Source organism: Pseudomonas fluorescens, from assembly GCF_902497785.1.
Classification (GTDB): domain Bacteria; phylum Pseudomonadota; class Gammaproteobacteria; order Pseudomonadales; family Pseudomonadaceae; genus Aquipseudomonas; species Aquipseudomonas fluorescens_BO.
In genome coordinates this window covers 1-55,452 of record NZ_CABVHK010000021.1, presented here as the reverse complement: position 1 = coordinate 55,452, position 55,452 = coordinate 1, and the positions used below count along the sequence as shown (strand labels likewise).

General features: G+C 60.5%; 53 protein-coding genes and 4 pseudogenes (1 of these 57 only partly in view). 27 read left to right on the top strand and 30 right to left on the bottom strand.

Translation table 11 applies throughout. The annotated features are described in order from the left end of the window. A protein-coding gene (locus F8N62_RS26590) for a patatin-like phospholipase family protein (RefSeq protein ID WP_150713458.1) crosses the window boundary here: on the bottom strand, nt 1-987 show its 5' portion. The gene continues 93 nt to the left of window position 1, outside the view; 987 of the gene's 1,080 nt are visible here — the first part of the coding sequence; it begins with the start codon at nt 985-987; the stop codon falls past the left edge of the window. A gap of 231 nt (nt 988-1,218) precedes the next feature. On the opposite strand from F8N62_RS26590, the gene F8N62_RS26580 reads away from it, so the two are divergent. Genes F8N62_RS26580 through F8N62_RS26565 form a run of 4 tightly spaced genes read left to right on the top strand, consistent with a single transcriptional unit; the run spans nt 1,219 to nt 3,838 of the window. After that, a complete protein-coding gene (locus tag F8N62_RS26580; RefSeq protein ID WP_150713457.1) occupies nt 1,219-1,530 on the top strand; it encodes a PepSY domain-containing protein in 312 nt (103 codons plus the stop codon). Continuing rightward, nucleotides 1,530-1,856 carry a PepSY domain-containing protein gene (locus F8N62_RS26575; protein WP_150713456.1) on the top strand — a complete coding sequence of 109 codons (327 nt, stop codon included), beginning with the start codon at nt 1,530-1,532 and terminating at the stop codon, nt 1,854-1,856. The genes F8N62_RS26580 and F8N62_RS26575 overlap by 1 nt, the downstream gene beginning before the upstream one ends. 3 nt (nt 1,857-1,859) lie before the next feature. Further along, nucleotides 1,860-2,528: a response regulator transcription factor gene (locus tag F8N62_RS26570; RefSeq protein ID WP_150713455.1), complete on the top strand. Its 669-nt coding sequence runs from the start codon at nt 1,860-1,862 to the stop codon at nt 2,526-2,528. Then, the gene (locus tag F8N62_RS26565) at nt 2,525-3,838 is read left to right on the top strand and encodes a sensor histidine kinase (protein WP_150713454.1); all 1,314 of its coding nucleotides are present in this window, start codon (nt 2,525-2,527) and stop codon (nt 3,836-3,838) included. Before F8N62_RS26570 ends, F8N62_RS26565 begins: the two co-directional genes overlap by 4 nt. Before the next feature lie 146 nt (nt 3,839-3,984). On the opposite strand, the pseudogene F8N62_RS32375 reads toward F8N62_RS26565, so the two are convergent. Further along, nucleotides 3,985-4,554 (bottom strand): annotated as a pseudogene (locus F8N62_RS32375) (methyl-accepting chemotaxis protein); the annotation flags it as partial. Nucleotides 4,555-4,842: 288 nt separating this feature from the next. Further along, nucleotides 4,843-5,913, bottom strand: a pseudogene (locus F8N62_RS32370) (HAMP domain-containing protein); the annotation flags it as partial. A gap of 533 nt (nt 5,914-6,446) precedes the next feature. Here F8N62_RS32370 and F8N62_RS26555 point away from each other — a divergent pair. The 3 genes and pseudogenes from F8N62_RS26555 (at nt 6,447) to F8N62_RS32360 (ending at nt 9,610) form a co-directional block, all read left to right on the top strand. Continuing rightward, a complete protein-coding gene (locus F8N62_RS26555) occupies nt 6,447-7,763 on the top strand; it encodes a Na+/H+ antiporter family protein (protein WP_191632451.1) in 1,317 nt (438 codons plus the stop codon). A 164-nt stretch (nt 7,764-7,927) separates the two neighbouring features. After that, a pseudogene (locus F8N62_RS32365) lies at nt 7,928-8,704 on the top strand (cache domain-containing protein); the annotation flags it as partial. A gap of 84 nt (nt 8,705-8,788) precedes the next feature. Further along, a complete protein-coding gene (locus F8N62_RS32360) occupies nt 8,789-9,610 on the top strand; it encodes a methyl-accepting chemotaxis protein (protein WP_412071988.1) in 822 nt (273 codons plus the stop codon). Between the two features lie 139 nt (nt 9,611-9,749). On the opposite strand, the gene F8N62_RS26545 is transcribed toward F8N62_RS32360, so the two are convergent. Next, nucleotides 9,750-10,685, bottom strand: coding sequence for a LysR family transcriptional regulator (locus F8N62_RS26545; protein ID WP_150713450.1), 936 nt, complete (start codon nt 10,683-10,685; stop codon nt 9,750-9,752). A 245-nt stretch (nt 10,686-10,930) separates the two neighbouring features. Between F8N62_RS26545 and F8N62_RS26535 the strand changes: the two genes are divergently transcribed. The 3 genes from F8N62_RS26535 (at nt 10,931) to F8N62_RS26525 (ending at nt 12,185) form a co-directional block, all read left to right on the top strand. After that, nucleotides 10,931-11,416, top strand: coding sequence for a DMT family transporter (locus F8N62_RS26535; protein ID WP_150713449.1), 486 nt, complete (start codon nt 10,931-10,933; stop codon nt 11,414-11,416). After that, complete coding sequence (locus F8N62_RS26530) at nt 11,416-11,871, top strand: DMT family transporter (protein ID WP_191632450.1); 456 nt, start codon at nt 11,416-11,418, stop codon at nt 11,869-11,871. The genes F8N62_RS26535 and F8N62_RS26530 overlap by 1 nt, the downstream gene beginning before the upstream one ends. 149 nt (nt 11,872-12,020) lie before the next feature. Then, entirely contained in the window at nt 12,021-12,185 is a 165-nt protein-coding gene (locus F8N62_RS26525; protein ID WP_150713447.1) for a metallothionein, read from the top strand. A 133-nt stretch (nt 12,186-12,318) separates the two neighbouring features. On the opposite strand, the gene F8N62_RS26520 is transcribed toward F8N62_RS26525, so the two are convergent. Continuing rightward, nucleotides 12,319-12,546 carry a DUF6555 family protein gene (locus F8N62_RS26520; RefSeq protein WP_008152143.1) on the bottom strand — a complete coding sequence of 76 codons (228 nt, stop codon included), beginning with the start codon at nt 12,544-12,546 and terminating at the stop codon, nt 12,319-12,321. Between the two features lie 382 nt (nt 12,547-12,928). On the opposite strand from F8N62_RS26520, the gene selD reads away from it, so the two are divergent. Both selD and mnmH read left to right on the top strand, forming a co-directional pair. Further along, a complete protein-coding gene (gene selD / locus F8N62_RS26515; protein ID WP_150713446.1) occupies nt 12,929-13,963 on the top strand; it encodes a selenide, water dikinase SelD in 1,035 nt (344 codons plus the stop codon). Further along, nucleotides 13,963-15,060 carry a tRNA 2-selenouridine(34) synthase MnmH gene (gene mnmH, locus F8N62_RS26510; protein ID WP_150713445.1) on the top strand — a complete coding sequence of 366 codons (1,098 nt, stop codon included), beginning with the start codon at nt 13,963-13,965 and terminating at the stop codon, nt 15,058-15,060. Before selD ends, mnmH begins: the two co-directional genes overlap by 1 nt. Before the next feature lie 157 nt (nt 15,061-15,217). Here mnmH and F8N62_RS26505 read toward each other — a convergent pair whose 3' ends face one another. Both F8N62_RS26505 and F8N62_RS26500 read right to left on the bottom strand, forming a co-directional pair. Beyond that, nucleotides 15,218-16,273: a permease gene (locus F8N62_RS26505; RefSeq protein WP_150713444.1), complete on the bottom strand. Its 1,056-nt coding sequence runs from the start codon at nt 16,271-16,273 to the stop codon at nt 15,218-15,220. An 83-nt stretch (nt 16,274-16,356) separates the two neighbouring features. Next, nucleotides 16,357-17,028 carry a histidine phosphatase family protein gene (locus F8N62_RS26500; RefSeq protein WP_150713443.1) on the bottom strand — a complete coding sequence of 224 codons (672 nt, stop codon included), beginning with the start codon at nt 17,026-17,028 and terminating at the stop codon, nt 16,357-16,359. A 372-nt stretch (nt 17,029-17,400) separates the two neighbouring features. Here F8N62_RS26500 and F8N62_RS26495 point away from each other — a divergent pair, with 372 nt between their 5' ends. Then, a complete protein-coding gene (locus F8N62_RS26495) occupies nt 17,401-18,099 on the top strand; it encodes a glutathione binding-like protein (protein WP_150713442.1) in 699 nt (232 codons plus the stop codon). 226 nt (nt 18,100-18,325) lie between these two features. Here the strand turns inward: F8N62_RS26495 and F8N62_RS26485 are convergent, their stop codons facing one another. Both F8N62_RS26485 and F8N62_RS26475 read right to left on the bottom strand, forming a co-directional pair. Beyond that, a complete protein-coding gene (locus tag F8N62_RS26485) occupies nt 18,326-19,855 on the bottom strand; it encodes an FAD-dependent oxidoreductase (RefSeq protein ID WP_150713441.1) in 1,530 nt (509 codons plus the stop codon). 271 nt (nt 19,856-20,126) lie between these two features. Then, nucleotides 20,127-22,349: a TonB-dependent receptor gene (locus tag F8N62_RS26475; RefSeq protein ID WP_150713439.1), complete on the bottom strand. Its 2,223-nt coding sequence runs from the start codon at nt 22,347-22,349 to the stop codon at nt 20,127-20,129. 755 nt (nt 22,350-23,104) lie between these two features. Here F8N62_RS26475 and F8N62_RS26470 point away from each other — a divergent pair. Next, nucleotides 23,105-24,199, top strand: coding sequence for a DUF1615 domain-containing protein (locus F8N62_RS26470; RefSeq protein WP_150713438.1), 1,095 nt, complete (start codon nt 23,105-23,107; stop codon nt 24,197-24,199). A 167-nt stretch (nt 24,200-24,366) separates the two neighbouring features. Here the strand turns inward: F8N62_RS26470 and F8N62_RS26465 are convergent, their stop codons facing one another. The 4 genes from F8N62_RS26465 to F8N62_RS26445 all read right to left on the bottom strand — a co-directional run bounded on the left by F8N62_RS26465 (nt 24,367) and on the right by F8N62_RS26445 (nt 26,830). Next, complete coding sequence (locus tag F8N62_RS26465; protein ID WP_150713437.1) at nt 24,367-24,729, bottom strand: hypothetical protein; 363 nt, start codon at nt 24,727-24,729, stop codon at nt 24,367-24,369. Between the two features lie 149 nt (nt 24,730-24,878). Next, entirely contained in the window at nt 24,879-25,598 is a 720-nt protein-coding gene (locus F8N62_RS26460; RefSeq protein WP_150713436.1) for an anti-sigma factor domain-containing protein, read from the bottom strand. After that, nucleotides 25,595-26,116: a sigma-70 family RNA polymerase sigma factor gene (locus F8N62_RS26455; protein ID WP_150713435.1), complete on the bottom strand. Its 522-nt coding sequence runs from the start codon at nt 26,114-26,116 to the stop codon at nt 25,595-25,597. Before F8N62_RS26455 ends, F8N62_RS26460 begins: the two co-directional genes overlap by 4 nt. A gap of 192 nt (nt 26,117-26,308) precedes the next feature. Continuing rightward, nucleotides 26,309-26,830: a DUF3455 domain-containing protein gene (locus F8N62_RS26445; RefSeq protein ID WP_150713433.1), complete on the bottom strand. Its 522-nt coding sequence runs from the start codon at nt 26,828-26,830 to the stop codon at nt 26,309-26,311. A 157-nt stretch (nt 26,831-26,987) separates the two neighbouring features. Between F8N62_RS26445 and F8N62_RS26440 the strand changes: the two genes are divergently transcribed. Continuing rightward, nucleotides 26,988-27,611, top strand: a complete 624-nt coding sequence (locus F8N62_RS26440) for a glutathione S-transferase N-terminal domain-containing protein (protein WP_150713432.1) — start codon at nt 26,988-26,990, stop codon at nt 27,609-27,611. 339 nt (nt 27,612-27,950) lie between these two features. On the opposite strand, the gene F8N62_RS26435 is transcribed toward F8N62_RS26440, so the two are convergent. Then, entirely contained in the window at nt 27,951-28,391 is a 441-nt protein-coding gene (locus tag F8N62_RS26435) for a CBS domain-containing protein (RefSeq protein WP_150713431.1), read from the bottom strand. Between the two features lie 238 nt (nt 28,392-28,629). Between F8N62_RS26435 and F8N62_RS26430 the strand changes: the two genes are divergently transcribed. Next, nucleotides 28,630-30,990 (top strand): DNA polymerase II, encoded by a 2,361-nt coding sequence (locus F8N62_RS26430; protein ID WP_191632449.1) that lies wholly within the window; start codon nt 28,630-28,632, stop codon nt 30,988-30,990. Here the strand turns inward: F8N62_RS26430 and F8N62_RS26425 are convergent. The 3 genes from F8N62_RS26425 to F8N62_RS26415 all read right to left on the bottom strand — a co-directional run bounded on the left by F8N62_RS26425 (nt 30,955) and on the right by F8N62_RS26415 (nt 33,558). Beyond that, a complete protein-coding gene (locus F8N62_RS26425; RefSeq protein WP_150713429.1) occupies nt 30,955-31,425 on the bottom strand; it encodes a DUF1810 domain-containing protein in 471 nt (156 codons plus the stop codon). The two genes, F8N62_RS26430 and F8N62_RS26425, sit on opposite strands and share 36 nt — an antisense overlap. Before the next feature lie 27 nt (nt 31,426-31,452). After that, entirely contained in the window at nt 31,453-32,274 is an 822-nt protein-coding gene (locus F8N62_RS26420) for an aldo/keto reductase (RefSeq protein ID WP_150713428.1), read from the bottom strand. 135 nt (nt 32,275-32,409) lie between these two features. Next, entirely contained in the window at nt 32,410-33,558 is a 1,149-nt protein-coding gene (locus F8N62_RS26415) for an aldose epimerase family protein (protein WP_150713427.1), read from the bottom strand. A gap of 235 nt (nt 33,559-33,793) precedes the next feature. Here F8N62_RS26415 and F8N62_RS26410 point away from each other — a divergent pair, with 235 nt between their 5' ends. The 3 genes from F8N62_RS26410 (at nt 33,794) to F8N62_RS26400 (ending at nt 36,246) form a co-directional block, all read left to right on the top strand. Further along, nucleotides 33,794-34,543 carry a hypothetical protein gene (locus F8N62_RS26410; RefSeq protein WP_150713426.1) on the top strand — a complete coding sequence of 250 codons (750 nt, stop codon included), beginning with the start codon at nt 33,794-33,796 and terminating at the stop codon, nt 34,541-34,543. 234 nt (nt 34,544-34,777) lie between these two features. Beyond that, the gene (locus F8N62_RS26405; RefSeq protein WP_150713425.1) at nt 34,778-35,563 is read left to right on the top strand and encodes a sulfite exporter TauE/SafE family protein; all 786 of its coding nucleotides are present in this window, start codon (nt 34,778-34,780) and stop codon (nt 35,561-35,563) included. Between the two features lie 140 nt (nt 35,564-35,703). Further along, the gene (locus F8N62_RS26400) at nt 35,704-36,246 is read left to right on the top strand and encodes a DUF4174 domain-containing protein (RefSeq protein WP_150713424.1); all 543 of its coding nucleotides are present in this window, start codon (nt 35,704-35,706) and stop codon (nt 36,244-36,246) included. A 65-nt stretch (nt 36,247-36,311) separates the two neighbouring features. Here the strand turns inward: F8N62_RS26400 and F8N62_RS26395 are convergent, their stop codons facing one another. From F8N62_RS26395 to ampC, 3 genes are all read right to left on the bottom strand, one after another. Next, nucleotides 36,312-37,745, bottom strand: coding sequence for an N-acyl-D-amino-acid deacylase family protein (locus F8N62_RS26395; RefSeq protein WP_150713423.1), 1,434 nt, complete (start codon nt 37,743-37,745; stop codon nt 36,312-36,314). 25 nt (nt 37,746-37,770) lie between these two features. Further along, complete coding sequence (locus F8N62_RS26390; RefSeq protein ID WP_150713422.1) at nt 37,771-38,544, bottom strand: ABC transporter substrate-binding protein; 774 nt, start codon at nt 38,542-38,544, stop codon at nt 37,771-37,773. Nucleotides 38,545-38,789: 245 nt separating this feature from the next. Then, a complete protein-coding gene (gene ampC / locus F8N62_RS26385) occupies nt 38,790-39,956 on the bottom strand; it encodes a class C beta-lactamase (RefSeq protein ID WP_150713421.1) in 1,167 nt (388 codons plus the stop codon). Nucleotides 39,957-40,116: 160 nt separating this feature from the next. Between ampC and F8N62_RS26380 the strand changes: the two genes are divergently transcribed. Continuing rightward, nucleotides 40,117-40,983 (top strand): LysR family transcriptional regulator, encoded by an 867-nt coding sequence (locus tag F8N62_RS26380; RefSeq protein WP_150713420.1) that lies wholly within the window; start codon nt 40,117-40,119, stop codon nt 40,981-40,983. Between the two features lie 131 nt (nt 40,984-41,114). On the opposite strand, the gene gudD is transcribed toward F8N62_RS26380, so the two are convergent. Next, nucleotides 41,115-42,458 (bottom strand): glucarate dehydratase, encoded by a 1,344-nt coding sequence (gene gudD, locus F8N62_RS26370; RefSeq protein ID WP_150713419.1) that lies wholly within the window; start codon nt 42,456-42,458, stop codon nt 41,115-41,117. 4 nt (nt 42,459-42,462) lie between these two features. After that, on the bottom strand, nt 42,463-43,818 hold the full coding sequence (locus F8N62_RS26365; protein ID WP_150713418.1) for an MFS transporter: 1,356 nt from the start codon (nt 43,816-43,818) through the stop codon (nt 42,463-42,465). A 281-nt stretch (nt 43,819-44,099) separates the two neighbouring features. On the opposite strand from F8N62_RS26365, the gene F8N62_RS26360 reads away from it, so the two are divergent. Further along, entirely contained in the window at nt 44,100-44,816 is a 717-nt protein-coding gene (locus tag F8N62_RS26360; RefSeq protein ID WP_150713417.1) for a FadR/GntR family transcriptional regulator, read from the top strand. 89 nt (nt 44,817-44,905) lie between these two features. Next, nucleotides 44,906-45,136 (top strand): hypothetical protein, encoded by a 231-nt coding sequence (locus F8N62_RS26355; protein WP_150713416.1) that lies wholly within the window; start codon nt 44,906-44,908, stop codon nt 45,134-45,136. A 221-nt stretch (nt 45,137-45,357) separates the two neighbouring features. Here the strand turns inward: F8N62_RS26355 and F8N62_RS26350 are convergent, their stop codons facing one another. After that, a complete protein-coding gene (locus tag F8N62_RS26350; RefSeq protein WP_150713415.1) occupies nt 45,358-46,269 on the bottom strand; it encodes a DMT family transporter in 912 nt (303 codons plus the stop codon). A 96-nt stretch (nt 46,270-46,365) separates the two neighbouring features. Between F8N62_RS26350 and F8N62_RS26345 the strand changes: the two genes are divergently transcribed. Next, a complete protein-coding gene (locus tag F8N62_RS26345) occupies nt 46,366-47,238 on the top strand; it encodes a LysR family transcriptional regulator (RefSeq protein ID WP_150713414.1) in 873 nt (290 codons plus the stop codon). 87 nt (nt 47,239-47,325) lie between these two features. Here the strand turns inward: F8N62_RS26345 and yegQ are convergent, their stop codons facing one another. Then, nucleotides 47,326-48,648, bottom strand: coding sequence for a tRNA 5-hydroxyuridine modification protein YegQ (yegQ, locus tag F8N62_RS26340; RefSeq protein WP_150713413.1), 1,323 nt, complete (start codon nt 48,646-48,648; stop codon nt 47,326-47,328). A gap of 176 nt (nt 48,649-48,824) precedes the next feature. On the opposite strand from yegQ, the gene F8N62_RS26335 reads away from it, so the two are divergent. Then, on the top strand, nt 48,825-49,886 hold the full coding sequence (locus F8N62_RS26335; protein WP_150713412.1) for an AI-2E family transporter: 1,062 nt from the start codon (nt 48,825-48,827) through the stop codon (nt 49,884-49,886). On the opposite strand, the gene F8N62_RS26330 is transcribed toward F8N62_RS26335, so the two are convergent. The 3 genes from F8N62_RS26330 to F8N62_RS26320 form a co-directional block, all read right to left on the bottom strand. Then, nucleotides 49,883-50,065, bottom strand: coding sequence for a hypothetical protein (locus F8N62_RS26330; RefSeq protein WP_150713411.1), 183 nt, complete (start codon nt 50,063-50,065; stop codon nt 49,883-49,885). The two genes, F8N62_RS26335 and F8N62_RS26330, sit on opposite strands and share 4 nt — an antisense overlap. A 112-nt stretch (nt 50,066-50,177) precedes the next feature. After that, on the bottom strand, nt 50,178-50,372 hold the full coding sequence (locus tag F8N62_RS26325; protein ID WP_150713410.1) for a hypothetical protein: 195 nt from the start codon (nt 50,370-50,372) through the stop codon (nt 50,178-50,180). A 241-nt stretch (nt 50,373-50,613) separates the two neighbouring features. Continuing rightward, entirely contained in the window at nt 50,614-50,979 is a 366-nt protein-coding gene (locus F8N62_RS26320; RefSeq protein ID WP_150713409.1) for a hypothetical protein, read from the bottom strand. Between the two features lie 245 nt (nt 50,980-51,224). Here F8N62_RS26320 and F8N62_RS26315 point away from each other — a divergent pair, with 245 nt between their 5' ends. Together F8N62_RS26315 and F8N62_RS26310 are read left to right on the top strand one after the other, a co-directional pair. After that, complete coding sequence (locus F8N62_RS26315; RefSeq protein WP_150713408.1) at nt 51,225-52,043, top strand: shikimate 5-dehydrogenase; 819 nt, start codon at nt 51,225-51,227, stop codon at nt 52,041-52,043. A gap of 147 nt (nt 52,044-52,190) precedes the next feature. Further along, nucleotides 52,191-52,709 (top strand): cupin domain-containing protein, encoded by a 519-nt coding sequence (locus tag F8N62_RS26310; RefSeq protein ID WP_150713407.1) that lies wholly within the window; start codon nt 52,191-52,193, stop codon nt 52,707-52,709. Between the two features lie 133 nt (nt 52,710-52,842). On the opposite strand, the gene F8N62_RS26305 is transcribed toward F8N62_RS26310, so the two are convergent. Next, nucleotides 52,843-53,490 (bottom strand): YceH family protein, encoded by a 648-nt coding sequence (locus F8N62_RS26305; protein WP_150713406.1) that lies wholly within the window; start codon nt 53,488-53,490, stop codon nt 52,843-52,845. A 139-nt stretch (nt 53,491-53,629) separates the two neighbouring features. On the opposite strand from F8N62_RS26305, the gene F8N62_RS26300 reads away from it, so the two are divergent. Next, the gene (locus F8N62_RS26300; protein ID WP_150712558.1) at nt 53,630-54,139 is read left to right on the top strand and encodes a DUF1993 family protein; all 510 of its coding nucleotides are present in this window, start codon (nt 53,630-53,632) and stop codon (nt 54,137-54,139) included. 158 nt (nt 54,140-54,297) lie between these two features. Here the strand turns inward: F8N62_RS26300 and F8N62_RS26295 are convergent, their stop codons facing one another. Next, nucleotides 54,298-55,227 carry an electron transfer flavoprotein subunit alpha/FixB family protein gene (locus F8N62_RS26295; RefSeq protein WP_150713045.1) on the bottom strand — a complete coding sequence of 310 codons (930 nt, stop codon included), beginning with the start codon at nt 55,225-55,227 and terminating at the stop codon, nt 54,298-54,300. Nucleotides 55,228-55,229: 2 nt separating this feature from the next. Next, a pseudogene (locus F8N62_RS26290) lies at nt 55,230-55,452 on the bottom strand (electron transfer flavoprotein subunit beta/FixA family protein); the annotation flags it as partial.

Here is a 55,452-nt window from a genome sequence, read left to right as displayed (position 1 = left end):
CCAGTATTTCTGCCGGCCCGGCGCATCGCCCATGAAGCGCTTGAAGTCATTGCGATCCGGCAGTTTGCCGTAGGGCAGGCGCGCCAGGTATTCCTTCGACGGTGCCAGCAGCAAGACATCCTGCAAACGCGTCGGGCAGGCGCGGCGCCACGGCAGGGTTTTGTCGAACCAGCCAGGGATGATCCGGTCGGTGAAGTGCGGGTAAAGCACGATATCGCTGCCGCTGTAGGGCAGATCAAGGTGATAGTCCAGCAGACCACCGTCGCGAAACGTCCCGGCGCCCGCGCCCGGAAGGTCGCGCACGCCTTGCATGACCATCGGGATCGAGCCTGAGGCCAGCAGCGCCTGGCGCAGGTTGGCGGTGTTCAGCGCGACGAAGCGTGACGGGAAATCATTCAGCGCATTGACCGGTGGTGCCAGGCGCGGGTCGTGAATGATCAGCCGCTCGAAGTGCCGCGACAGCCGCGCACGACCGCGCAGGTTATCGGCGATCACCGACGACAGCCCGAGCCCGAGCCGGCCACGGTGATCGTCCGCGAGCAGGCCGTGGCTTTTGACCACCATGATGTTCAGTCGGTAACTGGCGTTACTCAGAATCGCGGCGTCGCGGCCGTCGAGCAGGTCATCGAGCATGCGTTGCGAGCTCTGGCTGATCTGCGCCATGGTCACGCCCTTGGTGAAATGCTGCTCGGTGTAGAGATGGCCGAGGCGCCGCAGACCTTCGGCCGCGTCCGGCAGGCAGGCGCTGGCGAAGCGCCAGGAACCGACCGAGGCGCCGATCAGCGAGCGCTCTCGCGGGGCGGCGGGCAGCCATTCGCCGAACAGCGCCAGGTCCAGACCCTGAATTCCCAACGCTTTCGGTCCGCCAGCGGCGCCCGGCAGCGTGCCGACCTCGGCGGCGTGCAAACCGCTTTCACGGATGCGCGCAAAGGCACGCGGGCCGGCCTTGAGGGTCAGGGAGGGGAATTTGATGTGGATGGCGGTCATACCGGTCTCGATGTCTGACAAGCGCGAGATTATAAACGCCTCGCAACAAATCAATGTAGGAGCTGCCGAAGGCTGCGATCTTTTGATCTTGTTTTTTTAAATCACAGTCAAAAGATCGCAGCCTTCGGCAGCTCCCACGGTTGATACCAATGATGGCTATTCAGTTTCAATTAAGTTCGAGTCGCTAAGGTGCTGTCCATCGAAAATCTATAAGAGCCCGGGACACACCCAATGAAAATCATGGCTGCCCTGTTTATTTCACTCATTCTGTTCGGCCTGACCGCCAACCTCGGCCACACGCGGGGCTTGCGCTCCGACGAAGCCCGCAACCTGATCGACGCTGGTACCATTGTGCCCCTCGAGAAGGTCGAGGCCATCGCCCTGGATCGCCATCCGGGTGCGAAGATCAACGACATCCAGTTGAAAAAGAAGTACGGCGTCTACCTCTTCTGGGTTGAGATGATCGATCCGCAAGGCGTGGTGTGGGAGCTGGAACTGGACGCGCACGACGGGCTGCTGCGCAAGGATCATCAGGACACTTAATGAAATTGTTTTTGCCACCTTCCTCCACGCGCGCCGTGGGCTGCCTGACCCTGGCGCTGGTTGCGTTCTGCTCGGTCACGCTGGCCCGCGACCTCGATCAGGACGAAGCCCTGCGCCTGCGGCAACAAGGTGCGATTCTGCCGCTGGAGCAATTGCTCAAGCAGGCGCTGGATCACTATCCCGGTGCCAAACTGCTGGAAGCCGAGCTTGAAGAAAAACACGGCGTGTACATGTATGAAGTCGAGTTGCTGACCACCGACGGTGTGGTCCGCGAGCTCGACCTTGACGCCGTCACTGGCCAGTTACTGAAAGACAAGGAAGATTGATCGATGCGTTTGCTTCTGGTGGAAGACCACGTGCCGCTGGCCGACGAATTGCTGGCCGGCCTCAATCGTCAGGGGTATGCGGTGGACTGGCTGGCGGATGGCCGTGACGCGGTGTATCAGGGCCGCAGCGAACCCTACGACCTGATCATCCTCGATCTCGGCTTGCCCGGTGTGCCGGGGCTCGAGGTGCTGGCGCAATGGCGTGCGGGCGGATTGGCCACGCCGGTGCTGATCCTCACGGCGCGCAGTTCCTGGGCCGAGCGCATCGAAGGGCTCAAGGCCGGTGCCGACGATTACCTGACCAAACCCTTTCATCCTGAAGAACTGCATTTGCGCATTCAGGCGCTGTTGCGGCGCTCCCATGGCAAGGTCAATCAACCGACGCTGCAATCGGCGGGATTGCATCTGGACGAGGGCCGCCAGTGCGTGACCCGCGATGGCGCGGACATCCAGCTCACCGCTGCGGAGTTTCGCCTGCTGCGCTATTTCATGTTGCACCCCGAGCAGATCCTCTCCAAAAGCCACCTCGCCGAACACCTCTACGACGGTGAAACCGAGCGCGATTCCAATGTGCTGGAAGTTCACGTCAATCACCTGCGCCGCAAACTCGGGCGCAGCGTGATCGAAACCCGTCGCGGCCAGGGTTACCTGTTTGGCGGGCAAGCGCAGTGAGGTCGATCCAGCGCCGCTTGAGCCTGGGCCTGATCAGCGTGATGGTGATCGTCGGCCTGGTGTTGGCGCAGACCAGCCTGTGGCTGTTTGAAATCGGTATGCAGCGCTACCTCGAAGCCGGGTTGCGCAATGACAGCGAAAACCTGCTGGTGGCGCTGGTGCGCGGGCCGCAGGGTTTGCAACTGGATGAGCGGCACCTGTCACCGGCCTATCAACGGCCGTTTTCCGGGCATTATTTTCGCATCGATTTTGCCGACAGCCACTGGCGTTCCCGTTCGCTCTGGGATCAAGAGTTGCCGCGCCTGGATAAACCCGGGCTGCACAGCAACCTGCAACTGGGCCCGGAAGGTCAGCAGTTACTGGTGTTGCGTTCGGACTACCGGCGCCTGGGCCAGTCGATCTCCATCAGCGTCGCCCAGGATTACACGCCGGTGCGCGAGAGTTTCAAGCGCATGCAACAAGTGGGTCTGGGGCTGGGGCTGGCGGGGTTGCTGCTGATTCTGTTGTTGCAGCGGATCACCGTGCGCCGCGCCTTGCGCCCACTGGAAAGGGCCCGCGAGCAAATTGCCCAGTTGCAGCAGGGCCAGCGCTCGCAACTGGATGATCAGGTGCCGGTGGAGCTGGAGCCGCTGGTGGCGCAGATCAACCATTTGCTGGCGCACACCGAAGACAGCCTCAAGCGTTCGCGCAATGCTTTGGGCAATCTGGGGCATGCGTTGAAAACCCCGCTGGCGGTGTTGTTGAGCCTGGCGTCCAGCGCACAACTCGACGCCCATCCGCAGCTGCGCAACCTGCTCAAGGCGCAACTGGACCAGGTCCAGCAGCGGCTCAACCGCGAACTCAATCGCGCACGGTTGTCCGGTGATGCGTTGCCAAGGGCGTTGTTCGATTGCGATGCGGAACTGCCGGGCCTGCTCGCGACGTTGAACATGATTCACGGCGAACACCTCGAACTCAGCTATCAGGCACCGGCCGGTTTGCAGCTGCCGTGGGATCGCGAGGATTTGCTGGAACTGCTCGGCAACCTGCTGGAGAACGCCTGCAAATGGGCGGACGCCGAGATTCGCCTGAGCGTCGTCGAGTCGAGTGCCGGGTTTGAGCTGAGCGTTGAGGATGATGGTCCGGGGATTCCCGAAGACCAGCGCGACCAGGTGTTCAGCCGGGGAACGCGGCTGGATGAACAGACCCATGGGCATGGGTTGGGGTTGGGTATCGTGCGCGACATCGTCGACACTTGGGGCGGGGTGTTGCGGCTGGAAGAGAGCGAGTGGGGCGGGTTGAAAGTGGTGATCGAACTGCCCAAGCGTTAACACCATTTTAAAATACACCCATCAACCCTGTGGGAGCGGGCTTGCCCGCGATGGCGTTGTAACAGTCAACATTGATGTTGGATGTTATGGCCTCATCGCGGGCAAGCCCGCTCCCACAGGTCTTTCTGGTGGATGCAGTCTTTGCATCAAACCCTGAACTGATCCATCAAACTCTGCTGTTGATTCGCCAGGCTATTGAGCGACTGACTCACCCGCGCCGATTCATTTGCCTGCCCCGACAGCGATTCGGTCACGTCGCGAATGGTCGCTACGTTGTTGTTGATCTCTTCCGCTACCGCGCTTTGCTCTTCCGCGGCGCTGGCGATCTGCAGGTTCATGTCGCTGATCACCGTTACTGCGTCGCCGATCTGGCGTAACGCCGTGACCGCCTGGCTCACCTGCTCAACGCTGCCCTGGGCCTGGCGATGACTGTTGTTCATCGACCCCACCACTTCCTGGGTGCCGCTTTGCAACTGCTCGATCACCAGGCGGGTTTCTTCCACAGACTCCTGCGTGCGCCGCGCCAGGTTGCGCACTTCGTCGGCCACCACGGCAAAACCGCGTCCGGCTTCACCGGCACGCGCCGCTTCGATCGCCGCGTTCAGCGCCAGCAGATTGGTCTGTTCGGCGATGGCGCGGATCACTTCCAGCACCGAGCCGATTTTCTCGCTGTTCGCCGCCAGGCCTTCGACCTGGACCATCGCTGCGCTCATGTCGGCGGCGAGGTTGTCGATGCTGGTGGTGGTCTGGTCGATCACCGTCAGGCCACGACGGGTGGCTTGATCGGCATCGCGTGCCGCTTGTGCCGCCTGCGCAGCGCTGCGGGCCACGTCCTGGGCGGTAGCACTCATTTCGTGGGAGGCGGTCGCCACCTGATCGACCTGACGGTATTGCTGCTCCATGCCAGCACTGGTCTGGGTGGCGATGGCGGAGGACTGGTCCGCGGTGCTGCGCGCGTCCTGCACCGAGCGTTTCACTTCAGCGATGATCGGTTGCAGCTTGTCGAGGAAGCGGTTGAACCAGCCGGCCAACTGGCCCAGCTCGTCCTGTTTGTCATAAGCCAGACGCCGGGTCAGGTCGCCCTCACCGCTGGCGATGTCTTCGAGCATGTGCGCCACGCCGAGAATCGGTCTGGTCACGCTGCGCGCCATCAGCCACACCAGCAACAGACCGATCAACGCGGCCAGCACGCCGAGGCTGAGTTCAATCAGCGTGCCGGCGGTGTTGCTGTCGTCGAGTTGTTTTTTCAGCGCTTGCGCCGGGCCGACCAGCACCTTCTCCGGCACATCAAGCAGCACGCCCCACGTCTTGCCATCGGGAATCGGCTGGAACGGCGCCAGTACTTTCAACTGTTGCTCGCTATGCAGGCTGGCGGTTTTGCTGCTGGCGGCGAGCAGGCGGATCAATTCGGCGCCGCTGGTTTTGTCTACGGCATCGAGGCGCTGGCTGAGTTTGCTGGCGTCCGGGCTATGGCCGGCGAGCAGACCGGCCGGGCTGATGATGCTGACGCTGGTCTGCCCGTCGTAGAGTTTTTTGCTCGCCCCCTGACTCAGCGTTTGCAGGCTGTTGAGGTTGATGTCCACCGACAGCGATGCGATGACTTTGCCGTTGACCATCAGCGGGAAAACAATGCTGGTCATCAGCACGTTGTGGCCGTCGATCATATAAAAGTAGGGTTCGATCACACACGGCTTGAGCGACGTGCGCGGGCAGGTGAACCAGGCGTTGGCCGGTTCGCCGCTGGGGCCGGAGCGAGTGTCGGCGATGTCGGTTTCGGGCAGCGCCATCGACGTTACGTTGCCCGGTGTCGGCTGCGACCAATAGAGCGAAAAGCGGCCCTTGTCGTTACTCCCCAGCTCCGCTTGGCCGGCGAACAGTTCGTCCTTGCCGTCCAGCGCGTTGGGTTCGAACACCAGAGACAGCCCGAGCAATTGCGGGTTGGCTTGCAGTGCCGATTTGACCTGGCGGGTCAGGTCTTCGCGCAAGTCGAAGGCGTCGAGGAAGCGCTTTTCCGCCTGATCGCGCAGGAACAGCACCTGACGCGAAAAGCCATGGCCATATTGATAAGCGTCCATGAATTGCTGGCGAATCACCAACGCCTGGTTTTCGCCCTGGGACTCGATCCGCGCCTGGGCGGCTTCGTTGAGCATCTCCATGCTCGAGGCTTTCACCAGCTCGGAGCTGTGCTCCATGCGATACAGCGAAAGACCTGTCAGCAAGGTCACGATAGCGGCCAGGCACAGCCCGGCCAGCAGGGTGATTTTCCATTGAATGGAAAGTTGTCTGAGCGACATGGAGACGTCCTTTATTCGATAAATATCTGAGACTTGGCACTGTAACGGCCGCCATTCGGCTTTCTTTATCTTTCCCTGAATATCAAACATCCCCCGTAGGAGCTGCCGCAGGCTGCGATCTTTTGATCTTGGACATTCCTGTTCAAGCCAGAAGATCAAAAGATCGCAGCCTGCGGCAGCTCCTACGGGTCTTTGACAAGCAGGCGGCGGTCCGGCACAGTGCGCGCCCTCTAATAAAACCCATTCCCTGAACCGCTGGCGGCTCCTCGCAGGCTGTCGGTCGAACTCATTTCGCTTGCCCTGAGGTAACGATGATTAATGCTGTAATTGCCGCGGTCGGCGTCATGCTGGTCCTCAGCCTGTCCCGTGTGCATGTCGTGATCGCGCTGATTGTCGGCGCGCTGGTGGGTGGTCTGACCGGTGGCCTGGGCATCGACGCCACGTTGAAAGCCTTCAACAGCGGCCTCGGCGGCGGGGCGACGGTGGCGTTGTCCTATGCGCTGCTCGGCGCGTTTGCAGTGGCGATTGCCAAGTCCGGGCTGGCCCATGCGCTGGCGGACAAGGCGCTGGCGATGGTCGATCGCCAGCACGCCAGTGGCGGTGGTTCGGTCAAGTGGTTGTTGATCGGCTTGCTCTGGGTGGTGGCCATTGCTTCGCAAAACATTCTGCCGATACACATCGCTTTTATTCCGCTGCTGGTACCGCCGCTTCTATATGTGCTGACCAAGCTGCAACTGGATCGCCGGTTGATCGCCTGCGTCATCACGTTCGGTCTGATCACGCCGTACATGTTCCTGCCGGTGGGCTTCGGCAACATCTTCCTCAATGAAATCCTGCTGGCCAACGTGGCCCGCAGTGGCGTGGACATCAGCGGCATCAACGTCACCCATGCGATGGGTATTCCCGCGCTGGGCATGGTCGTGGGGCTGGCGGTGGCGTTTATCAGTTACCGCAAGAAGCGCGTCTACGACCTGGCGAAGATCGAGCAGGTCGAGCAGGTCGCGGTGCAGTACAACCCGCTGAGCCTGATGGTCGCAGGAGTGGCCATCGCCGCGGCGTTCATTATTCAGCTGTTGCTGGACTCGATGATTATCGGTGCGCTGGCAGGGTTCCTGATCTTCTCGGTGTCGGGCATTGTGAAGTGGCGCGACACCGACGACCTGTTCACCGAAGGCATGAAGATGATGGCGATGATCGGCTTCATCATGATCGCCGCATCCGGGTTTGCCGAAGTGATGAAAGCCACCGGTGAGGTGCAGACGCTGGTGCAAACGTCGGCGGCATGGATCGGGCACAGCAAGGGCATCGGCGCGCTGTTGATGTTATTGGTCGGCTTGCTGGTGACCATGGGCATTGGCTCGTCGTTTTCCACGGTGCCGATTCTGGCGGCGATTTTTGTGCCGCTGTGCGTGCAGCTGGGTTTCAGCCCGATTGCCATCGTCTGCATCGTCGGTACCGCCGGGGCGCTGGGCGATGCGGGTTCGCCAGCTTCCGACTCGACGCTCGGCCCGACTTCCGGTTTGAACATCGATGGCCAGCATCACCACATCTGGGACACCGTGGTCCCGACCTTCCTGCATTACAACCTGCCGCTGCTGGCGTTTGGCTGGGTGGCGGCGATGGTCCTCTGATTCAAGATCAAAAGATCGCAGCCTGCGGCAGCTCCTACAGGACACACCATAGGCCCCTGTAGGAGCTGCCGCAGGCTGCGATCTTGTCTGGCGCATTCAACTTTTGACCCGGCGTGCCGTTAAAGCCTTTAACCACGCCAACAAAATCAAAAGAGTGAACCGTCATGCGCATGAGCCTGAAGGCTAAAGTCCTGTCCCTTGCCGTCCTCCCGGTGCTGCTCTTTGCGCTGGTCATCAGCCTGACCACGTTATTCGTTCTGCAGAACCAGGCTCGTCAGGAAGTCGAGGAAACGCGCCAGCGCTTGCTCAGCGATGCCAAGGCCACCCTGCAAAGTTACGTCGCTGTGGCCATGACCGCGATCAAACCCCTCTACGACGCTGCCGCCCCGGGCGACGACGCGGCGCGGGCGCAGGTGGTCAAATTGCTGTCGAGCATCAGCTACGGCAAGGAAGGCTACTTCTTCGGTTACGATTCCAACACCGTGCGCCTGTTCAAGGCCAACAGCCCCGAAGGCGTGGGCCAGAGCTTCAAGGACAACCGTGACCCGAACGGTGTCTACGTCAACCGCGACCTGGTGAAAGTCGCCAAGGACGGCACCCATTATCTGCAATACAGCTCGCCGCTACCCGGCAACACCCAGGTGCTGGTGCCGAAACTCGGTTACACCGAGTACCTGCCGAAGTGGGACATGGCGGTCGGCACCTCGGTCAACCTCGACGGTATCGAAGCCCAGGTCGCGGTGGTCGAAGCCAAGGTCCAGGAGCGCATGGAAGGCGTATTGCTGAGCATTATCGGCATCGCCGCCGTCTTGCTGCTGGTGATCGCTGCCGCCGGGATGCTGCTGGCCAATACCATTTTGCGTCCGCTGAACCAGATGAAGGCCAACCTCGACGACATCGCGGCAGGCGAGGGCGACCTGACCCGGCGCCTGACCATCACCAGCCACGACGAACTCGGCGAACTGGCCGGCTCGTTCAATCGCTTCGTCGACAAGATCCACGGTCTGGTGCGGCAGATCACCGAAATGACCTCGCAACTGACCGGGCTGGTAAATCAGGTGTCCGATCAGGCCCAGCGTTCGGATCAGGCCATGGAGCGTCAGCGTCACGAGACCGATCAGGTCGCCACGGCGATCAACGAGATGTCAGCGGCCGCGCAGGAAGTGGCGAAAAGTGCGCAGAACGCGGCAGTGGCGGCGCAGCAGACTGACGAAGAAGGCCAGGCGGCCAAGCGTGTGGTGGCGGGCAGCATCGTAAAGATTCATGCGCTGGTCGACGACATTCGCAGCAGCGGCGTGTCCCTCGACAGCTTGCAAAAGGACGTGTCGTCGATTGTCAGCGTGCTCGGGGTGATTCGTTCGATTGCCGATCAGACCAACCTGTTGGCGCTCAACGCCGCCATCGAAGCGGCGCGCGCCGGTGAGGCGGGCCGTGGTTTTGCGGTGGTGGCCGACGAGGTGCGGGCACTGGCCAGTCGTACGCAAATCAGCACCCAGGAAATCCAGGGCATGATCGACCGTTTGCAGGCGGGCACCCAGTCTGCGGTCGAAGCCATGCGCCGTTCCAGCGAAGCGGGTGACGGCACGTCGGCGCAGGCCAACGAAGCGGGGGCGTCGCTCGATACCATGGCGCAGCTGATCGGCACCATTAACTCGATGAACGCGCAGATCGCCAGCGCCGCCGAAGAGCAGACCGCCGTGGCCGAAGAGATCAATCGCAGCGTGCATCAGATCGCGGTGGCCGTGGACAACGTGGCCGACGAAACCCAACTCGGCGCCCAGACGTCCCGCAGCCTGGCCGACCTCGGCCAGCGCTTGGGCGGTCTGGTTGGCCAGTTCCGCATCTGACACCACGCAAACCCCCTGTAGGAGCGAGCTTGCTCGCGAGAAACGTCCCGACAATGCGTTCATTCAGACAGCACGCGTTATCGTTGTCGTCCATCGCGAGCAAGCTCGCTCCTACAGTGGATCGCGGGGTTGCAGGACATCATGGTCTGTCCCAATACGGCACCGCACCAAAGCACTCGACATAGAAGTCAATCACCGTGCGCACCTTCACCGACAGCCGCCGACTGCCGGGCCAGAGCACGGCGATCTGTTGCGGCTCGAGGCTGTTGGACACTTGATAATCCCCCAGCACCGGCACCAGCGTGCCGTTGCGCACCGCTTCGCCAATCAGCCATGACGGAAACATCACCAGCCCCAGGCCTTGTTCAGCGGCTTGAGTGAGGGTGTCGGCGTGGTTGCCGGTGATCGGGCCCTTCACCGTGTAGGGTGTCCAGTCCTGCTGACCCTTGCGGAAAAACCAGCGCTGTTGGCCGGTCACGCCTTTGTAAGCCAGGCATTGATGCGCCGCCAGGTCTTCGGGATGTTGCGGGGTGCCCTGGCGTTTGAGGTAGGCCGGGCTGGCGGCGACCTGGAAGCGATGGGGCGCCAGAACCCGCGCCTGCATGCTCGAATCGTGCAGCGCGCCGATGCGAAACAGCAGGTCCGCACCTTCTTGCAGCGGGTCGACATAGCTGTCGGTCTGCTGGATATCCAGCTGCAACTTCGGATAACGCTCGCACAATAACCCCAGCCACGGCGTCAGATGCCGCTGCCCGAACACCACGGGCGCGTTGATCCGCACCAGTCCGCTGGGTTCGCTTTGCTGTTCCTGCAAGGCTTGTTCGGCCTCTTCGAGTTGCACCAGCACCAACCGCGCATGGTGGCCGAGCATGCGTCCGGCTTCGGTGGGCGTGACCGCACGGGTGTGGCGGTAGAGCAGTTGCTGATTCAGCGCCTGTTCCATCAATTGGATCTGTCGGGAAATCGACGAGGGCGCCAAGCCTTCACGGCGGGCGACTTCGGAAAAACTGCCGTGGTCCAGTACCGCTACGAAAAGTCGCAGTGCCTTGAATCCCAGTTCGTTGAGCCCGTGCATGATCAATCCTGCTGTGCGCGTTGTGCAAAAGTGTTGTCCGGATGCTCCCATTTATCGCAAAGGATCGCCAGCCGATAATGCACGCCAATTTCACGGCAACGCGGATCAACGGTGGGAGCGAGCCTGCTCGCGATGATGGATAACGATAACGCTGGCTTTCTGAAGGGACGCGGCGCTCTCAAGTCCATCGCGAGCAAGCTCGCTCCTACAGGGTTCGCGCCTTCATCGATTACAAGGTGTTACCTATGCAATCTGCTTCTATCGACATCGCTGTCAAACCAGCGATCAAACCGGGACTGCGGCTGATGCTGCTGCCCTTGGTCATTCTCGCCGGCATGGGCCTTTCCGTTGAGGCCGGTTTGCTCGGCCCGCTCGGGGTTCAAGTCGGGCACTTGTGGGCCACGTTGAGCATCTTCGGCGTCGGCTCGGCGATTCTGTTTTTGCTGCTGTTGTTCAGCGGTCGGCAAAAAGGGCCGGCATTCGGTGAGCTGCCGCGCTGGCAGCTGATCGGCGGTTTCCTCGGGCCGATGTACGTGGTGGTGCTGACGCTGGCCACGCCGCACATCGGTATCGCGATGACGATGATCGCAATCCTGTCCGGGCAGGTCGGCAAAAGTGTGCTGATCGACCATTTCGGCTGGTTCGGTGCGACGCGCAAGAAGGTCAATTTTGAACGCTGGCTGGCCTTGCTGCTGATTGTCGCGGCACTTGTTCTGATTGCTCGGGGTTGATGATGAATCTGATTATTTTGTTGGCGGTGGTTGTGGCCGCCGGTGCGGTGTTGAGTGTGCAAGCGGCGATCAATGGGCGCCTTGGAGAAACGGTCGGTGTGCTGCGCAGTAGTTTGTTGACCTTCGTAGTGGGGGCCGTGAGCACCGGGTTGCTGATTCTGTTTTTCGAACCGGCGCACGCGGTGAGCCTGCTCGACGTGCCGAAATGGCAGCTCAGCGGCGCACTGTTCGGCGTGGTGTACATGATGGTCATGGTCGGTGCGGTGCCGCGAGTCGGAGCGGCCGTGGCGACGGTGGCGGTGATCGTCGGCCAGTTGGGCATGGGGATGTTGATCGACAACTTCGGCTGGCTGGGTAACCCGGCGATCGAATTGTCCGGCAGCCGGATATTGGCGATGGTGTGCCTGGGGCTGGCGCTGGTGTTCATGTATCGCAGCAGCACGCGTCAGGCCTGACATATGCCTCGTAGGAGTTGCCGAAGGCTCGGGCCGCGTTCGGACGATCTTTAAAGCAAGATCAAAAGATCGCAGCCTGCGGCAGCTCCTACACTGGGGGGTACGGATCGCATCCGCGACCGGACGACCACACCCATGGAGTCAGACTCATGATCGACAGCAATAGCACCTGCGACTGCCCGAAATGCTCCTGCAAACTGGGCGAACATCCGATAGCGCGCCACGGCAAGCACTATTGCTGCGAAGCCTGCGCCAAGCACCATGAACACGGTGAAGAATGCGCGAGCAAAGGCTGCAAGTGCAGCCATAAATGACCTGTACCCCGTGCATTGTAGGAGCGAGCTTGCTCGCGATGGACGTCAACGATTAAGCGATTTGTCTGAGTACACGCGGCGTCTATGAGTCCATCGCGAGCGAGCTCGCTCCTACATTGGTTCCTGCCGCCGGTTAATTCGCCGGTCGCCATTTGACGTTTTCCACACCAAATTTCTCCGCCATCGGTTTGCTGGTTTTTTGCACCTTCTCACGGCCGAAGCGCGGGATCCGGCCCACGCCGGCGTCGCAGCTTGCCCAATGCCAGGCCTCCGCATTATCCATCTTGTCGAGGCGGATGATGAAAGACTTGGGGGCGCCATGAAGGGTGTATTCAATGACGAAAAGTTTTGCGTTGTTCATAAAGCCCGTCTTCCTCCCTGTGGTAATAGAAGGATCGTCGGCGCTGCGGAAAATTCAGTTGGATTGTCAGACGGTTGCCGCTGGTGGCGACCAGACTTGTCGCTGGTCACCCTGGATGTTCAGAAAACCCCAATGATTGCTGCCCATGGCCCTCGCCGCGCATTTACTCGCGCGCGGTGAGGGCTTACGCCTTCGCACTGTTCAAGTAGGAGCTGCCGCAGGCTGCGATCTTTTGAACGTGCCCTGAAACAGGAGCAAAAAATCGCAGCCTGCGGCAGCTCCTACGCGGCGCGACTCGCGGTTTTTTTCGCTGCCTTACCTCCGTGCAAAAAATAGGCTTGCTGTAGACTCCTCGGCAACGACTTCACGAGGTGTTTCCCCCATGAGCGAGCCGATCCGGCTGACCCAGTACAGCCACGGCGCAGGTTGTGGCTGCAAGATTTCTCCCCAGGTGCTGGAAGTGATTCTGGCCGGCAGCGGGGCGCAGAACCTCGACCCGAAACTCTGGGTCGGCAATGCCTCGCGCGATGACGCCGCGGTGTACGCGATCGATGAAGAGCGCGGCGTGGTCTCGACCACCGACTTCTTCATGCCCATCGTCGATGACCCCTTCGATTTCGGCCGCATCGCCGCCACCAATGCCATCAGCGATATCTACGCCATGGGCGGCGATCCGTTGATGGCGATTGCGATTCTCGGCTGGCCGGTCAACGTGCTGGCCCCGGAGATCGCCCGGGAAGTGATTCGCGGCGGGCGCTCAGTGTGCGACGAGGCTGGAATCCCCTTGGCCGGTGGGCACTCCATCGACGCGCCCGAGCCGATCTTCGGCCTGGCCGTCACCGGTCTGGTGAACAAACGCGACATGAAGCGCAACGACACCGCCACCGTCGGTTGCCGGCTCTACCTCACCAAACCCCTGGGCATCGGCATCCTCACCACCGCCGAGAAAAAGGGCAAGTTGCGCCACGCCGACATCGGCCTGGCGCGCGACTGGATGTGTACGTTGAACAAACCCGGCAGCCGCTTCGGCAAGCTCGACGGCGTGACCGCGATGACCGACGTCACCGGTTTTGGCCTGCTGGGGCATCTGGTGGAAATGGCCGACGGCAGCAACGTCACTGCGCGTATCGAATACGACCGTGTCCCGCGTCTGCCGGGCGTCGAGTATTACCTCGAGCAAGGCTGTGTGCCGGGTGGGACGCTGCGCAATTTCGACAGTTACGCCAGCAAACTCGGGCGCCTTCAGGAACTGCACAAGCGCGTGCTCTGCGATCCGCAAACCAGCGGTGGCCTGCTGGTGGCGGTCACCCCCGAAGGCAACGCGCAATTCCTTCAGGTCGCCGCCGAACTGGGCCTGACCCTTGAACCTATCGGTGAGCTGGTTGAGCGACAGACCAACGCGGTCGAGGTGTTCTGATGCCCATTCAGTTCACCGATTACCGCGACCTCTTCCTCAACGACCGGCCGATGATGGACGCCCGCGCGCCGGTCGAATTCGCCAAGGGTTCGTTTCCGGGCGTGGTCAACCTGCCGCTGATGAATGACAGCGAGCGGCAACGGGTCGGTACTTGCTACAAGGAACACGGGCAGCAAGCGGCCATCGTCATGGGGCACCAACTGGTGTCCGGCGACATCAAGGCCGAGCGCATCCATGCCTGGGCCGATTTTGCCCGGGCGCATCCTGAAGGTTATTTGTATTGTTTTCGCGGCGGCTTGCGTTCGCAGATCGTCCAGCAGTGGCTCAAGGACGAGGCGGGCATCGATTATCCGCGGGTCGGCGGTGGCTACAAGGCCATGCGCACCTTTTTGCTGGAGACGATCGATCAGGCGCTGGCGCACTGTGATTTCGTCCTGCTGGGCGGCATGACTGGCACCGGCAAGACCGAAGTGCTCACCCAATTGCGCAACGGCCTGGACCTGGAAGGCCACGCCAATCATCGCGGCTCCAGTTTCGGCAAGCGCGCCACGGGACAACCGTCCAACATCGATTTTGAAAACCGCCTGGCCGTCGATGTGCTGAAAAAGCGCAGTCACGGTATCGAGCAGTTCGTGCTGGAGGACGAAAGCCGCATGGTCGGCAGCTGCGCCTTGCCGTTGCCGTTGTTCCAGGGCATGCAAAGGTTTCCGATGATCTGGCTGGAAGACAGCCTTGAAGGGCGGGTCGAACGAATCCTGCGCGATTACGTGGTGGACCTGTGTGCCGAGTTCATCGGCGTTTACGGTGATGACGGCTTCGGGCTGTTTTGCGAACGGTTGCTCGCGAGCCTGAACAACATTCAAAAACGCCTGGGCGGCGAACGCCATCGGCGTCTGTTGATTTTGATGGAGGAGGCGCTGGCGGAGCAGGGGCGCAGCGGCGCGGTTGACCTGCACCGGGGCTGGATCGAGGGGTTGCTGGGTGAGTATTACGACCCGATGTATGCGTTTCAGCGGGAGAAGAAGGGCGCGCGGATTGAGTTTGCCGGGGAGAGCGGGGCGGTTCTCGAGTACCTTCGCGAGCGTTTACATCAATGAGGCTGGCGCAAGACTCATCGGCCTCATCGGCCTCATCGGCCTCATCGCGGGCAAGCCCGCTCCCACACTGATGGTGTGGACACCACTGATCCAATGTGGGAGCGGGCTTGCCCCGGGCGGCGTTCCGACGATGGGGGCCTCACAGGCGCTACAAATCTTAAAGCAACGCCGCCCCGACCAACCCGCTGACCACCCCGACACCCATGGTCATCAGCGCCACGCTCACCAGCACCCGGCCATCGAAATCCTTGCGCAGCATCAACAGCGACGGCAGGCTGATGCTCGGCAGGGTCATCAACAGCGCCACCGCCGGCGCGGTGCCCATACCCAACGTCATCATGGTTTGTACGATAGGGATTTCCGCTGCGGTGGGAATCACGAACAGCGTGCCGATGATCGCCAGCGGCACCAGCCACAGCAGACTGTTGGCCATCGCACCGTCAATGTGCGGAAACACCCAGACCCGCACCGCGCCCAATACCATCACCGCGAGGATGTAGACCGGGATGGTGCTCCAGAACAGTTGCCACAGGGTTTTCGCCCAACGGGTCAGGAACGGTTGCGAATCTGTCGTGCTGACCTCGGCCACCGCGTCAACCGCCGCTTCCGGCAACGCCTCAGGGCCACTGATGCGCTGGGCGATCATCGACACGCCGAACACCAGCACAGTCCCCGCGATCAGCCGGATAACCGTGAACCCCCAACCCAGCACAAAGCCCATGAACACCAGGGTGGCCGGGTTGAGCACCGGGTTGCCGATCCAGAACGCCAGCGCCGCGCCGACCGAGACGTTCGAACGGCGCATGCTCGCGGCCACAGGCGCCGCGCAGCACGAGCACATCATCCCCGGCAGGGCGAACAGCCCACCGCGCACCGTCGACGCAAATCCGGCGCGGCCAAACAGGCGCAGCAGCCAGTCGCGGGGAATCAGCACTTGCAGCAGGGAGCCGAGGATGATCGCCAGCACCGCCGCTTTCCAGATCGCCAGGAAATACACCTTGGCGTAGGTCAGCGCTGCCGCGAGCGGCGCAGTCTGTGAGTCGTTGAGGATGGAGGCGCCGATGCTGTGGTTGTCAGCTGCGACGAAGGCTTTGATGTAGTAGGGCGACCACTTGACGTAGTAAAGCCCGATACAGGCCACCAGGACAAACAGGGCGGGTTTCCACCAGAACGACCAGCCCCGGGCGGGGTTGGCTGTGGTTGAGAGCGACATGGAGAGGTTCCGCACAGAAGAAAGATGACTGCATGATAGCCCAGCCCCCCGCCCGTGGTCGTCTCGGGTGTGGAACGCCGGGTTTATGTCGGACAGGTTTCCTGACCGTTATCCAGGCCTTGCTTATAGCTGTGGCTCTGCAGACTGGCCTTGCCGTTGTGCCAGGTGAGGGTCAGCACGTACAGCGAGTCGAAGTCGCTGGAGGCCCAATCGTCGGTGATGTTCTGTTTCTTGCCAACGGCTTCACCGGCGACCTTGTTGATCAGCTCGGGCAAGTAGCCGTGGGACCAGGCGGTGTAGATCACCGAGTTGTGGTACTTGTCGTGGAGCAGTTCGTCGGCCAGGTCGCTGGTGTCGTTGGCCGAGAAATTGATGTTCACCGGCAAGCCGAGTTTGATCGCGCTGGGGCTGATGGTCATCAGCGGGCGAATGTAGCTGTAGGAATTATCCAGTTCGCCTTCCTCAACATTGCGCGTCGGGTTGGCGGCAAACACGTAGTTGGCCTTGCCGAATTTTTCCGGGAGCAAGGTCGCCAGGTCGATGGCGCGGTTCAGGCCCTGGCAATTGAGCTGGCCAAGGCCGCCTTCAGGCTTTTCCGCGTGGCGCAGAAAGACCAGCGTCTGTGTGCCGTCAGCCGGTTGGGCGCGGCTTTCGCTGATTTCCAGTGCCAGGAACAGCGCACTGACGCCCAACAGGGTGGGCAGCACAAGATAGGCGCGATGCTTGAAACGTTGGAAAAATTTCAAGATTTTCATAAGGGAATACAAGTTCTTCAGCGCATTCGGTTAAGGCTGACAAACCTTTACACCCCGCGCTCCCAGCGTCGGGTGTTTTCCATGTCGTTGAGCCGGTCCGTTTCCGAAAAGGCAGTACTCAGAGTCCACTGACGCCCGTTTGGTTCGATTCCGGCGGCGTGCGCAGCAATGTACCGACAACCTTGAACGGATTGGAGCAGAGGTTATCGACAGGATGTTGCGGATTTATGGACACAGTACACGGGGCGTTGCCAATCAAGGGCTAACATCGTTCGATCTTGGTTATCAACAAAAATGATGACGTTAAAAGATCGCAGTTTTCGGCGGCTACATTATGATCCGTGTTCTCATTTTTTCCCGTGGATGCTCCCGATGACTGATCTGTCTGCGTTCCCCATTACCCAAAAATGGCCGGCCCAATACCCCGAATGGATCCAGCTCTATTCATTGCCGACCCCCAACGGCGTCAAAGTCTCGATCATGCTGGAAGAAACCGGCCTGCCCTATGAAGCCCATCGTGTGGGCTTCGAGACCAACGACCAGTTGTCTGCCGAGTTTCTGTCGCTGAACCCCAACAACAAGATCCCGGCCATCCTCGATCCCCATGGCCCCGATGACAAGCCGCTGCCGTTGTTCGAGTCCGGGGCCATTCTGATCTACCTCGCCGACAAAAGCGGGCAGTTGCTGGCCCAGGAGTCGGCAGCACGTTACGAGACTATTCAGTGGCTGATGTTTCAGATGGGTGGTATCGGCCCGATGTTCGGCCAGCTCGGTTTCTTCAATAAATTCGCCGGCAAGGACTACGAAGACAAACGTCCCCGGGACCGCTACGTCGAAGAAAGCAAACGGCTGTTGAAGGTGCTGGACGGACGCCTTGAAGGGCGCGACTGGATCATGGGCGAGCGCTACACCATCGCCGACATCGCAACGTTCCCCTGGGTGCGCAACCTGATCGGTTTCTATGAGGCGGGCGATCTGGTCGGCATCAAGGATTTCCCGAACGTGACGCGAGTGCTGGAGCGCTTCCTCGCGCGGCCGGCGGTGATGCGCGGTCTGGAAATCCCCAAGTAGTTCGAGTTCACCTGTGGGAGCGAGCCTGCTCGCGAAAGCGGTGTAACAGTCGACACCTGTATTGACTGATACACCGCCTTCGCGAGCAGGCTCGCTCCAACAGGAAATGCGCTGATTGTTGCGCCGGCGGCAAAGGTTTTATAAAAACCCAAAGATCGCAGCCTTCGGCAGCTCCTACAGGGGATTGGCTCTGTAGGAGCTGCCGAAGGCTGCGATCTTTTCGCGTTCAGTTGAAAAACGCGCGTATCCCGTGATCCCGAAAATACCGCTCGATCACCTTCGGATCTGAATTGGTTTCGGCAATCGCCACATAGGTATCCGGCCGCAAAAGATAAAACCCGTTGCGCCCCAGGCCCGCCGTTTCAAACGCCGGTCGCCAGTCAAACACATGCAACGGCAAATGGTGTTCGTGGCACCAGGCGATCATCTCGTCGCTGGTGTCGCCGTAGACATGCACCTGCCACTTCGGGCACTTCAACGATTCGAAATTATCCCCTTCACCGTCATGCGCCCAAGGCAACCGGTCGCCGCCGTGCACATGCCCGGCGACGCCGGTGCTCAACGACGTCCCGCGGTAGTTGAGGGTGATCTGCGACACCGTGCGAAACAGGAATTCGCGTGAGGTCTCGAACGAGGCCATTTTCGGCAGCAGGAACGGCGCCAGACGCGTGCGCAGCAAATCGGCGATACGCCCTTCGGCGGTGACGAAACTGAACACCCGGTCGGTGGTGGCCACCAGTTTTCGGGCGAAGGCGATGCGCTCGGGCTCATAGGTGTCGAGCAGTCTGGCTTCTGCGCTGCCGCTCAACACGGCCGCGAGTTTCCAGGCGAGGTTAATGGCATCGCCGATCCCGGTATTCATGCCCTGGCCGCCTGCGGGGCTGTGGACGTGGGCCGCGTCACCCAATAAAAAGGCGCGACCGCTGCGAAAGTGATCGGCTACCCGATGATGCACGCGGTAGGTCGAGAACCAGTTCACCTGTTCGATCTGCACCTTCAAATGCTCGATGGCGCGGCTGCTGACGTCTTCGAACTGCAGGGTTTCAGCCTGTTCGGCGCGTTCATCACGGACCGTTCCGATCAGCCTTGCGCGACCTTCGCCGGCCAAGGGAAACACCGCGAGAAAATCCGCTTCATCCAGGTCCAGATGCAGCTCGCCATTGAGGGCAGGCCCGCTGGCCTGAACGTCGGCCACGTAAAAAATCTGCTGGTAGGTGCCGCCGGGGAACCCGGTGTCCAGGGCTTTGCGCACCGTTGACCGGGCACCGTCGCAACCGGCGAGGTAACAGGCCTGACAGGTTTCCTGCTGACCATCGGGCAGTCTCAGCTGTGCGGTGATGCCGTCGCCGGATTCGTCGAAACGTTCCAGTTCGGTATTGCGCTCGACCCTGACGCCAAAGGCTTCCAGGCGTTGGATCAGCAACTGCTCGTGCTCGTCCTGCGGGAACATTTCGAGAAATGCGTAGGGCGTCAGACCCTCGCCGACCCGGCTCAAGGGCAAGCGCGCCACCGGTTCGCCCTGGACCCAGAAGTTGGCCGCCGCCACGCGATGCCCGGCCTTGATCACGGCGTCGCTAAGGTCGAGCTGGCGATACAATTCCAGCGTCCGTGCCTGCACGGCCAACGCTCGCGACGTGGTGCCGGGGCCCGCAGTCTTGTCGAGAATCCGCACGCTGATCCCCAGTTTGCTCAGCCACAACGCCAGCACCAGCCCGGTGGGGCCCGCGCCGATGATCAGCACGTCGCTACGATTCATCAGCAGTCTCCTCGTTGTGTCGAACCAGTATGGTTCAGCCGACGCCGGCAGACAGGCCGACCGCCGAACGGAAAAGGCCCCGCAGCCTTGAAGCTGCGGGGCCTTTTGAACATTGTAGGAGCGAGCTTGCTCGCGATGATCGTGAACGATAACGGGGTACAAAAGATGCCCCGAGGTGTCCTTGAGTTTTTCGTCGGAACGCCGCCCGGGGCAAGCTCGCTCCTACAAAGGGAATGCGGGGCAGCGTACTCAGGACCAGGCATGCCTGCGATCAGAAGTCGATGGTGCCCGACAGCTTCGCCACGCGCGGCTCGCCTTGGCTCAGGTAACCGCCCTGGGCGGATTCCCAGTATTTTTTGTTGGCCAGGTTTTCGACGCCAAAGCGCAACGTCACGTCTTTTTCCTGGACCTTGAAAGCGTAACGGGCGCCGGCATCGAAGCGATTCCAGGTTGGCAGGCTGAGGTTGTTCGCCGCGTCGGCGTATTGGCCGCCGGTGCGTAGCATTCGCGCGTTGAGTGCGACGCCCTGCAAGCCGGGCACGTCCCAATCCGCCGAGGCATTGAACTGGAAGGTCGGTACGCCGATCGCGTGGTTGCCGTCGGTGAGGCCGCCGGCGGTGTTTTTCAATTCGGTGTCCATCAGGGTCAGCCCGCTGATCAGGCGCAGGCCGCTGATCGGCTCGCCGAACACGTTGAGTTCTACGCCTTTGTTGATCTGTTCACCCTGGCGTACATATTCGGCGGTGGTCGAACTGGTAATCACCGAGTAACCGTCGCTCGGCTGTTCGATGCGATAGACGCCCAGGCTGGCGCCGTAAGTGCCCATGTCGACCTTGACGCCGGCCTCGACCTGTTTCGTCCGGGCCGGGGCGTAGGCCTGATTGCCGTTGGTGACGATGCGGTTGCCTGCGGTGGTCGGCGAGGTCGGGCCTTCAGCCAGGCCTTCGATGCGGTTGGCATAGAACGACACGTGGTCCCACGGCTTGAACACGATGCCGTATACCGGCGTGGTGATCGACTCGTCGTAGGAGGCGTTGCGGCTGCCGGAGCCGTAAGGCGCGTAGCCGTAGCCCTGCACTACCAATTGCTGGCGACGCAAGCCGACGGTCACCAACAGTCGATCATCGAAGAAGCCAAGGGTGTCGGACACCGCGCCACTGCGCGCGAAGGTTTTGCCGACGATGCCCGGATCATTCAGGTCGCCGCCGGTGAAGTTGCCCACGGGGGAGGGGGTGTCCACCGGGTGATAGATGTTGTTCGCGTAGCGAGTCAGGTCGAAATCGTAGGCGCTGCGCTGCTCGGTCCAGATGCCGGCCAGGCCGAAGTTGAGTTTATGAGTGACCGGGCCGGTCACGAAGTTGCCGTTGAGGCCGGCCATGACGCTGGTGTTGTCTTCGTCATGCGGAATGAAGGAACCGGTGGTCACCGAGCTGCCGTTGTTGCCCACCAGCGTGGTCGAGTTGTAGCGCCCGACCTCGCGGGTGTGTTTGGCGCCGCCGGCGGCGTAGGCGGTCCAGTTGTCGTTCAGGTCGTACTCGGCCCGCAGCATGCCGAAGGTGTCTTCGATCTCGCTGAAACCCCACTTCGGCGCGTAGTTGGTGTCGGCCGACGGCGCATCCGGGAGGTGGGTGGCGTTGCCGACGTTGACCGAGCTGCGACCGGCGTTGATCCGTTGCTTCTGGTACGCGAAGTCACCGGAAATGCGCAGGGCGTCGCCACGGTAATCGAGACCGATGGCGAACAGTTTGGAGCGCTGGTTTTCCTTGTCGATTGCGGTGTCGCCTTCGCGCTGCGCCAGGTTGACCCGCACACCGAAGCGGTTGTCCTCACCGAAGCGCTGGCCGAGGTCCAGGTGTTGACCGAGGCGACCTTCATCGCTGATGTCCGTGGTGAAACGGCGCAGCGGCACGTCGCCGGCCCGCTTGGGTTGCAGGTTGACGCCGCCGCCGATGCCGGAACCGCTCGGGGTCACGCCGTTGATGAACGCATTCGGTCCTTTGAACACTTCCACGCGTTCCAGCGCATCGGTGGAAATGATCTGGCGCGGCAGCACACCGTACAGGCCGTTATAGGAAATATCGTCGCCGTTCAGGGGCAGGCCGCGGATCATGAAAACCTGGGCCTGGTTGGAAAAACCACTGGCCTGACGCACCGAGGCATCGTTGAGCAACACGTCGGCGACGTCTTCGGCTTGCTGGTCCTGGATCAGTTGTTCGGTGTAGGAGGCCATGCTGAATGGCACGTCCATCATGTCCTGATTGCCCAACACGCCGAGCTGACCGCCCCGCGCCACCTGGCCACCGGCAAACGCAGGCGGCAGTTCGGACGGCGAGGGCGCCTGGGCGTTGATGTTGACGTTGTCCAGCACCATCGCCTTGCCGTCGTTTTCGGGATCGGTCGCAGGCGTTGCGGCGTAGGCCGTTACGGACAGGGAGCAGAGCAAGGCGATTAACGTCGGGCGAAAGGGCGCGCCGGATCGGGCTGGAGTAGTCATGTGGGTTCCTGGCGGCGTGCCGCCGATGGCTAGAAAAAAATACGGCGCGGGAACTCCTTGCGCAAATGCGACTCCAGGTGCGAATGATAGTGGTTACCAGTTGCGTTGCACAATGTGTTTGTCAGATCGGTCTGTAGGAAATGGTCCAGTTTGGTGAAACCTGTGGAGCGAGCCTGCTCGCGAAGAGGGAGTGTCAGTCGCCATCAATGTTGACTGACCCACCGCCTTCGCGAGCAGGCTCGCTCCCACAGGGAATCATTCCAAGTCCAGAGGATGTGCACGATCAAACCAGCGCGGCGCGCCCGCTTGATGCCCCGGTCGGCCCAGAGGCCGCCGCGGTTTTGCTGTTGCGGTGAGCGCCCCATCGAGAGGCCGAGTGCAGGTTCTGCGCAGTGGGTAACCCGGCATGGATGCCGGGTTAGCCGCCCCCGGCCATGGATGGCCGATGGCGGCGGGCCCACGGAGCAGGACCGGAGCGAGGGCATGCCGAGCACTAGCGAGGCACCGAACGACAGGGGCAAGAGCGCTTGGTTACTTGCCGCTTTTGCAAGTGACTCGCCGTAAGGGCGAAACCAATGGCCGCCGTTACCCAGAAAACGGATATACACCCAGCGCTTGGTCTAAACATCCGAGCAAGTCCGCTTCCACAGGTCGGTGTGTTTGTGGAGGGAACAGTGCAACGCCAGCACAGTCATAGCCTGCGCCATGCCATTGATCGTATGGTTAACCCGATTCAACGGATGTGATGGAGCAGCATGCAAGCCAATCGATTGATCATGAGCATCGCGGCACTCTTGGTGCTGGCCGGTTGCGGGACTCAGCGCACCCAGCAAGCCCCGGCCCGGCAACCTGCCGAGGTCAGGGCGGAGATCGTGCGCCTGCTGCCGGCCAAGACCGTGGACCGTCAGGGCTGGGCCACGGACATTTACGCGGCCTTCGCTGCGCAGGACATTTATCCCTCGACGCAAAACCTCTGCTCGGTATTGGCCGTCACCGAGCAGGAGTCGACCTTCCAGGTGGACCCACCGGTGCCCGGTCTGGGCAAGATCGCCCGGGAAGAAATCGACCGGCGTGCCGCCAAGGTCCACATTCCCGGTCTGCTGGTGAGCGGCGCGCTGCAGGTGGGTTCCAGCAACGGCAAAAGCTACAGCGACCGGCTGAAGGCCGCGCGCAGCGAAAAAGAGCTCAGCGCGATTTTCGATGATTTCATCGGCATGGTGCCCATGGGACGCACGCTGTTCGGCGGTTTCAACCCTGTGCACACCGGCGGCCCGATGCAGGTGAGCATCGACTTCGCCGAACAGCAGGCGCGCGATTATCCGTACCCGGTGGACGGCACGATTCGGCGGGAGGTGTTCAGCCGTCGCGGCGGAATGTATTTCGGCATCGCCCACTTGCTGGGTTATCCGGTGAGCTATCAACAGCCGCTCTATCGCTTCGCTGATTTCAATGCCGGTTGGTACGCGAGCCGCAATGCCGCGTTTCAGAACGCCGTGAGCCGTGCTTCGGGCATCCCGTTGGCACTGGACGGCGACCTGGTGCGCTACGACTCGATCATGCCCGGCACCACGGAGCTGGCCGTGCGTACGCTGGGAAAGCGTCTGGACATGCGCAATCCGACGATCAGGGATCAACTGGAGAAGGGCAAAAGCCTGGAATTCGAAGACACCGAACTGTATCGGCGGGTGTTTGAACTGGCCGAACAGGCCGAGGGCCGTTCACTGCCGCCTGCGGTATTGCCGGGGATTGTGCTGCAGAGCCCGAAAATCACCCGAAAACTCACCACCGCGTGGTTTGCCAAGCGGGTTGATGAACGTTACCAGCGCTGCATGGCGCGGGCGGGGAAGTGACAGGCTTTAATCGGAAGGGAGGCTGATACCACTGTAGGAGCGAGCTTGCTCGCGAAAAACGTTGGGACAACGCGTTCATCCAGGCAGCACGCGTCATCGTTGACGTCCATCGCGAGCAAGCTCGCTCCTACAGGTATCGTATGTCGAGTCTTGCGGACAAGCCGTTCTCATGCGGCACGGCTTTCGATCAGGCGATCCGAACCACCTTCGGCCACGCGATTCTCGATCAGACGATCAGAACCACCTTCGGCCACGCGATTCTCGATCAGACGATCCGAACCACCTTCAGCAACGCGATTCTCGATCAGTCGATCGGAACCACCTTCAGCCACACGTTTCTCGATCAGGCGATCAGAACCACCTTCAGCAACGCGTTTCTCGATCAGACGATCAGAACCACCTTCGGCAACACGTTGCTCGATCAGGCGATCCGAGCCGCCTTCAGCGACAACCGGATGAACAGAGGAAGCGGCAAAAGCGTTAACTGCAAAGACCGAGAAAGCGATGCTGAGAAGAGTCTGGCGTTTCATGATGGTGTGCTCCGGGGTGTTATTGGTTGGTATGGATGCGATGTTACGCCCCGGAATTTTTAAGAGAACTTCATTGACGTGATGGTGAACATCGATGGCAATGATGAATCGGCTGATGTCCCTTGTGTGAGCGTGATCGGCGCTCGCGATCAGATCACCTTCACCGCCCGGCCTATGAATTGGATCGGCCCGGTAGGCTTGCCGATCGGCGAGCCGTTGGGGTTTTCCAGGGTCAGCTCGAACAGCTGATCGGGTTGCAGCGGCGGCAGTTTATCCAGCGGCACCGACAGCGTTTGCCCCGGTTTGACCAACCCCAGCGACACCGGCCCTTGCCAGCCTTCGGCCTTGGTCCAGAACTCCAGCGCCTTGTCCGCCGGCACCTCGGCGATGCCCAACGGGATCAGCTGGATTTCCCGCGGATTACTGGCCTGGATCACCCAGCCGGGCACCTTGTCTTGAGGCGCGACCAGCACCACCAGGTAGGTCGGCTTGACCGTGGTTTGCGTCAGCATCAAGGCGCCGAGCAGCAACGTCGCCGCCAGCCCGGCGCCGGCGAGCCCGCGCCACAGGGGCAGCAGGTTCCACCAGGACGAGGCCTCGGCCGCAGATATCGGCAGCTGGCGATTCAAGGCGTTGACGCTGCGCTCGATGCGTTGCCACAACCGGGACGACGGCGTTTGAGGCTCGACGAGTTCAGTCATGCCCAGCAAGCGACGCTCCCAGGTGTCCACGGCCGTGCGCAGTTCGGCATCGTCGTGCAGGCGTTGTTGAACCTCGGTGCGCTGCTGCGCCGACAACGTGCCGAGCACGTATTCGCTGGCCAGTTCGTCGCGTTGGTCAGGGGTTTCGTCCGCAGGTCGGCTGGTCATCCCATGCACTCCCGTAAGGCCGCCAGGCTTCTCTTGATCCAGGCTTTGACGGTGCCCAGCGGGGTGCCGAGTTTGTGCGAGATTTGCGCGTGGGAATAACCGTCGACGTAGGCGTGCAGGAGGCAATGGCGACGCGCGGGTTCCAGTTGTTCCAGGCACCGATGAATGCGCGAGGAGTGGACCTCGGCGTCGAAGGTTTCAGCGTCAGTGTGCACGTCGATGTCACCCTGGATCTCGCGGCTGTTGTCGCGGATGAAGTTGAGCGCCAGATGCCGGGTTACGCTGAACATCCAGCCCCGTGCCGAACCCCGCGCCGGATCGAAACCGGCGGCGCCGGCCCAGATTTTCAGGAACGCATCGTGGACGATGTCTTCGGCCAGCGCGCTGTCGCGCACCAGACGCCTGGCCACGCCGAGCAGCCGCGGACTTTCCTGCACATACAAATCCCGCAGGGCCTGACGCTCACCCCGCGCGCAGGCGGCCAGACGGGCTTCGTAGTCGAATAAGGGTTCGGGCAAGGACACAGTTCTCAGCCGTTGTTTGAGGGGCGGGCATACCCAATGCAATCTAGCAAACAAACCGAATCTGTGTAGGAGCGAGCTTGCTCGCGATGGTCGTCAACGAAAACGCGGCCAATCTGAATGAATGCGGTGTCTTGACGTTATTCGCGAGCAAGCTCGCTCCTACAGGGGATTGCGTGGGCCTGATGGTTAGCTGGCGGTCCAGAAAACATAATCCGCCTGGTACTTCACCACTTCCTGCTTGCCCTTGTTGGCCACCGTGCACTCGGCGCTGGGGGCGACGCCGCCCTTGAGCGCCACGCGCTGAATGTAACTCACGCCGCTCATTGCGCCTCTGCCCTCGGCCGGGTTGGCCTTGACCAGTTGATAAGGCAGGTTGCCCGGGCTCGACGGAGCGACGGCCAGTTGCGTGCCGGTCACCTTCGAGCCGTCCTTCGCTTGCCAGGTCGCCGGTGGGCCGAAGTAAGTGCCAACCTGTTTGCCGCTGCGATCATTGAGCACTGCTTTGGGCCCGACAAAAAACCATTCGGTCTGGCCGGCCGCGTTGGCCTTGTCACGGCATTCGTAGGTGATCTCGCCAACCCCGGTGGTTTCCATCGTGACCTTGTGCCCGTCCGGGACCTTGATGCTGTCCGGCAGACTGGTCTGGGCGAAGGCCGCGGGCATGGCGGCGAAGAAACCGGCAAGGCACATCAGTTGTCTGGCGTTCATGAATATCTCTCCGAAAATGAGTAGTTCGCTGGGCAGCAACAGAGACTGCTAATAGGACTACCCGTCGGAAAGCGATTTGGATGCAGTTTAAAAAAAGAAATTTCCGGGCATCGCCAGCGTCAGCTGCTACAAAGAGAACACGCAATGGGAGGTATTTATGTACCAGCTCTACGGCCACAAGAATTCCGGAGCCGCCGCGATTGAAGCCGCGCTGGAGCTCTGCGAGATTCCGTACCGTTTCATCGACGTCGAGTCGACGCCAGAGGCCGCCGATGCCCTGGAGAAACTCAACCCGCTCAAGCAGATTCCCACCTTGCAGCTGCCCGACGGCAGCATTCTCACCGAGAGTGCGGCGATCCTGATTCATCTAGGGCTGGCATTTCCCAAGTCGCAGCTGCTGCCCAAAGATGCCGCCGAGCGCGACCAGGTCATCCGAGGCCTGGCCTACATCATCAGCAATTGCTACGCGGCGATTGGCATCATCGATTACCCCGAGCGCTGGTTGGCCGTGGCGGATAAACCCTCCCGGGACAACCTCACGGCCGGCGCCCGCGAACGCTTGCACTGGAGTTGGGAGGTGTTTGCCGATCAGTTCTCGGGCGAGTTGTACCTGGGCGACGAGACGCCGGGGGCGCTGGACGTGCTGGCAGCGGTGATCTCGCGGTGGGCAGGCAGCCGCGAACATTTGCGCAGTGCGCGGCCCGGTTTTTTCGCCTGGCTTGAGCGGATCGACCGACATCCGACGCTGGCACCGGTGTTTGCCCGACATTGGCCGTCCTGAAAAGATCGCAACTTGCGATCTTTGGATCTGAAAAATCAACGTCAAAAGATCGCAGCCTTCGGCAGCTCCTACATTGACCGCCTGTGAGCCCGATCCCGTAGGAGCTGCCGCAACTTGCGATCTTTGGATCTGAAAAATCAACGTCAAAAGATCGCAGCCTTCGGCAGCTCCTACATTGACCGCCTGTGAGACCGATCCCGTAGGAGCTGCCGCAACTTGCGATCTTTGGATCTGAAAAATCAACGTCAAAAGATCGCAGCCTTCGGCAGCACCTACATTGACCGCATGTGAGACCGATCCCGTAGGAGCTGCCGCAGGCTGCGATCTTTTGATCTGCACCTATTCGCCGCGAATGTACTGCTCCAGCTGTTGAATCAGTTCCGCCTGTTCGGCAATGGCTTCCTTGACCAGATCGCCGATCGACAGCAAACCGATCAACTGGCCATTCTCCACCACCGGCAAGTGGCGCAGGCGTTTCTCGGACATGATGCCCAGACAGGTCTCGACGGTTTGGTGGGTATCCACGGTGATCACCGGCGACACCATGATGTCGCGCACTGGCGTGCCCACGGATGAGCGGCCGTGCAGCACCAGTTTGCGTGCATAGTCGCGCTCGCTGATGATGCCCAGCACTTCGTCATTCTCCACCACCAGCAGGGCGCCGACGTTCTTCTCGGCCATCTTCATCAGGGCTTCGAGCACCATGTGGTCGGGCTTGATCTGGTGCACTTCCTGATTTTTCTGATCTTTCAACTTGAGCAGTTGGGCGACGGTTTTCATGGTGGTTTCTCAAGTGTTGTCGTTGTTCTAGAAGAATCGTAGACGCGGGCGCTGAGGGCAAGGCAGAAAACGGCAGATAACGCGCAAATAACGCCATTCAGCGGTTTTTCTGCGATAAACCCAACCTCTCAGCTTAAAAACCACACATAACCCTGTGGGAGCGCGTTCAATGCAACGAGCGCTTCCGCTGGCGATGACGCGTAGAATCGCCATCTGAATCGGATTCGAGGTTGCAGTGGTGGATTTACAGCGGGGCTTCGTCCTGACCCGGCATTGGCGCGATACCCCGGCCGGTACGGAAGTCGAGTTCTGGCTGGCGACCGATTCCGGTCCCCGGCGGATTCGCCTGCCTCATCAACCGTCGGTGGCGTTTATTCCGGTGCAGCAGCGCGAACAGGCGCAAGAGGTGTTGCACGGCGAAAAAAACATCGAACTCAAACCCCTGGCCCTGGAGGATTTCGAACACCGTCCGGTGCTCGGCCTGTATTGCCGGCAGCACGGTCAATTGATGCGCCTGGAAACCGCGCTGCGCAAGGCCGGTGTCGAGATGTACGAAGCCGATGTGCGGCCGCCGGAACGCTACATGATGGAGCGCTTCATCACCGCGCCGGTTGTCTTCGGTGGCACGCCCGGTCCCGACGGCCTGCTGCTCGACGCGCAGATGAAACCCGATCCCGATTATCGGCCCACGCTCAGGCTGGTGTCCCTGGACATCGAAACCACCGCCCAGGGCGACCTGTATTCCATCGCCCTGGAGGGCTGCGGCGAGCGCCAGGTCTACATGCTCGGCCCGCCCAACGGTGACGACAGCGCGGTGGATTTTGCGCTCGAGTACTGCGATTCCCGAACCGACCTGCTGAAAAAACTCAACGAATGGTTCGCCCGTTTCGATCCCGACGCGATCATCGGCTGGAACGTCGTGCAGTTCGATTTACGCGTACTTCACGAACACGCACGACGGCTGGCGGTGCCGCTGAAACTGGGGCGCGGTGGCGAGGAAATGCAGTGGCGCGAACACGGCAGCCGCAACCATTACTTCGCCTCGGCCGCCGGCAGATTGATCATCGACGGCATCGAATCCCTGCGCTCGGCGACCTGGAGCTTTCCCTCGTTCAGCCTGGAGAACGTCGCACAAACCCTGCTCGGCGAGGGCAAGGCGATCAGCACGCCGTATCAGCGCATGGACGAAATCAACCGCATGTTCGCCGAGGACAAACCGGCGCTCGCCAAATACAACCTCAAGGATTGCGAGCTGGTGACGCGGATTTTCGCCAAGACCCAACTGCTCACGTTCCTGCTGGAGCGTGCCAGCGTCACCGGTTTGCCGGCGGATCGCAGTGGTGGTTCGGTGGCGGCATTCACCCACTTATACATGCCGCTGATGCACCGCCAGGGGTTCGTTGCGCCAAATCTCGGGAGCAAACCGGCACAGGCCAGCCCCGGCGGGTTTGTCATGGACTCGCAGCCGGGGTTGTACGAATCGGTGCTGGTGCTCGACTACAAAAGCCTTTATCCGTCGATCATCCGCACCTTCCTCATCGACCCGGTGGGCCTGATCGAAGGGCTCAAGCATCCCGAGGACAGTGCGTCCGTCCCGGGTTTTCGCGGTGCCCGGTTTTCCCGGACCCGGCATTGCCTGCCGTCGATTGTGGCGCGGGTCGCCGAGGGCCGTGAAACCGCCAAACGCGAACACAATGCGCCGTTGTCCCAGGCCTTGAAAATCATCATGAACGCCTTCTACGGCGTGCTCGGTTCCAGCGGTTGCCGCTTCTTCGATACGCGGCTCGCCTCTTCGATCACCCTGCGCGGTCACGAAATCATGCTGCGCACCCGCCAGTTGATCGAAGCGCAAGGGCATACGGTGATCTACGGCGACACCGACTCGACGTTCGTCTGGCTGCGCCGCGCCCACGGTCAGGAGGAAGCCGCGCAGATCGGCCATGCGCTGGTGGACCACGTCAACCAGTGGTGGCGCGAGCACGTGCAGGAAGAATACGGGCTGGAAAGTGCGCTGGAGTTGCAGTTCGAAATTCACTACAAACGCTTTCTGATGCCGACGATTCGCGGCGCCGAGGAGGGCAGCAAGAAGCGTTATGCCGGACTGGTGACGCGCGCCGACGGCAGTGACGAGATGGTCTACAAGGGGCTGGAAACCGTGCGCACCGACTGGTCGCTGCTGGCCCGGCAATTTCAGCAAGAGTTGTACACGCGGATCTTCCATCGCCAGCCCTATCAGGATTACGTGCGTGAGTACGTGCGCAAAACCCTGGCGGGCGAGTTCGATGACCGCCTGGTCTACCGCAAGCGCCTGCGCCGTACCCTGGATGACTACGAACGCAACGTGCCGCCGCACGTTCGAGCGGCGCGGATCGCCGACGATTACAACCAGCAACAGGGCCGTCCGCTGCAATACCAGAACGGTGGCTGGATCAGCTACGTGATCAGCGTCGCCGGGCCCGAGCCACTGGAAATTCGCAGTGCGCCGATTGACTATGACCATTACGTCACCCGGCAACTGCAACCGGTGGCGGACGCCATTCTGCCGTTCGTGGACGACGATTTCTCAACCCTGATTGGGGGGCAGCTGGGCCTGTTTTGAGTCCAGCAACGAAAGCGTCCAGTCATCCTTGATGCCATGGAAGTAACGCGTCAACGCTTGTTGGAACGGGCTGTCATCCGCGGTGAACTGGGCGAACAGAGTCATCGATGAACGGAATTTAACGTCGTCCGGATGGCCGAAAATCTCGCTGATGGAACGTTCCTGAATATCCAGCACCCACTGCGTGCAGTCGCGCAATCGGGGGCCTAGCACGGGATGATCGAGGTAAGCCTGGGTCTCTTCGGCCGAGCGGATCGCGAAATGCTGCGACATCTCGCTGCCGCCCAGCCCGGTGAATTGCGGAAAGATGAACCACATCCAGTGGCTGCGCTTTCGGCCCGCGGCGAGTTCGTTTTTTACGCGCTCGAACACCGGGTTCTGCGCGAGTACAAAGCGCTGCAGATTGAAGGCGTCGAGCTGATCGGTGCTTCTCATGAGAAGCCCTCTGACAACGGCGATGGCTCAGACCATGGCCAGTCGCTGTTTGCGTTGTGGCGCACGAAACGCTTGGTCCAGCGCCTCCAGATCCCCGGCCTCCAGCCGCAATTGCGCTGCTTGCGCATTCAGTTGCACGTGTTCAGGGCGGACCGCTTTGGGAATCGCGATCACCCCGTCCTGTCGCAGAATCCATGCCAGCGCTGCCTGCGCCGGGGTGACCGCGTGACGAGCGGCCACTTGTTTGAGTGCCGGATGCACCAGCAACGTTCCGCCCTGACCGATGGGACAGTACGCCATCAAGGGCTGATGATGCTGTTGGCACCACGGCAGCAGATCAAATTCTATGCCGCGTTCCTCGAGGTTGTAGAGCACTTGATTGGTGGCGCACGCCGGGGACGCCAGTTCCTGCAGGTCATCGACATCGAAATTGGACACGCCCCAGCGGCCGATCTTGCCGGCTTCACGCAGACGCTCGAAGGCTTCGACGGTTTCTTCAAGGGGATACTGGCCGCGCCAGTGCAGCAAGTACACATCGATGTAGTCAGTGTTCAGACGGCGCAGGCTGCGGTCGCAAGCCTGGGGGATGCCGTGGCGACTGGCGTTATGCGGGTAGACCTTGCTGACGAGAAAGACCTGGTCGCGCAGTCCGGCGATGGCTTCGCCGACCACTTCCTCGGCGCCGCCTTCGGCATACATTTCAGCGGTGTCGATCAGGGTCATGCCCAGTTCAATGCCCAGGCGCAGGGCAGCCACTTCCTCGGTGTAACGGGCCGGGTCTTCACCCATGCGCCAGGTGCCCTGGCCGATGACGGGAACGTTGACGCCGGCCAGTTCGAGGGTGCGCATGAAAACCTCCTTGCGGTGTTCGGGGGATACTTCGGTTGGCAGCAGAATAGCTTAAGGGTTCCCTCAGTGGTGGGGGCGGGGTAGGTGCGGATCTGCACCCACCCGACAAACCTGACAAAACAGACGCCCAATGGGTCAGTCGGCAGAAAACTTCAACACCGTACTCTGGCTATAAGTGTTCCCCGGATCCAGCCGCGTAGAAGGAAAGTCCGGATGATTCGGCGCATCCGGATAATGCTGCGTCTCCAGCGTAAACGCACTCCAGTGCGCGTAGGTCTTGCCAGCCTTGCCCTTGACCGAACCATCAAGGAAATTGCTGGTGTAAAACTGCACACCCGGCTCAGTGGTGTAAAGCTGCAAGCGGCGTCCGGACTGCGGGTCACTGACGTCGGCAGCCAATTTGCCCACATCACCCTTGGCATCCAGCACCCAGTTGAAATCAAAACCACCCTGTTTCGGTTCGGCGAATTTCAGCTGCGGATGATTCGCCTTGATGTTCTTCCCGATGGCGGTCGGTTGGGTAAAGTCCATCGGCGTACCGGCCACCGGTGCCAATTCCCCGGTCGGAATCAACTTGCCGTTGACCGGTGTGTAATGGCTCGCGTGCAAGGTTGCGAGTTGTTGCAGCACGTCGCCGTTGCCCGCGCCCGCCAGGTTGAAGTAACTGTGGTTGGTCAGGTTGAGCACGGTGGGTTTGTCGGTGGAAGCCTTGTACTCGATGCGCAACTCGTTGTTGTCGTTGAGGCTGTAAGTGACCTCGGTCTTGAGGTTGCCGGGAAAGCCCATTTCACCGTCCGCCGACAGGTAGGTCAGGGTCACCCCCACCGAATCCTTGCCCTTGGCCGGTTCGGCTTTCCACACCTGTTTGTCAAAACCGTGCGGCCCGCCGTGCAGCGAATTCGAGCCGTCATTTTGCGGCACCTGAAAACGCTTGCCGTCGAGTTCGAACGCACCATTGGCCAGGCGATTGCCGAAGCGCCCGATGGTCGCGCCAAAGTAAGCCTTGCCGCTCTGATAACCCTGTACGTCGTCGAACCCGAGCACGACATCTTCGAGCTTGCCGTTCTTGTCCGGCACTTGCAGCGCCTGCAGCGTTGCGCCGTAGGTGATGACAGTCGCCTGCATGCCGTGGCTGTTGCGCAACACGTATTGCTCCACCGGCGTACCGTCGCTGGTTTTGCCGAAGGCTTTGTGTTCGCTGGACAGACCGGCAGCCTGGGCCGAGAGGGTGGCAATCATAAGAGACAGTCCGAGGACGCAAAGCGGGAATCGGGATTGAAGCATGGTTAACCTTCCTTTTTTTGTTTTTGGAGAAGTAGTCATACTAGTGATCGATGTGAAAACGGATCGGAAGGATTTATAGCCTGAATTCGCGGTTTTGCGTAAATAAAGTCTGACTAATATGTCGGCCCTTCAGATTTATGGACTGCCGGCACTGCACTTTTTCGCAATCCACGGCTCTATCCTTGGCCAGCCTGCGGCGATCCCCACCGCCGGCCCATGCCAAGTTCAAGCACCCATGGCCCGAGTTTTACCCCGCACCGCTGTGACTGTCCGCCGCTTTTGCCTGCTGCTCGCTGTGCTGTCGATGTTGTTCACCAGTGGTTGCAGCCAGCAGCAAGGCCGTGACGTGGTCAGCCAGTTTCGCGAAGGCCGGCCCCAGGAATTCCTCCAGACCAGCGTCGACCGCATGGCCACCCTGGCGATGCGCGACAACCTCGACAGCCTCTACCTGCTCATGAGCAAGCTCTACCTGCGCAACCCGCAAGAGCTGAAAAAATCCGGTTTCCTCGACGCGCGCACTGCGGGCAAACAGGTGCGTCTGGCGATTGAACAGCAAGAGCCGTTGCCGACGCTGGGGGGCAAGAAGGACCTGGCGGCGTTGAGCTACGCCATGAGTCCCGAATTTCTCGGTGACCGGGTCGGGGCCTTCATCTACGCCATCGGCAGCATGCTGGTCACCGCTCACGGCAACCGGCTGGAGTTCTACATGACCGATGCGATCAACCCGACCTTCGTCAACAACGCCGCGCGCAACATCGAGAAAGCCACCTGGATCCTGAGTCAGAGACAGAACAAAAACGGCGAGCCGTTGCTGTTCTCCAACGAGATTTCGGAGGAGGGCAGCAACCTGAGTTTTGCCGTGGAATTCGGAAAAGTCGTGGCGCGTCTGGATCTGCTGACCCAGATGCTCGACGAACGCTACCGGCGCATCGGCCTGAATTACGCGCAGAGCCTGCTGTTCCTCAATTTCCTGCCCGTCCAGTAAAACTTTTTGACGAACCTTTGTGGCGAGCGAGCTTGCTCGCGCTTGAGTGCACAGCACTCACAAAACAGGGCCGCTACGCAACCCAGCGCGAGCAAGCTCGCTCGCCACAAAGGCTAGCCCCACAGAGATGGGGTGTGAACGGGCATAACGATAGACCGCATCGATATAAGTGGTTATAAGAAAAATCGCTATGCTGCGGGCCAGTTTTTTCATGCGTTTTTTGCGGGCGTGTTAATGGATCTCGTTAACTTCGGTTTGGTCATTGCGGGTTTAGTGGTGGGTTTCATTGTCGGCATGACCGGCGTGGGCGGTGGCTCGCTGATGACGCCGATCCTGCTGTGGTTCGGCATCAATCCGGCGACGGCGGTGGGCACGGACCTGCTGTACGCGGCGATCACCAAATCGAGTGGCGTGCTGGTCCACCGCAAGAACAACAACATCGACTGGGCCATCACCGGCTGGCTGACCCTGGGCAGTGTGCCGGCGGTGGCGCTGACGCTGTGGTTCCTCAGCAGTTTGCAAACCTCACCCGACGCGATGAACGCGATCATCAAACAGGCGCTGGGTTTTGTGCTGTTTGCCACGGCACTGGCGATCTTCTTCAAGAAACGCTTGCTCGATTTCGCCCACAAGCGCGCGGGTGGCACTTACAACCCGAGCGGCAAACGCTTGAACGCGCTGACCGTGATCACCGGTCTGGTCCTCGGCACCATGGTTGCCCTGACCTCAATCGGCGCGGGCGCCCTCGGCACCGTGGCGTTGTTCATCCTGTACCCGCTGCTGCCGACACGCCGTCTGGTCGGCACGGAAATCGCCCACGCCGTGCCCCTGACCCTCGTCGCCGGCCTCGGCCACGCGAGCATGGGCAACATGGACTGGCACGTGCTGGGTTTCCTGCTGATCGGTTCGCTGCCGGGGATTTACCTGGGCAGCCACTTGACCGGGCGCATCTCCGATGAGGTGTTGCGTCCATGCCTGGCGACGATGCTGGTGCTGATCGGCTACAAACTGGCGTTTTGATCTGCGCCTGACCCAGCCTGTTGCGCAATGACCGCCCTGACCTAAGCTTGGATCAAGGCGACACACAATTGCGCTGCCTCACCCGGAACGATCGCCGCGATGCGCAATCATTAGAGCGTGGATATCAAAAGGAGATGCGCATGCTCATCAGGTCATTGACCCTGACAACCCTGCTGGCGATTGCCGGCCCCTTGCTCGCCGCCGATGGCGACTCACCGCTGGACATGGACAAGGGCAGGTCGCGGCCGCTGATTGTCATCGCGCCGAGCACGGTCGATCCGACCTGGGTCAGCCTGAAAAAATCCCTGGATGAGCCGGCCAATCGCAAAGAATTCACCGACCGGAACATGGTGCTCTACACCGTGCTCAACCTGATGGGCCAGCGCGAAGGCAAAGACCTGGGCCCCCAGGACACGGCGGCCTTGATCCGCTCGTTGAAGCTTGGGGCAGGGCCGAAGACCAAAGTGATTCTGGTGGGCAAGGACGGTGAAAAGAAACTCGAGCAATCGGATGCAGTTGATCTGAAGGCGATTTTCAGCGCGATAGACCAGATGCCTATGGCCGAGAAAGAAGCGAAAGCGGCGGTGGTCTCGACGCCCGCCCCTGAAGCGCCAGCGGCCAAAGGTGCCAAACCGGTGAAGCCGGGGAAACCCGCCAAGCCGCCTGAAATGCCCGACGATTAAAGATCATTGCTTTGACAGCTGGCGCAGCCCGGGTTCGGCTGCGCAGCTCTCATCCCTCGCACCACTCAACGACGAATAAATTGCCCGTTCCGCGCTCCGGTACTCTGGCCCTGGCTGTACGAAAGCACGCCATTGACCCACACCGATTCGATACCCTTGGGCTGCCGCGTTGGTTGTTCAAACGTCGCACAGTCGTGAATGTCCATGGCATCGAACAAAACGAGGTCGGCACAGGCGCCCACGTTGAGCCGACCGCGATCACGCAGGCCAAACCGTTCGGCTGGCAGTCCAGTCATTTTGCGAACCGCTTCCTGCAACGGGAACAGTCCCTGGTCGCGACTGTAATGGCCCAATACCCGAGGAAATGTGCCCCACAGTCGCGGATGGGGTCGCGGATCGTTAGGTAAACCATCAGAGCCGATCATGGTGTGCGGATACGCGAGGATGCGCGAAACATCAGCCTCATCCATTTCGTGATAAATCGCGCCGCCCGGCTCCAGTCGTTGCGCGGCATCGACCTGGGAAAGGCCCCAGAGCCCGGCGATGTCCTTGAGGTCTTTGCCAGCCATTTCCGGGTGCGGTGTTGACCAGGTGATCTGGATCCTGAAGCTTTCGTCGACGATGCGCGGGTCGATGGTGGTCGAGCTGGCGGCATAGGGATAACAGTCACAGCCCACCGGATGTTGCTGCCGGGCGTTTTCAATCTTCGCAACGATCGCCTCGCTGCGGCCCCAGTTTGCGCGCCCGGCGCATTTGAGGTGAGAGATGATGACCGGCACCCGTGCGTCGCGACCTATGTCGATGGCTTCGTCGATCGCTTCGATGATCTCGTCATCTTCAGATCGAATATGACTCACGTAAATCGCCCCGGCATCACGCAAAGTGGCCGCCAGGAAATCAACTTCGCTCGTTGGCGCTTGCAGGGCATTGCGGTAGGCCAGGCCGGTGCTCAGTCCCAGTGCGCCGTGTGCCAGGGCCGCTTCGAGGTCTGCGCGCATGGCGTCGAGTTCGCGGGGTGTCGCGGGGCGGTCAAACCGCTCCATATGGTTGGCGCGCAACGCGGTATGCCCCACCAGCGCCGCGACATTCACCGCTGGACGCGTCGCTTCGATGGCTGCCGCGTAGTCACTGAAATCCGGGTACTTGAAATCCGCTGCTTCGCCGAGAAGGTTCATCGGGTCCGGCGGGTCACCGCGAAGGCGAACACCGGCTGCACTGATCCCGCAGTTGCCGACAATGACCGTAGTCACGCCCTGGCAGATTTTCGGCAACATCGCCGGTTGCTTGAACAGCGCCAGATCATCATGGGTGTGCACATCGATAAAGCCCGGGCTGAGGACTTTGCCGCGCGCATCAATCACGTTTTGGGCCTCGAGGCCGGCCAAATCACCGATCGCATGAATCCTGCCATCAACCACCGCAACATCACCGACATAGGGCGGCGCGCCGGTTCCATCAATGAGCGTGGCGTTACGGATCAGGGTGTCGATGACTGTCATGCAGGTTGCTCCACCAAGCCGGGATTCACTCGCCGTAGAGGTTGTAGTCGAAGTATTTCTTTTCCACTTGCTGGTAAGTGCCGTCCGCACGCAGGGCCTTGATCGCCACATTGAAACGCTGGGCCAGCTCGGTGTTGCCCTTGTTCACCGCTATGCCGGTGCCTTCGCCAAAGTATTCCTTGTTGCGCAACTCCGGTCCGACAAAGGCGAAGCCTTGGCCTTGCGGGGTTTTGAGGAAGCCTTCTTGCAGCGGTGCGGCATTGGCGATCGTGCCGTCGAGCCGGTTGGACTGCATGTCCAGGTAGATTTCCGACTGCGAGCCGTAGCGGACGATTTCCGCGCCTAGCGGTTGCAGCTTGTCGGTGGCGTAGCGGTCCTGGGACGTACCGCGTTGCACACCAATGCGCTTGCCCTTGAGCTGGTTGAAATCGTCATCTACCCGCGTACCGGTCTTCATCACCAATCTGGCGGGGCTCGAATAGTATTTGTCGGTGAAAGTCACCGAGCGCTTGCGCTCTTCAGTGATCAGCATCGAGGAAATCACCGCGTCGATTTTGCGCACTTTCAGCGATGGGATCAGGCCGTCGAATTCCTGTTCGACCCAGACACACTTCGTTTGCATTTGCGCGCATAAAGCATTGCCGATGTCGTAGTCAAACCCGCCGATGCTACCGTCGGCCGTTTTGAAAGCGAATGGCGGATAGGCCGCCTCAATGCCGATGCGCAGGGGTTTATCCTCCGCCAGCGCACTCGTGACACACATTGCCAATGCAACGCCCAGGCACATTGTTTTTTTCATTGTCCAGCCCCTGATCACGAGTGATGTGGATGTATTTGTCCATAATGGACATATTGGTCTGCACTCGTCAATGGCGTTTCGCAAGCGAAAATGGGCGACCGCAACGGGTCGCCCATTTTTGTATGCACCGCTTACCCTGTGGGAGCGAGCCTGCTCGCGAAGGCGTTGTCTCAGTCACAATTTTGCTGACTGAAAGACCGCTTTCGCGAGCAGGCTCGCTCCCACAGGAGGGCAGCAGTGCTGGATTAGTGAGTCAATTTGCTGAAGATCGCATGCGCAATCTTGATCCGCTCCGGATTCGGGTAGTTTTTATTCGCCAGGATTACGATGCCGACGTCCAGCGACGGCACATACGCCACGTAAGCGCCAAAGCCGCTGGTGGAGCCGGTCTTGTTGAACAGTGCGTTTTGCGGTTGCGGTTGCGGCGGGTTCAGCCACTGGACTTCATGGGGTTCGTAGGTCATCTGCGCCGAATTGCCGGCGAGCAGTTTTTCGAGGGGGATTGGGTAGGGGTAGCGTTCCCAGCCCAGGCCCTGAGTCATGTCATCCACCGTGTAATAGCCCGTATGCGTTGCGGCGATTGCCTGCTGCATTGGCACTTCAAGGGCCGACGGTTTCATGTTTGCTTCGACGTAGCGCAGCAGGTCCGAGGCGCTGGTCTTCAGGCCGTACGCCTCTGAAGCCAGTGCGCCCGGCCCGACCCGCGCCGGCTTATCCTCCTTGTTGTAACCCTGAGCGTAGCGCGCCATGTGTTGCGGCGGCACCTTGAGGAAGGTGTGCTGCAAGTTGAATTTGGGCAGCAAGGTTTTTTCCATTGCGACGTCAAATGGCTGACCCAGGCTGTGGGCCGCGAGATAGCCGAACAACCCCAGGCTGGGGTTCGAATACTGTCGATGGCTGCCAGCGGGGTGAACCGGTTTCCAGTGTTTGAAATAGCCGAGCATCTTGTCCGCCGAATCGTATTCATCGGGGAATTGCAGGGGCAGGCCGCCGGCGGTGTAGGTGCCCAGTTGCAGCACGCTGATGTGGTCGAACGCGCTGCCACGCAACGCCGGCAGGACACGACTGGCGTTGTCGGCCATGGACAGTTTGCCGCTGGCCTGGGCGTAGGCGGCGAGGGTGGCGGTGAAGGTCTTGCTCACCGAACCGATCTCGAACAGCGTATTTTCGCTGACTGCCGCGCCGGTTTCCTTCGAGGCCACGCCGTAGCTGAAGTAGTGCGCTTTGCCGTTGAGGGTCACCGCGACGGCCATGCCCGGAATGTTCTGTTGTTGCATGACCGGTAACACCGCGTCTTTGACCGCCGCGTCGATCTGCTGGTCGGTAGGGTTTGCGGCGAAACAGTCACCGGTGCCGAGTAGCAGTGAGAAAGCGCTGTAGGACAAGACCTTGCCGAGCTTGAAGTTGTGCATGATTGAGTTGCTGTCCCTAAGTTTTCGCCGGGTGTACCCGTTACACTCCGAGCGGTTTTGCCATCGGTGCGCCGATGAGCGTGGCAAATCTATTCACTGCGGCGACAATCGACAAACAACCATAAATAGCATGAGCCATTAGAAAAACTAGGGAGAAGGCATGATCCGGCCTCAATTACCCCTCAATGCATTGCGCGCCTTCGAAGCTTCCGCGCGGCACCTGAGTTTTACCCGGGCGGCGGTGGAATTGTGCGTCACCCAGGCCGCGGTGAGTCATCAGGTGAAAAGCCTGGAGGCCCAGCTCGGCGTCACGCTGTTCAAACGCCTGCCCCGTGGCCTGATGCTAACCAGTGAAGGGGAGACCTTGTTGCCGGTGCTGCGCGAATCCTTCGACCGCATCGCTGAAACACTGGGGCGTTTCGAGGGTGGGCATTTTCGTGAAGTGCTGACGGTGGGGGCGGTGGGCACCTTCGCGGTGGGTTGGTTGTTGCCGCGATTGGCTGACTTCCAGATGAAACATCCGTACATAGATTTACGCCTGTCGACCAACAACAATCGAGTCGACGTGGCGGCTGAAGGGCTGGATTACGCGATTCGCTTTGGTGCCGGGGCGTGGCACGGGATTGAAGCTGTGCGGTTGATCGAGGCGCCGTTGTCAGTGCTGTGCGTGCCCGGGATTGCCCGGCAATTGCACTCCCCGGTCGATCTGTTGCAGCAAACGCTGTTGCGCTCTTACCGCACCGACGAATGGCCCGAGTGGTTTCAGGCAACTGGCCTCCCGGCTCACGTCGCTGCGCCCCGGAGCATCGTTTTCGATTCGTCACTGGCGATGATGGAGGCAGCGCTGCAAGGCGCAGGAGTGGCATTGGCGCCACCGCTGATGTTCGCCCGGCAACTGGCGGCCGGTGTCATCGAGCAACCGTTCGCCATCGGCATCACCACCGGCTGCTATTGGTTGACCCGCTTGCAATCGCGTGCGGAAACGTCGGCAATGGCGGCGTTCAAGGGTTGGCTGCTGACGGCATAGATGAAAACACCACTCCCCCTGTGGGAGCGAGCCTGCTCGCGAATGCGGTGTGTCATTCAACATGAATGTCGAAGGTGACAGCCTCTTCGCGAGCAGGCTCGCTCCCACAGGATTTCTGTGTTGCTGGAGGGTCAGCGCACCAGGCACGGCCGCTTGTTATCGAAGGTCCACCCCGGAATCAGGAACTGCATCGCCACGCTGTCATCCCGCGCACCCAGCCCCATGCCTTTGTACAGCTCATGGGCCTTGGCCAGCTGATCCATGTCCAGCTCCACGCCCAGACCCGGTTTTTTCGGCACTTGCACGCAACCGTCGACGATTTGCAGCGGCGCCTTGGTCAGGCGCTGGCCGTCCTGCCAGATCCAGTGGGTGTCGATCGCAGTGATTTCACCCGGTGCCGCGGCCGCGACGTGGGTGAACATCGCCAGGGAAATGTCGAAGTGGTTGTTGGAATGCGAACCCCAGGTCAGGCCCCATTCATGGCACATCTGCGCCACCCGCACCGAGCCCTGCATGGTCCAGAAATGCGGGTCAGCCAGCGGGATGTCCACCGACTGCAACTGGATCGCGTGGCCCATTTCCCGCCAGTCGGTGGCGATCATGTTGGTCGCGGTTTTCAGCCCCGTCGCGCGACGAAACTCTGCCATGACTTCGCGGCCGGAATAACCGTTTTCCGCGCCGCAGGGATCTTCGGCGTAAGCCAGCACATGATGTTGGTCGCGGCACAGGCGGATCGCTTCTTTGAGCGACCAGGCACCGTTTGGATCGAGGGTGATGCGCGCATCCGGGAAGCGTTCGGCCAAAGCGGTGACGGCCTGGATTTCCTCATCGCCGCTCAACACGCCGCCCTTGAGTTTGAAGTCCTTGAAGCCATAACGAGCGTGAGCCGCTTCAGCGAGGCGCACCACGGCGTCGGCGGTCATGGCTTTTTCGTGACGCACGCGGAACCAGTCATTGTCCGCCTCCGGTTCGCTGCGATAGGTCAGGTCAGTCTGATCGCGATCACCGACGTAAAACAGATAACCCAGCATCTTCACTTCATCACGCTGCTGACCTTCGCCAAGCAATGCCGCGACCGGCACGTCGAGGTGCTGACCGAGCAAATCGAGCAACGCCGCTTCCAGCCCGGTGACCGCGTGAATGGTGATGCGCAGGTCGAAGGTCTGCAAACCGCGACCGCCGGCATCGCGGTCAGCGAAGGTCTGGCGCACTTGATTGAGGATCTTCTGATACGTACCGATCGGGCTGCCGACGACCAGCGAGCGGGCGTCTTCCAGGGTCTGGCGAATCCGTTCGCCGCCCGGCACTTCACCGACCCCGGTGTGGCCGGCGTTGTCCTTGAGGATCACGATGTTGCGGGTGAAAAACGGGCCGTGGGCGCCGCTCAGGTTGAGCAGCATGCCATCGTGACCGGCCACTGGCACCACTTGCATGCTGGTGATGATCGGCGCTTTTGCAGTGTCTTGTGTGTTCATTTTCTTATCCTTGTAAACCGTGCTCAGGCGTGGGTTTGCCCAGCGCAACGGCCGGTGCAGGTTTCGGTGTATTGCGTGCGGCGAAGACGATGATCGCGGCAATGATCGAGGTCGCGGCCAACCCGTACAGCCCGCCCTGAATCGAACCGGTGTGTTCTTCCAGCAGGCCGAAGGTGGTCGGCGCGACGAAGCCGCCGAGGTTGCCCACCGAGTTGATCAGCGCGATCACACCGGCGGCGATCCGTGCATCGAGGTAAGCCTGGGGAATCGGCCAGAACAGTGAAGAAGCCGATTTGAAACCCAGCGCCGCGAAGCAGATCGCCACGAAGGCGAAGATCGGCCCGCCGGTGGTGGACATAAACATCCCCGCGGCAGCGATCAGCAGGGCAGCGGCGACCCAGGCTTGCTGGTGTTTCCATTTCGCCGACAACGAAGCGAAGGCGTACATGCCGACAATCGACAGTAACCACGGGATCGAGTTGAACAGCCCGACCTGAATGTCGCTGAGGTCGCCCATCTTCTTGATGATGCTCGGCAGCCAGAAGGTCGCGGCATAAATGGTCAGCTGAATGAAGAAGTAGATCAGGCAGAACAGGATGATCTGGCGATCCTTGAGCAGCGTGCCCAGCGACGGTTTGATCGGGGTTGCGGCTTCGCGGGCCAGTTGTTCTTCGTCGATGGCTTTGACCAGCGCGTCCTGCTCTTCGCGGCTCAGCCATTTGGCGTCGTGGGGTTTGGAGTCGAGCCAGAACCAGACAAACACACAGAGGCCGACAGAGAACATGCCTTCAATGAAATACATCCACTGCCAGCCGTGCATGCCGAACCCGCTGATTTGCAGGAGCAAGCCGGACAGCGGGCCGGAGATCAACGAAGCGATGGCCGAACCGCTGAGGAAAATCGCAATCGCCTTGCCGCGTTCCACACCAGGCAACCAACGCGTGAAGTAATAAATCACCCCCGGAAAGAACCCGGCTTCGGCCACGCCCAGCAGAAAACGCAGGATGTAGAAGTGGGTTTCGTTCTGGATAAACGCCATGCAGGTGGCGACGATGCCCCAGGTGAACATGATGCGGGTCAGCCAGATGCGCGCGCCGACTTTTTGCAGGAGGATGTTGGAGGGGACTTCGAACAGCGCGTAACCGATGAAGAACAGGCCGGCACCGAAGCCATAGGCGGCCGCGCCGATGCCCAAGTCATGTTCCATGTGCGCGCGGACGAAGCCGATGTTCACGCGGTCGATGTAGTTGACGATGAACATGATTACGAACAGCGGCAGAACGTGGCGTTTCACTTTCGAGATGGCAGACTTCAACACCGAATCGGCGTCGTCGTGCATCCCTGAGACGGATGGTTTCACTTGGTTTTCTCCCACTGATTATTTTTATGCGGGGTGTTGCTAGGTGTTGCGTGTTGATAGACATCATACAACTGCGTTTTTTCATCCTGCAAGACCTTTGGTTCAACAATATCAAGCCGTACGTCGCTGTTATCAGTCTTCGTATTCTCCGCCGCAAATGTGAATCTGGCTTTAAATAGTCGCGATCTTGAGTGTTGTCATACAAGCTGGCTGTCATTTTCTGAAGATTCACACCGAGTGCAGTGCTACGATTCCGTCAGCCCTGCTTCCGGATGATCGCCATGCAAGAAGACCTAGACGCGCCGGCGCGCAAGCGCTCCCACAACCTGGCTCATGACCTGGTCGCCAAACTCACCCAGAGCATCCTGCTCGGCCAGATGCTGCCCGGGGACAAGCTGCCGTCGGAGAACACCATCGTTCAGGAGCACGGGGTCAGCCGCACCGTGGTGCGCGAAGCGATCTCGAAGTTGCAGGCGTCCGGGCTGGTGGAAACCCGGCATGGCATCGGCACGTTTGTCATTGAGCGTGCGGCGGAGCAGGGACTGCGACTGAATGTCGATACGGCGCTGGGCGTGCGCAGCATTCTGGAGTTGCGCATGGGCCTGGAAACCCAGGCCGCGGCGCTGGCGGCCATGCGTCGCACGGAGCAACAGCTGGCGCAGATGCGCGAAGCGCTGGACGACTATCAGCGCCTGCTCGCCAATAACGACAGCTGCGTCGAAGCCGACAAGCGTTTTCATCTGCTGATCGCCGAGGCCACCGGCAATGTGTGCTTCACCGAAATCATGCAGCACCTGGGCAGCGCCATGATCCCCCGGACCCGGGTCAATGCCGTCGAGCGGGGCGCGGCGGACTTGAGCAAGCTCGGCCAGCTCGCCAACCTTGAGCACGAGGCGATTCTCAACGCCATCAAGCGCCAGGATGCGGACGCGGCGCGTGCGGCGATGTGGCTGCACCTGACCAACAGCCGGGACCGGTTTCTGGCGGATCGCGGTTAACCGTCTGTCTACTCGATAGCACGCCGAACACGTGCCTGTTTCCAACGAATACGGCCCAGATTTGCTGGACCTCATCAATGAGGTGCGTCATGGCTAACCAATCAACGTTTCAGGGTGGAACCCTCACGACCGACCCGACCCGACCCATGCCCGGTACTGATGAGCCGACGCTGGATCACGATGCGCCTCCGGGCATGAACCCTTCGCGGGACCCGGCTGAAGCGGATTCTGATCGGCCTGAAGACTGGATGGACCCGACGGCGGATGAGGACGTTGTTTCTGCGGATGAACCGACACCGCTGTCCGATGACAGGCGATAAACAAAACCCGGCCAGTGTGCCGGGTTTTTTGTTGTGGGCAGGTTTACCGCGTTATCGTTTTTCGCAGGCAAGCCAGCTCCCACAGGGTTTGTGTCGATTTCAAGATTTGGATCGGCACAGACCCCTGTGGATTTATGCAAACCCCAACCTTTGGATCGACACAAAACCTGTGGGAGCTGGCTTGCCAGCGAAGGCGCCAGAGGCATTCACGCAAATACCGGCTAAACACCCGCCACCGGATTCACCAGCGGCCGTCGCTCCAGATTCAACGCCAAAACACTGACCAGCACCACCACACCCCCCACAACAATCATCACCGTCGGCCGTTCCCCCAGCGCCAACGACGCAATCCCCATCGCCGTCGGTGGCACCAGATACAGCGTCATCGTCGCGCGGGTCAGATCAATGTGCGCCAGCACAAACGCCCACGCCAGGTAGGCCAACGCACTTGGAAACACGCCCAGCGCCAGCACCGCCATCTGCACATGCAGCGGGGCATTGAGCACTTGCGCCGCCAGCCCCGGCCAATACACCAATAACAACACCGTGCCCGACCACACCGTGTAACACACCAGTGTCAGCCCGTCGTAACGCCCTGAGTGATGCTTCTGCAGCGCAAAATAGAAACTCCAGGACACTGCCGCCAGCAGGATCAACAGACCGTGGGCGTCGATGCTGCCCACGCCGCGATCACCGGCCACCACAATCACCACGCCGATCAAGCCTAGAAAAACGCAGCTCCAGCGCCAGACGCTGACCCGGTCCTTGAGCACAAAGCGCGCCAGCAGCGTGCTGAACAACGGTGTGGATTGCGCCAACACACTGGATGCGCCGGCGCTGACCCCTTGCTGGCCAAAATTGAGCGCCACGTGATGCAGGCTCACCGCAAAAAAGCCGAGACCGAACAGCAGCGGCAAGTCGCGAAGGTTGGGCAGGCTGATGCCTCTGAAGGCCGCCACTACCGCCATGAACGCCGACGCCAGGAGAAACCGCAGCAACGCCAGGTGCCCGGGGTCGTAGGCCTGCAAGCCAATATTAATGCCGGTCGGCGAATACCCCCAGCACGCCACGACGAATGCCATGGCCAGAATGATTTTAATGCGGGAGGGGTAGGCGGCTGTGAGCGGTTGCATGGTCGGGCACCTGTGGGCAGATGCATCGAGTATCAGAATTCGAAGTGCTCACCACAACTGACTTATACTGCGTCAACTGTTCACTTTAGGTGATGTATGGAGCTGGCGCAGATTCGCATGTTCAAGACCGTTGCCGACGTTGGCAGCATCGCCCGGGCGGCCGAGTTACTGCATTGCGTGCCGTCGAACATCACGGCGCGGATCAAGGCGCTGGAGACCGAGCTGGGCGTCGCGCTGTTTTTGCGCGAGGGCAGGGGGCTGCGTATCAGTCCGTCAGGGCAGACCTTCCTGGCGTACGCCTCGAAGATTCTCGCCCTGACCGCTGAAGCCAAGCGCGCGGTCGATCCCGCTGCCGAACCGTCCGGCCCGCTGCGCATCGGCGCCATCGAGTCTTCGGCCACCGGTCGATTGCCGCGCTTGCTTGCCAAGTTCCACAAGCGTTATCCGGCGGTGGCGCTGGAGCTGACCACCGGCAGCTGGAGCCAATTGCTCGATGACACGCTCAGCCACCGTCTCGACGGCGCCATTGTTGCGGTGGATGTGGAGCGCTCGCACCTCAAACGCACGCCGATGTACCACGAAGAGCTGTTGCTGATTGCCTCGACGTCCCTGGGGCCGGTGCATGGCATCGCCGATTTGCAGGACAAGACCGTGTTCATGTGGCCTCAGGGTTGCCCCTATCGCGCGGCGCTGGAGCATTGGTTATTACGGCAAGGGCAGGTGTTGCCGATTGTCAGCCTGGCCAGCTACGGCGCGATTGTCGGTTGCGTCAGCGCCGGGGCGGGGGTGGCGCTGGTGCCCAAAGGGGTGTTCGATCAGTTCGCCAAAGGCGCGGGGTGCACGGGCTATGAATTCCCCGAGCTGACCGCCATCGAAAACCTGTTTTACTGGCATGAAAACGCCGGGGTGCACCCGGCGCGAGAGGCGTTCGTGGCGATGTTGCGAGAAGAGTTCGCACAGAGCGGTTAAATCAACAGATCGCAGGCTGCGCCAGCTCCTACGCCGATCGCATTTCCCTGTAGGAGCTGGCGTAGCCTGCGATCTTTTGATCTTCAACTATCTACCAACATCACGCATCAACAACCCGAACCGCAGATCCAGCGCCTCCGGAATCGGCAGGTACACGGTGTGCCCGTCCCCCGGCGCCACTTCAATCGGCTCGCCTCTGACGTTCTGCAACTGATGCAGATCGAAATGGAAGTTGCCTTCGGGCGTCATCAGTTCCATGTGATCACCCAGGCCAAACCGGTTCTTCACCTTGACTTCGGCCAACCGGTCGCGCCGCTCGCCGGTCAGTTCACCGACAAACTGTTGGCGCTCCGACACCGAGCTGCCGTGCTGGTAGTTCTGGTATTCGTCATGCACATGTCGGCGCAGGAATCCTTCGGTGTAACCGCGTTGCGCCAGTGATTCCAGGTCCGTCATCAGGTTGCGGTCGAACGCGCGACCGGCCACGGCGTCGTCGATCGCTTGCCGATAAACCTGCGTGGTCCGGGCGCAATAGAAGTGGGATTTGGTCCGGCCTTCGATTTTCAGCGAGTGCACGCCCATCTGCGTCAGGCGCTCGACATGCTGCACGGCGCGCAGGTCCTTGGCGTTCATGATGTAGGTGCCGTGCTCGTCTTCGAAAGCCGGCATCAGTTCGTCGGGGCGATTGGCTTCCTGCAACAGGAACACCTGATCGGTGGGCGCGCCGATCCCCAGGGTCGGTTCCGGCTGGAAGGTCTGCACGATTTCGCCGAGCTGATTCGCCGTGGCCTCCTGTGCAGAATATTTCCAGCGACAGGCATTGGTGCAACTGCCCTGATTGGCATCGCGCTTGTTCATGTAGCCCGACAGCAGGCAGCGTCCGGAATAAGCCATGCACAGCGCGCCGTGGACGAACACTTCCAGCTCCATGCCGGGCACTTGCTGGCGGATTTCGGCGATTTCTTCGAGCGACAGCTCCCGCGACAGGATGATCCGGCTCAAACCTTGTTGCTGCCAGAACTCGACGCTCGCCCAGTTGACCGTATTGGCCTGCACCGACAGGTGAATCGGCATCTGCGGGAAGTGCCGGCGCACCAGCATGATCAGGCCCGGGTCGGACATGATCAGCGCATCCGGCGCCATCGCGATCACCGGCTCCAGGTCCTTGAGAAAGGTTTTGAGTTTGGCGTTGTGCGGGGCGATGTTCACCACGACGTAGAAACGCTTGCCCTGAGCCTGGGCCTCGCGAATGCCGAGTGCCAGGTTGGCGTGGTCGAATTCGTTGTTGCGCACCCGCAGGCTGTAGCGGGGTTGGCCGGCGTACACCGCATCGGCGCCGTAGGCGAAGGCATAGCGCATGTTTTTCAGGGTGCCGGCAGGGGCGAGCAGCTCGGGTGTGAACAGGGTCATGGGCGTGTCGATCGCGAAAACCGCCGAGGGTAGTCGACATGCCCACAGCTTTCATTGATCTGGATCTATGCTTGATGAACAAACGGATGGCACTCGCGCGACCCGTGGCGGACTAAGCATCAGCACGGCTTTTGAGTACAAGAGTGTGCGCCCTTGCGGACTGACATGGATCGGACATGAGCGAAGATACGGTACAAAACAAATCATTGGTGGTGTTGCTGGGGCTGGTGACCGTTGCGTTCATCTGGATCCTGCTGCCGTTTTACGGCGCGGTGTTCTGGGCGGTGATCCTCGGGATTCTCTTCGCACCGATGCAACGACGGATGCAACTGAAGTTCGGCTGGCAGCGCAACGTCACCTCGCTGCTGACGTTGAGCGTCTGCCTGATCATCGCGATTTTGCCGGTGATCATCCTCAGCTTCTTGCTCGTTCAAGAAGGGGCCGCGGTGTACAAGAGCATCGAAAGCGGGGAGCTGGACATCGCCGGGTATGTGACGCATTTCAAACACAGCCTGCCGCAGTCCTTTCAACACATTCTGGATCGGGCCGGGGTTGGCGAGCTGGACGGATTGCGCGAAAAAATCATCAAGAGTGCGGTGACGGGCAACGAGTTCATCGCCAACAAAGCCTTCAGTTTCGGTCAGGGCACGTTTGATTTTGTGGTGGGATTTTTCATCATGCTTTACCTGTTGTTCTTCTTCCTGCGCGACGGCCCGGAACTGGCGCGCAAGGTCCGCTCTGCCGTGCCGCTGGAAGAACACCAGAAACGCCGTTTGCAGCTCAAGTTCAACCGCGTGGTGCGCGCGACGGTAAAGGGCAACCTGCTGGTCGCCATCACGCAAGGCGCATTGGGCGGTGCGATATTCTGGTTTCTGGACATCCCGAGCGCGTTGCTCTGGGCGGTGTTGATGGCGTTTCTTTCGTTGCTGCCCGCGGTCGGGGCGGGGATCGTCTGGGCGCCGGTGGCGGCGTTTTTCCTGTTCAGCGGGGCGATCTGGCAGGGCGTGGTGCTGGGGTTGTTCGGGGTGTTCGTGATTGGCCTGGTGGACAACGTACTGCGCCCGATTCTGGTGGGCAAGGATACGAAGATGCCGGACTACCTGATCCTGATCTCGACCCTCGGCGGCCTGGCCATTTTCGGCCTCAACGGCTTCGTAATCGGGCCCTTGATCGCGGCGCTGTTCATGTCGAGCTGGGCGATCTTCATCGAAACCAAACCGCGGGTGCAGCTGCCTTAGGCACTCAGTCGACCGGTGCCGAGGCGCTGTGACAAGGCTTTGGCGTCGGTCAGCGAAGTGAGTGGGCCGCTGATCGCTTCGCCGTCCTGCACCAGATACCAGCAGGCGAGCAATCCCAGCGCTCTAAGCGGGGCGGGAACGGCGCTGCCAATAACGGACATGATCTGAACCTGGGACATAAGTACCTCCATCTCTTGATGGGGTTACCTTACGGGCCGGCCGCTTTAACGAACAATCAACGCTTTCAATAGTCGTCATTGACGCCAGTGAGTATTGACGCTCGTCGGTCGGTCAATCGACCACCAGATCCAGCATGTGCACCACTTCCTGCTCGTTGAGCAGGCCTTTGCGTACCAGGTTTTCTGCCAGCAGCGAGAGAAACTTGGCGCTGCGGTGGCCTTCCAGGTGCTTGAGTTCGGTCAGCGTGTTGTACACCTTGCTCGAGGTACACAAGCCGATATTGCGGTGCGGGTTTTGTGTGGGCATGCGGTCGTCCTTGTTGTTATCAACCTGTTGTTGGCGGACAGTTCCGAGCTTGCGGACCTGAGATGACAGAAATATGACCATCTGCGCGTTCGTGCGGGATGGCATCAGTCTTAATCTTGCCAATTTGAACGGTCGACACTGTTCCGACAGCGACCTTGAGGAGATTTATTCAGACCTTTGGCGACGAGCGGGCATATCCGTTACCGCAGAAACGGATATGCACCCGGCAATCGAAGCAGCTTTACCAGCGGCCATAACCATGGGGATGGCCGTAATAACCGCGCGGCGGGCCGTAATACCCACGGGGTGGGCCGTAGTAAACCGGTGGTGGGCCGTAGTAGACCGGTTGCTGCACATAAACAGGCGCCGGCTGGTAATAAACCGGTGGCGGTTGCTGGATATACACTGGTTGCGGTTGGGCATAGACCGGTTGCTGCACATAGACCGGACGGTTGCTGTTGATGATGGCCGAACCGACGATGGCCGAGCCGACAATCGCACCAAACACCGCTGGCCCTTGCCAACCGTGACCGCCGCCAGCCTCTGCCTGCCCTGCGATAGCAAAAACACCAATCAGCATGGCCACTGTGGGGATTTTACGGATCATGATAATTCCTCGGTTCTTCGCCCCGGCGCTTGCGTCTGCAATAGACCCAAGGATTGTCGCGGGGATACATCTAAGACAGCATGTTTCTGAAAATCAGCACAGCCGCTGGGTAAATTTTGTGTAAGGTCTGTACCGGCTTATTTACCCGCGTGTGCTGGCCTGCGCAAGCGCACCACCATGATCGAACAGACCTGATGGATTGGCGAATCCCGTCCATCTGAAAGTGCTCTCCAAGGAGATTTTTGATGCAGATGAACCCTAACAAAGACACCCAGCTGTGCATGTCCCTGTCGGGGCGCCCCGGGAACTTTGGCCTGCGTTTTCACAATCATCTGTACGAACAGTTGGGCCTGAATTTCTATTACAAAGCATTCCGCAGCCAGGACCTGACGGGCGCCGTGGGTGGCATTCGCGCCTTGGGTATTCGTGGTTGTGGCGTATCGATGCCGTTCAAGGAGGCCTGCATTGCGCTGGTCGATGAGCTGGACGAATCGGCGGCGGCCATTCAATCGATCAACACCATCGTCAACACCGACGGCCACCTCAAGGCCTACAACACCGATTACATCGCTATCGCGCAGTTACTGGACACGCATCAGGTGCCCAAGGATTCGACCTTTGCCCTGCGCGGCAGCGGTGGCATGGCCAAAGCGGTGGCCAGTGCCTTGCGCGATGGCGGTTACCAAAATGGCCTGATCGTGGCGCGTAACGAGGGTGCCGGGCGGGCCCTGGCGCAATCGCTGGGCTATGAATGGCAAGCCGAACTGGGCGCGCGACGTCCGCGCATGCTGATCAACGTCACGCCGATCGGTATGTCTGGCGGGCCTGAGGCCGGGCAACTGGCGTTCGATGCCGAGACCATCGCGGCTGCCGAAACAATCTTCGATGTAGTGGCGATTCCCTCGGAAACGCCGCTGATCGTGCGCGGTCGTGCCGAGGGCAAGCGGGTGATCACCGGGCTGGAAGTGATCGCCATCCAGGCGCTGGAGCAGTTCGTGCTGTACACCGGCGTGCGGCCGACGGATGAGCAATTCAAGAAAGCGGTAGAGTTTGCCCGGAGCTGATTGCCCCGCTAAAGATCGCAGCCTTCGGCAGCTCCTACGCGCGTACACCCGTAGGAGCTGCCGAAGGCTGCGATCTTTTGACTTTGCCAGACCTATACTCCTGGCCAGCAAGCCAAGACTTGCCCTCTCACCACACCGAGGTTTCCCATGCCCCCCGCCATCCTCAACCTGAACCAGGTCGAACTCGAACCGCTGCCCGAAGCCCTGGCACCCACCGGGGAAACCGCCGGCCGCTATCAACAACGCATGGCCCGTGTCGGCCAGCAACTGGGGGCGCAGAAGCTCGGTTATCGCTTGTACGTGCTGGAGCCGGGTATGCGTGGCAGTCCGTTTCACAGTCATCGGGTCAACGAGGAAATGTTCTACGTGGTCGCCGGGGAAGGGCAGATCCGCCTCGGTGCCGAGCGCTTCCCGATCCGCGCCGGCGACGTCATCGCCTGCCCGCCGGGCGGTCCGGAAGCGGCGCACCAGATCATCAACACCAGCGACAGTGAACTGCGCTACCTGGCTGTCAGCACCCAGCAGTCGCCGGAAATCTGCGAGTACCCGGACTCAGGCAAGTACGCGGTGATGGACGACTTCAAGGTCGACGCCGAGGGCAATGCATCGGGTTTCGTCGCCATCGCCAGACAGGCTGACGGCGTGGATTACTGGGATGGCGAGTAGCCAACAAACACTACGAAACCAGTGTGGGAGCGAGCTTGCTCGCGATAGCGGTGTGTCAGTCACGATAGATTTTGGCTGACACACCGCTATCGCGAGCAAGCTCGCTCCCACAATTTAGATCTGTGACGCCGGGTTATTCCAGGCGTGACAGCCGCTCTTCCAGCGCTGCAATCCGCGCTTCAAGCTCTTCGATTCGTTCAACAGAGACGCCGCTGCCGCCTCCACGCTCCACCGGGTTCTGCCGTGCCGCGAGGATCGCTTCGATGTCCGCCGGATCACCGAGTGCATGCATGTAGCGATCTTCACGTTGCCCGGCTTGGCGCGGAATCAGCAGCGCCAGACCGCGAGCGATCAACCGTTCGAGCTGATGCACCACCTGTTCGGCATCTTCGAATTCATGCATGCGGCCACTGCGGGTCAGCAGTTCATTGACCGTCTGCGGGCCGCGCAGAAACAGCAAGCCCGTCAGAATCACCTGCGCCGGCACCAGTTCCAGCGCCTTGTCCACTTTGTGCTCCCAGCGGTCGGCGCGGCTGCCCATTACCAGTTTGGTGAATCCGCGACCTTCAAGGGCGCGCAGGCTCTGGCCGACCTGGCCCGGGGTCAGGTTCATCACCGGCTCGCGGCTGGTTTTCTGGTTGCAGGCGATCACCAAGGCATTGAGGGTCAGCGGATAGGTTTCCGGGCTGGTGGCCTGTTTCTCGATCAACGAACCCAGAATGCGGATTTCCGTGCTGTTGAGGCGTGGCTCGTCGAAGGTGGTTTCTTGCTCAGTGCTCATCACGCTTTTCCCTTTGCTGTCGAAGCCTGCAGTCGAAGCCGCCTAGCCTAATCCTTGCTGGATAAAAGACAAGTCGCAGGAGCGTCGCGCATCGCTATAATCGACCCACTTTTCACTCCTGTTACCACACGAGACTGCCATGACCATTTCCCTGTATGACGCTTCCGTTCCGGTTTTCACGCAACTGCTCACCGCGCTGAGCAACGTTCTGACCAAGGCTGAAGCCCACGCCACCGCCAAGAACATCGATCCGAACGCTTTCCTGCAAGCCCGCCTGTACCCGGACATGTTCCCGCTGGTGCGTCAGGTGCAGATCGCCGTAGATTTCGCCAAGGGCGTTTCTTCGCGTCTGGCCGAAGTCGAACTGCCGAAGTACGACGACACCGAAACCACCTTCGCCGAGCTGCAAGCGCTGATCGCCAAGGTTCTGGGCTACATCGGCGAGATCAAGCCCGAGCAGATCAATGGCAAGGAAGGCATCGAAATCATCACCCGCCAGGGCACGCCGAAAGAGAAGCGCTTCACCGGCCAGGCTTACCTGCTGAGCTACGGCCTGCCGCAGTTCTTTTTTCACGTCACCACCGCTTACGCATTGCTGCGTCACAATGGTGTGGAAGTGGGCAAGCGCGATTACATGGGCGCGTTCTAAAGCGTCCGGGCACAAAAAAGCCCGCCAAGGTTTACGCCTTGGCGGGCTTTTTTTGTTGGTTAAAAGATCGCAGCCTCGTTTCACTCGACCGCTCCTACGGATGAGCAAAAAAAAAGCCCGACCAAAAGGTCGGGCTCTTTATAGGTCAAGCAGCTGGATTAGACCAGCTTCTCGAACTCAGGGATGGCTTCGAACAAGTCCGCCACCAGGCCGTAATCGGCCACCTGGAAGATCGGCGCTTCTTCGTCCTTGTTGATCGCAACGATCACTTTGGAGTCTTTCATGCCGGCCAGGTGCTGGATCGCGCCGGAGATACCGACGGCGATGTACAGCTGTGGAGCAACGATTTTGCCGGTTTGACCGACCTGCATGTCGTTCGGTACAAAACCTGCGTCGACCGCGGCGCGGGAAGCACCGACGGCAGCGCCCAGCTTGTCGGCCAAGGCGTACAGGTGTTTGAAGTTGTCGCCATTCTGCATGCCGCGACCGCCGGAAACGACGATTTTGGCAGCGGTCAGTTCCGGACGATCGGACTTGGCCAGTTCTTCACCAACGAAGCTCGAAGTGCCAGCGTCGTGAGCAGCCGCAACCGCTTCAACGGCAGCCGAACCACCTTCAGCAGCAACCGGGTCGAAACCGGTGGCACGCACAGTGATCACTTTGATTGCAGCAGTCGATTGCACGGTAGCGATGGCGTTACCGGCGTAGATCGGGCGCTTGAAGGTGTCAGCGCTTTCGACCGAGATGATCTCGGAGATCTGGTCAACGTCCAGCTGAGCGGCAACGCGCGGCAGGATGTTTTTGCCGTTGGAAGTGGCGGCAGCCAGGATGTGGCTGTAGCCAGCGCCCAGCTCAGCCACCAGCGGCGCGACGTTTTCCGGCAGTTGGTGAGCGTAGGCGGCGTTGTCGGCCACCAGCACTTTAGCCACGCCAGCGATTTTCGCAGCGGCTTCAGCCACGGCGCCAACGTTCTGGCCGGCAACCAGCACGTGGATGTCGCCGCCGATTTTGGCAGCAGCAGCCACTGTGTTCAGGGTGGCCGGGGCCACTACTTTGTTGTCGTGTTCAGCGATTACCAAGATAGTCATGATTAGATTACCTTCGCTTCGTTTTTCAGTTTCTCGACCAGTTCAGCCACCGACTTGACCTTGATACCCGCGCTGCGTGCAGCTGGCGCTTCGACTTTCACGGTCTTGTTGGTGGAGGCGGTGGAAACGCCCAAAGCGTCCGGAGTCAGCACTTCGAGAGGCTTCTTCTTGGCTTTCATGATGTTTGGCAGGGACGCATAACGCGGCTCGTTCAAACGCAGGTCG

What these genes read in the sequence shown, in the direction of transcription:
- F8N62_RS26330 (WP_150713411.1), bottom strand. Translation starts at nt 50,065, where the DNA reads ATGTCCCAGGTTCAGATCATGTCCGTTATTGGCAGCGCCGTTCCCGCC.
- F8N62_RS26400 (WP_150713424.1), top strand. Translation starts at nt 35,704, where the DNA reads ATGCTCATCAGGTCATTGACCCTGACAACCCTGCTGGCGATTGCCGGC.
- F8N62_RS26545 (WP_150713450.1), bottom strand. Translation starts at nt 10,685, where the DNA reads ATGCACGGGCTCAACGAACTGGGATTCAAGGCACTGCGACTTTTCGTA.
- F8N62_RS26570 (WP_150713455.1), top strand. Translation starts at nt 1,860, where the DNA reads ATGCGTTTGCTTCTGGTGGAAGACCACGTGCCGCTGGCCGACGAATTG.
- F8N62_RS26575 (WP_150713456.1), top strand. Translation starts at nt 1,530, where the DNA reads ATGAAATTGTTTTTGCCACCTTCCTCCACGCGCGCCGTGGGCTGCCTG.
- F8N62_RS26465 (WP_150713437.1), bottom strand. Translation starts at nt 24,729, where the DNA reads ATGAAACGCCAGACTCTTCTCAGCATCGCTTTCTCGGTCTTTGCAGTT.
- F8N62_RS26395 (WP_150713423.1), bottom strand. Translation starts at nt 37,745, where the DNA reads ATGACAGTCATCGACACCCTGATCCGTAACGCCACGCTCATTGATGGA.
- F8N62_RS26360 (WP_150713417.1), top strand. Translation starts at nt 44,100, where the DNA reads ATGCAAGAAGACCTAGACGCGCCGGCGCGCAAGCGCTCCCACAACCTG.
- F8N62_RS26295 (WP_150713045.1), bottom strand. Translation starts at nt 55,227, where the DNA reads ATGACTATCTTGGTAATCGCTGAACACGACAACAAAGTAGTGGCCCCG.
- F8N62_RS26580 (WP_150713457.1), top strand. Translation starts at nt 1,219, where the DNA reads ATGAAAATCATGGCTGCCCTGTTTATTTCACTCATTCTGTTCGGCCTG.
- F8N62_RS26315 (WP_150713408.1), top strand. Translation starts at nt 51,225, where the DNA reads ATGCAGATGAACCCTAACAAAGACACCCAGCTGTGCATGTCCCTGTCG.
- F8N62_RS26410 (WP_150713426.1), top strand. Translation starts at nt 33,794, where the DNA reads ATGGCCCGAGTTTTACCCCGCACCGCTGTGACTGTCCGCCGCTTTTGC.
- F8N62_RS26520 (WP_008152143.1), bottom strand. Translation starts at nt 12,546, where the DNA reads ATGAACAACGCAAAACTTTTCGTCATTGAATACACCCTTCATGGCGCC.
- F8N62_RS26460 (WP_150713436.1), bottom strand. Translation starts at nt 25,598, where the DNA reads ATGACCAGCCGACCTGCGGACGAAACCCCTGACCAACGCGACGAACTG.
- ampC (WP_150713421.1), bottom strand. Translation starts at nt 39,956, where the DNA reads ATGCACAACTTCAAGCTCGGCAAGGTCTTGTCCTACAGCGCTTTCTCA.
- F8N62_RS26435 (WP_150713431.1), bottom strand. Translation starts at nt 28,391, where the DNA reads ATGAAAACCGTCGCCCAACTGCTCAAGTTGAAAGATCAGAAAAATCAG.
- F8N62_RS26525 (WP_150713447.1), top strand. Translation starts at nt 12,021, where the DNA reads ATGATCGACAGCAATAGCACCTGCGACTGCCCGAAATGCTCCTGCAAA.
- F8N62_RS26440 (WP_150713432.1), top strand. Translation starts at nt 26,988, where the DNA reads ATGTACCAGCTCTACGGCCACAAGAATTCCGGAGCCGCCGCGATTGAA.
- F8N62_RS26310 (WP_150713407.1), top strand. Translation starts at nt 52,191, where the DNA reads ATGCCCCCCGCCATCCTCAACCTGAACCAGGTCGAACTCGAACCGCTG.
- F8N62_RS26305 (WP_150713406.1), bottom strand. Translation starts at nt 53,490, where the DNA reads ATGAGCACTGAGCAAGAAACCACCTTCGACGAGCCACGCCTCAACAGC.
- F8N62_RS26500 (WP_150713443.1), bottom strand. Translation starts at nt 17,028, where the DNA reads ATGAAAATCTTGAAATTTTTCCAACGTTTCAAGCATCGCGCCTATCTT.
- gudD (WP_150713419.1), bottom strand. Translation starts at nt 42,458, where the DNA reads ATGAACACACAAGACACTGCAAAAGCGCCGATCATCACCAGCATGCAA.
- F8N62_RS26300 (WP_150712558.1), top strand. Translation starts at nt 53,630, where the DNA reads ATGACCATTTCCCTGTATGACGCTTCCGTTCCGGTTTTCACGCAACTG.
- F8N62_RS26415 (WP_150713427.1), bottom strand. Translation starts at nt 33,558, where the DNA reads ATGCTTCAATCCCGATTCCCGCTTTGCGTCCTCGGACTGTCTCTTATG.
- F8N62_RS26380 (WP_150713420.1), top strand. Translation starts at nt 40,117, where the DNA reads ATGATCCGGCCTCAATTACCCCTCAATGCATTGCGCGCCTTCGAAGCT.
- F8N62_RS26470 (WP_150713438.1), top strand. Translation starts at nt 23,105, where the DNA reads ATGCAAGCCAATCGATTGATCATGAGCATCGCGGCACTCTTGGTGCTG.
- F8N62_RS26420 (WP_150713428.1), bottom strand. Translation starts at nt 32,274, where the DNA reads ATGCGCACCCTCGAACTGGCCGGCGTCAACGTTCCCGTCATCGGCCAG.
- F8N62_RS26505 (WP_150713444.1), bottom strand. Translation starts at nt 16,273, where the DNA reads ATGTCGCTCTCAACCACAGCCAACCCCGCCCGGGGCTGGTCGTTCTGG.
- F8N62_RS26335 (WP_150713412.1), top strand. Translation starts at nt 48,825, where the DNA reads ATGAGCGAAGATACGGTACAAAACAAATCATTGGTGGTGTTGCTGGGG.
- F8N62_RS26425 (WP_150713429.1), bottom strand. Translation starts at nt 31,425, where the DNA reads ATGAGAAGCACCGATCAGCTCGACGCCTTCAATCTGCAGCGCTTTGTA.
- yegQ (WP_150713413.1), bottom strand. Translation starts at nt 48,648, where the DNA reads ATGACCCTGTTCACACCCGAGCTGCTCGCCCCTGCCGGCACCCTGAAA.
- mnmH (WP_150713445.1), top strand. Translation starts at nt 13,963, where the DNA reads ATGCCCATTCAGTTCACCGATTACCGCGACCTCTTCCTCAACGACCGG.
- F8N62_RS26495 (WP_150713442.1), top strand. Translation starts at nt 17,401, where the DNA reads ATGACTGATCTGTCTGCGTTCCCCATTACCCAAAAATGGCCGGCCCAA.
- F8N62_RS26355 (WP_150713416.1), top strand. Translation starts at nt 44,906, where the DNA reads ATGGCTAACCAATCAACGTTTCAGGGTGGAACCCTCACGACCGACCCG.
- selD (WP_150713446.1), top strand. Translation starts at nt 12,929, where the DNA reads ATGAGCGAGCCGATCCGGCTGACCCAGTACAGCCACGGCGCAGGTTGT.
- F8N62_RS26390 (WP_150713422.1), bottom strand. Translation starts at nt 38,544, where the DNA reads ATGAAAAAAACAATGTGCCTGGGCGTTGCATTGGCAATGTGTGTCACG.
- F8N62_RS32360 (WP_412071988.1), top strand. Translation starts at nt 8,789, where the DNA reads ATGACCTCGCAACTGACCGGGCTGGTAAATCAGGTGTCCGATCAGGCC.
- F8N62_RS26320 (WP_150713409.1), bottom strand. Translation starts at nt 50,979, where the DNA reads ATGATCCGTAAAATCCCCACAGTGGCCATGCTGATTGGTGTTTTTGCT.
- F8N62_RS26535 (WP_150713449.1), top strand. Translation starts at nt 10,931, where the DNA reads ATGCAATCTGCTTCTATCGACATCGCTGTCAAACCAGCGATCAAACCG.
- F8N62_RS26405 (WP_150713425.1), top strand. Translation starts at nt 34,778, where the DNA reads ATGGATCTCGTTAACTTCGGTTTGGTCATTGCGGGTTTAGTGGTGGGT.
- F8N62_RS26485 (WP_150713441.1), bottom strand. Translation starts at nt 19,855, where the DNA reads ATGAATCGTAGCGACGTGCTGATCATCGGCGCGGGCCCCACCGGGCTG.
- F8N62_RS26350 (WP_150713415.1), bottom strand. Translation starts at nt 46,269, where the DNA reads ATGCAACCGCTCACAGCCGCCTACCCCTCCCGCATTAAAATCATTCTG.
- F8N62_RS26445 (WP_150713433.1), bottom strand. Translation starts at nt 26,830, where the DNA reads ATGAACGCCAGACAACTGATGTGCCTTGCCGGTTTCTTCGCCGCCATG.
- F8N62_RS26530 (WP_191632450.1), top strand. Translation starts at nt 11,416, where the DNA reads ATGATGAATCTGATTATTTTGTTGGCGGTGGTTGTGGCCGCCGGTGCG.
- F8N62_RS26475 (WP_150713439.1), bottom strand. Translation starts at nt 22,349, where the DNA reads ATGACTACTCCAGCCCGATCCGGCGCGCCCTTTCGCCCGACGTTAATC.
- F8N62_RS26325 (WP_150713410.1), bottom strand. Translation starts at nt 50,372, where the DNA reads ATGCCCACACAAAACCCGCACCGCAATATCGGCTTGTGTACCTCGAGC.
- F8N62_RS26345 (WP_150713414.1), top strand. Translation starts at nt 46,366, where the DNA reads ATGGAGCTGGCGCAGATTCGCATGTTCAAGACCGTTGCCGACGTTGGC.